General features: G+C 65.5%; 68 protein-coding genes, 1 tRNA gene and 1 pseudogene. 43 read left to right on the top strand and 27 right to left on the bottom strand.

Going from position 1 to position 44439, the window contains the following annotated elements; translation table 11 throughout:
- Window positions 1–382: chemotaxis protein CheD (locus tag Q7J26_RS02000; RefSeq protein WP_304934841.1), on the bottom strand; the 382-nt coding region annotated here is incomplete at its 3' end.
- Window positions 383–605: 223 nt separating this feature from the next.
- On the opposite strand from Q7J26_RS02000, the gene Q7J26_RS01995 reads away from it, so the two are divergent.
- Both Q7J26_RS01995 and Q7J26_RS01990 read left to right on the top strand, forming a co-directional pair.
- Window positions 606–1121 carry a Dps family protein gene (locus Q7J26_RS01995; RefSeq protein ID WP_304934840.1) on the top strand — a complete coding sequence of 172 codons (516 nt, stop codon included), beginning with the start codon at window positions 606–608 and terminating at the stop codon, window positions 1119–1121.
- 82 nt (window positions 1122–1203) lie between these two features.
- Window positions 1204–1569: a hypothetical protein gene (locus Q7J26_RS01990; protein ID WP_304934839.1), complete on the top strand. Its 366-nt coding sequence runs from the start codon at window positions 1204–1206 to the stop codon at window positions 1567–1569.
- A 92-nt stretch (window positions 1570–1661) separates the two neighbouring features.
- Here Q7J26_RS01990 and Q7J26_RS01985 read toward each other — a convergent pair whose 3' ends face one another.
- The 17 genes and pseudogenes from Q7J26_RS01985 to Q7J26_RS01910 all read right to left on the bottom strand — a co-directional run bounded on the left by Q7J26_RS01985 (window position 1662) and on the right by Q7J26_RS01910 (window position 7891).
- Entirely contained in the window at window positions 1662–2765 is a 1104-nt protein-coding gene (locus tag Q7J26_RS01985) for a tyrosine-type recombinase/integrase (protein ID WP_304934838.1), read from the bottom strand.
- A 65-nt stretch (window positions 2766–2830) separates the two neighbouring features.
- Window positions 2831–2959: pseudogene (locus tag Q7J26_RS17090) on the bottom strand (helix-turn-helix domain-containing protein); the annotation flags it as partial.
- An 11-nt stretch (window positions 2960–2970) separates the two neighbouring features.
- Window positions 2971–3351: a hypothetical protein gene (locus tag Q7J26_RS01980; protein ID WP_304934837.1), complete on the bottom strand. Its 381-nt coding sequence runs from the start codon at window positions 3349–3351 to the stop codon at window positions 2971–2973.
- Complete coding sequence (locus Q7J26_RS01975; protein WP_304934836.1) at window positions 3351–3563, bottom strand: hypothetical protein; 213 nt, start codon at window positions 3561–3563, stop codon at window positions 3351–3353. The genes Q7J26_RS01980 and Q7J26_RS01975 overlap by 1 nt, the downstream gene beginning before the upstream one ends.
- Window positions 3560–3766, bottom strand: coding sequence for a hypothetical protein (locus Q7J26_RS01970; RefSeq protein WP_304934835.1), 207 nt, complete (start codon window positions 3764–3766; stop codon window positions 3560–3562). Before Q7J26_RS01970 ends, Q7J26_RS01975 begins: the two co-directional genes overlap by 4 nt.
- A complete protein-coding gene (locus Q7J26_RS01965; protein WP_304934834.1) occupies window positions 3766–3909 on the bottom strand; it encodes a hypothetical protein in 144 nt (47 codons plus the stop codon). Before Q7J26_RS01965 ends, Q7J26_RS01970 begins: the two co-directional genes overlap by 1 nt.
- Window positions 3909–4280, bottom strand: a complete 372-nt coding sequence (locus Q7J26_RS01960) for a hypothetical protein (protein WP_304934833.1) — start codon at window positions 4278–4280, stop codon at window positions 3909–3911. The genes Q7J26_RS01965 and Q7J26_RS01960 overlap by 1 nt, the downstream gene beginning before the upstream one ends.
- The gene (locus Q7J26_RS01955) at window positions 4280–4678 is read right to left on the bottom strand and encodes a helix-turn-helix domain-containing protein (protein WP_304934832.1); all 399 of its coding nucleotides are present in this window, start codon (window positions 4676–4678) and stop codon (window positions 4280–4282) included. The genes Q7J26_RS01960 and Q7J26_RS01955 overlap by 1 nt, the downstream gene beginning before the upstream one ends.
- A gap of 89 nt (window positions 4679–4767) precedes the next feature.
- Window positions 4768–5004, bottom strand: a complete 237-nt coding sequence (locus Q7J26_RS01950) for a hypothetical protein (protein WP_304934831.1) — start codon at window positions 5002–5004, stop codon at window positions 4768–4770.
- Complete coding sequence (locus Q7J26_RS01945; RefSeq protein ID WP_304934830.1) at window positions 5001–5633, bottom strand: hypothetical protein; 633 nt, start codon at window positions 5631–5633, stop codon at window positions 5001–5003. The genes Q7J26_RS01950 and Q7J26_RS01945 overlap by 4 nt, the downstream gene beginning before the upstream one ends.
- The gene (locus tag Q7J26_RS01940; protein ID WP_304934829.1) at window positions 5630–6016 is read right to left on the bottom strand and encodes a hypothetical protein; all 387 of its coding nucleotides are present in this window, start codon (window positions 6014–6016) and stop codon (window positions 5630–5632) included. The genes Q7J26_RS01945 and Q7J26_RS01940 overlap by 4 nt, the downstream gene beginning before the upstream one ends.
- Window positions 6016–6291, bottom strand: a complete 276-nt coding sequence (locus Q7J26_RS01935) for a DUF2312 domain-containing protein (RefSeq protein ID WP_304934828.1) — start codon at window positions 6289–6291, stop codon at window positions 6016–6018. Before Q7J26_RS01935 ends, Q7J26_RS01940 begins: the two co-directional genes overlap by 1 nt.
- The gene (locus tag Q7J26_RS01930) at window positions 6284–6466 is read right to left on the bottom strand and encodes a hypothetical protein (protein ID WP_304934827.1); all 183 of its coding nucleotides are present in this window, start codon (window positions 6464–6466) and stop codon (window positions 6284–6286) included. The genes Q7J26_RS01935 and Q7J26_RS01930 overlap by 8 nt, the downstream gene beginning before the upstream one ends.
- Window positions 6467–6480: 14 nt before the next feature.
- Window positions 6481–6672 carry a hypothetical protein gene (locus tag Q7J26_RS01925; RefSeq protein WP_304934826.1) on the bottom strand — a complete coding sequence of 64 codons (192 nt, stop codon included), beginning with the start codon at window positions 6670–6672 and terminating at the stop codon, window positions 6481–6483.
- Window positions 6672–6971: a hypothetical protein gene (locus Q7J26_RS01920; RefSeq protein WP_304934825.1), complete on the bottom strand. Its 300-nt coding sequence runs from the start codon at window positions 6969–6971 to the stop codon at window positions 6672–6674. The genes Q7J26_RS01925 and Q7J26_RS01920 overlap by 1 nt, the downstream gene beginning before the upstream one ends.
- A gap of 26 nt (window positions 6972–6997) precedes the next feature.
- Window positions 6998–7378 carry a hypothetical protein gene (locus Q7J26_RS01915; RefSeq protein WP_304934824.1) on the bottom strand — a complete coding sequence of 127 codons (381 nt, stop codon included), beginning with the start codon at window positions 7376–7378 and terminating at the stop codon, window positions 6998–7000.
- Between the two features lie 135 nt (window positions 7379–7513).
- Window positions 7514–7891: a helix-turn-helix transcriptional regulator gene (locus tag Q7J26_RS01910; RefSeq protein ID WP_304934823.1), complete on the bottom strand. Its 378-nt coding sequence runs from the start codon at window positions 7889–7891 to the stop codon at window positions 7514–7516.
- 93 nt (window positions 7892–7984) lie between these two features.
- On the opposite strand from Q7J26_RS01910, the gene Q7J26_RS17085 reads away from it, so the two are divergent.
- Together Q7J26_RS17085 and Q7J26_RS01905 are read left to right on the top strand one after the other, a co-directional pair.
- Window positions 7985–8200 carry a helix-turn-helix domain-containing protein gene (locus tag Q7J26_RS17085; RefSeq protein ID WP_370651893.1) on the top strand — a complete coding sequence of 72 codons (216 nt, stop codon included), beginning with the start codon at window positions 7985–7987 and terminating at the stop codon, window positions 8198–8200.
- Window positions 8197–8421, top strand: coding sequence for a hypothetical protein (locus Q7J26_RS01905; protein WP_304934822.1), 225 nt, complete (start codon window positions 8197–8199; stop codon window positions 8419–8421). The genes Q7J26_RS17085 and Q7J26_RS01905 overlap by 4 nt, the downstream gene beginning before the upstream one ends.
- On the opposite strand, the gene Q7J26_RS01900 is transcribed toward Q7J26_RS01905, so the two are convergent.
- A complete protein-coding gene (locus tag Q7J26_RS01900) occupies window positions 8387–8734 on the bottom strand; it encodes a hypothetical protein (protein WP_304934821.1) in 348 nt (115 codons plus the stop codon). The genes Q7J26_RS01905 and Q7J26_RS01900 overlap by 35 nt on opposite strands.
- A gap of 119 nt (window positions 8735–8853) precedes the next feature.
- Here Q7J26_RS01900 and Q7J26_RS01895 point away from each other — a divergent pair, with 119 nt between their 5' ends.
- The 5 genes from Q7J26_RS01895 to Q7J26_RS01875 all read left to right on the top strand — a co-directional run bounded on the left by Q7J26_RS01895 (window position 8854) and on the right by Q7J26_RS01875 (window position 12245).
- On the top strand, window positions 8854–9084 hold the full coding sequence (locus tag Q7J26_RS01895; protein ID WP_304934820.1) for a helix-turn-helix domain-containing protein: 231 nt from the start codon (window positions 8854–8856) through the stop codon (window positions 9082–9084).
- Window position 9085: 1 nt separating this feature from the next.
- Entirely contained in the window at window positions 9086–9544 is a 459-nt protein-coding gene (locus tag Q7J26_RS01890; protein ID WP_304934819.1) for a hypothetical protein, read from the top strand.
- A 485-nt stretch (window positions 9545–10029) separates the two neighbouring features.
- Entirely contained in the window at window positions 10030–10476 is a 447-nt protein-coding gene (locus tag Q7J26_RS01885; RefSeq protein WP_304934818.1) for a hypothetical protein, read from the top strand.
- Window positions 10473–11141, top strand: coding sequence for a hypothetical protein (locus tag Q7J26_RS01880; RefSeq protein ID WP_304934817.1), 669 nt, complete (start codon window positions 10473–10475; stop codon window positions 11139–11141). The genes Q7J26_RS01885 and Q7J26_RS01880 overlap by 4 nt, the downstream gene beginning before the upstream one ends.
- A 351-nt stretch (window positions 11142–11492) precedes the next feature.
- Entirely contained in the window at window positions 11493–12245 is a 753-nt protein-coding gene (locus tag Q7J26_RS01875; RefSeq protein ID WP_304934816.1) for a hypothetical protein, read from the top strand.
- Between the two features lie 5 nt (window positions 12246–12250).
- Here the strand turns inward: Q7J26_RS01875 and Q7J26_RS01870 are convergent, their stop codons facing one another.
- A complete protein-coding gene (locus tag Q7J26_RS01870) occupies window positions 12251–12688 on the bottom strand; it encodes a type II toxin-antitoxin system HicB family antitoxin (RefSeq protein ID WP_304934815.1) in 438 nt (145 codons plus the stop codon).
- 60 nt (window positions 12689–12748) lie between these two features.
- Window positions 12749–12955, bottom strand: a complete 207-nt coding sequence (locus Q7J26_RS01865) for a hypothetical protein (protein WP_304934814.1) — start codon at window positions 12953–12955, stop codon at window positions 12749–12751.
- A 156-nt stretch (window positions 12956–13111) separates the two neighbouring features.
- Between Q7J26_RS01865 and Q7J26_RS01860 the strand changes: the two genes are divergently transcribed.
- The 3 genes from Q7J26_RS01860 to Q7J26_RS01850 are packed head-to-tail and all read left to right on the top strand — an operon-like array spanning window position 13112 to window position 14758.
- Window positions 13112–13792 carry a ParA family protein gene (locus tag Q7J26_RS01860; RefSeq protein ID WP_304934813.1) on the top strand — a complete coding sequence of 227 codons (681 nt, stop codon included), beginning with the start codon at window positions 13112–13114 and terminating at the stop codon, window positions 13790–13792.
- Window positions 13776–14105, top strand: coding sequence for a stability/partitioning determinant (locus Q7J26_RS01855; protein ID WP_304934812.1), 330 nt, complete (start codon window positions 13776–13778; stop codon window positions 14103–14105). The genes Q7J26_RS01860 and Q7J26_RS01855 overlap by 17 nt, the downstream gene beginning before the upstream one ends.
- A gap of 47 nt (window positions 14106–14152) precedes the next feature.
- Window positions 14153–14758, top strand: a complete 606-nt coding sequence (locus Q7J26_RS01850) for a hypothetical protein (RefSeq protein ID WP_304934811.1) — start codon at window positions 14153–14155, stop codon at window positions 14756–14758.
- Window positions 14759–14937: 179 nt separating this feature from the next.
- On the opposite strand, the gene Q7J26_RS01845 is transcribed toward Q7J26_RS01850, so the two are convergent.
- The 4 genes from Q7J26_RS01845 to Q7J26_RS01830 all read right to left on the bottom strand — a co-directional run bounded on the left by Q7J26_RS01845 (window position 14938) and on the right by Q7J26_RS01830 (window position 19331).
- Complete coding sequence (locus Q7J26_RS01845) at window positions 14938–15240, bottom strand: hypothetical protein (RefSeq protein WP_304934810.1); 303 nt, start codon at window positions 15238–15240, stop codon at window positions 14938–14940.
- 105 nt (window positions 15241–15345) lie between these two features.
- Window positions 15346–16155, bottom strand: coding sequence for a DNA adenine methylase (locus Q7J26_RS01840; protein ID WP_304934809.1), 810 nt, complete (start codon window positions 16153–16155; stop codon window positions 15346–15348).
- A gap of 207 nt (window positions 16156–16362) precedes the next feature.
- Entirely contained in the window at window positions 16363–17427 is a 1065-nt protein-coding gene (locus Q7J26_RS01835) for a phage portal protein (protein WP_304934808.1), read from the bottom strand.
- 2 nt (window positions 17428–17429) lie between these two features.
- Entirely contained in the window at window positions 17430–19331 is a 1902-nt protein-coding gene (locus Q7J26_RS01830) for a terminase large subunit domain-containing protein (protein ID WP_304934807.1), read from the bottom strand.
- Window positions 19332–19496: 165 nt separating this feature from the next.
- Here Q7J26_RS01830 and Q7J26_RS01825 point away from each other — a divergent pair, with 165 nt between their 5' ends.
- From Q7J26_RS01825 to Q7J26_RS01770, 12 genes are all read left to right on the top strand, one after another.
- Window positions 19497–20366 (top strand): GPO family capsid scaffolding protein, encoded by an 870-nt coding sequence (locus tag Q7J26_RS01825; protein ID WP_304934806.1) that lies wholly within the window; start codon window positions 19497–19499, stop codon window positions 20364–20366.
- A gap of 53 nt (window positions 20367–20419) precedes the next feature.
- Window positions 20420–21475, top strand: a complete 1056-nt coding sequence (locus tag Q7J26_RS01820; protein ID WP_304934805.1) for a phage major capsid protein, P2 family — start codon at window positions 20420–20422, stop codon at window positions 21473–21475.
- 49 nt (window positions 21476–21524) lie between these two features.
- Window positions 21525–22430: a phage terminase small subunit gene (gene gpM / locus Q7J26_RS01815; protein ID WP_304934804.1), complete on the top strand. Its 906-nt coding sequence runs from the start codon at window positions 21525–21527 to the stop codon at window positions 22428–22430.
- On the top strand, window positions 22423–22875 hold the full coding sequence (locus tag Q7J26_RS01810) for a hypothetical protein (RefSeq protein WP_304934803.1): 453 nt from the start codon (window positions 22423–22425) through the stop codon (window positions 22873–22875). The genes gpM and Q7J26_RS01810 overlap by 8 nt, the downstream gene beginning before the upstream one ends.
- A gap of 160 nt (window positions 22876–23035) precedes the next feature.
- Complete coding sequence (locus Q7J26_RS01805) at window positions 23036–23539, top strand: head completion/stabilization protein (protein ID WP_304934802.1); 504 nt, start codon at window positions 23036–23038, stop codon at window positions 23537–23539.
- Window positions 23539–23766, top strand: a complete 228-nt coding sequence (locus tag Q7J26_RS01800) for a tail protein X (protein ID WP_304934801.1) — start codon at window positions 23539–23541, stop codon at window positions 23764–23766. The genes Q7J26_RS01805 and Q7J26_RS01800 overlap by 1 nt, the downstream gene beginning before the upstream one ends.
- A gap of 2 nt (window positions 23767–23768) precedes the next feature.
- Window positions 23769–24023, top strand: a complete 255-nt coding sequence (locus tag Q7J26_RS01795; protein WP_304934800.1) for a hypothetical protein — start codon at window positions 23769–23771, stop codon at window positions 24021–24023.
- The gene (locus Q7J26_RS01790; protein ID WP_304934799.1) at window positions 24020–24298 is read left to right on the top strand and encodes a hypothetical protein; all 279 of its coding nucleotides are present in this window, start codon (window positions 24020–24022) and stop codon (window positions 24296–24298) included. The genes Q7J26_RS01795 and Q7J26_RS01790 overlap by 4 nt, the downstream gene beginning before the upstream one ends.
- Window positions 24295–24756, top strand: coding sequence for an N-acetylmuramoyl-L-alanine amidase (locus Q7J26_RS01785; protein ID WP_304934798.1), 462 nt, complete (start codon window positions 24295–24297; stop codon window positions 24754–24756). The genes Q7J26_RS01790 and Q7J26_RS01785 overlap by 4 nt, the downstream gene beginning before the upstream one ends.
- Window positions 24756–25205 carry a hypothetical protein gene (locus tag Q7J26_RS01780; RefSeq protein ID WP_304934797.1) on the top strand — a complete coding sequence of 150 codons (450 nt, stop codon included), beginning with the start codon at window positions 24756–24758 and terminating at the stop codon, window positions 25203–25205. The genes Q7J26_RS01785 and Q7J26_RS01780 overlap by 1 nt, the downstream gene beginning before the upstream one ends.
- The gene (locus Q7J26_RS01775; RefSeq protein ID WP_304934796.1) at window positions 25189–25422 is read left to right on the top strand and encodes a hypothetical protein; all 234 of its coding nucleotides are present in this window, start codon (window positions 25189–25191) and stop codon (window positions 25420–25422) included. The genes Q7J26_RS01780 and Q7J26_RS01775 overlap by 17 nt, the downstream gene beginning before the upstream one ends.
- Window positions 25419–27779, top strand: a complete 2361-nt coding sequence (locus Q7J26_RS01770; RefSeq protein ID WP_304934795.1) for an SGNH/GDSL hydrolase family protein — start codon at window positions 25419–25421, stop codon at window positions 27777–27779. Before Q7J26_RS01775 ends, Q7J26_RS01770 begins: the two co-directional genes overlap by 4 nt.
- 78 nt (window positions 27780–27857) lie before the next feature.
- On the opposite strand, the gene Q7J26_RS01765 is transcribed toward Q7J26_RS01770, so the two are convergent.
- Complete coding sequence (locus Q7J26_RS01765; RefSeq protein WP_304934794.1) at window positions 27858–28541, bottom strand: GDSL-type esterase/lipase family protein; 684 nt, start codon at window positions 28539–28541, stop codon at window positions 27858–27860.
- Between the two features lie 222 nt (window positions 28542–28763).
- On the opposite strand from Q7J26_RS01765, the gene Q7J26_RS01760 reads away from it, so the two are divergent.
- The 19 genes from Q7J26_RS01760 (at window position 28764) to Q7J26_RS01675 (ending at window position 43491) form a co-directional block, all read left to right on the top strand.
- Window positions 28764–29132 carry an acyltransferase gene (locus Q7J26_RS01760; RefSeq protein WP_304934843.1) on the top strand — a complete coding sequence of 123 codons (369 nt, stop codon included), beginning with the start codon at window positions 28764–28766 and terminating at the stop codon, window positions 29130–29132.
- Window positions 29020–29862, top strand: coding sequence for an acyltransferase (locus Q7J26_RS01755; protein WP_304934842.1), 843 nt, complete (start codon window positions 29020–29022; stop codon window positions 29860–29862). Before Q7J26_RS01760 ends, Q7J26_RS01755 begins: the two co-directional genes overlap by 113 nt.
- A 109-nt stretch (window positions 29863–29971) precedes the next feature.
- Window positions 29972–30484, top strand: a complete 513-nt coding sequence (locus tag Q7J26_RS01750) for a phage tail protein (RefSeq protein ID WP_304934793.1) — start codon at window positions 29972–29974, stop codon at window positions 30482–30484.
- A complete protein-coding gene (locus tag Q7J26_RS01745; protein WP_304934792.1) occupies window positions 30477–31172 on the top strand; it encodes a phage virion morphogenesis protein in 696 nt (231 codons plus the stop codon). Before Q7J26_RS01750 ends, Q7J26_RS01745 begins: the two co-directional genes overlap by 8 nt.
- A 79-nt stretch (window positions 31173–31251) precedes the next feature.
- A complete protein-coding gene (locus tag Q7J26_RS01740) occupies window positions 31252–32145 on the top strand; it encodes a baseplate J/gp47 family protein (protein WP_304934791.1) in 894 nt (297 codons plus the stop codon).
- Complete coding sequence (locus Q7J26_RS01735; RefSeq protein WP_304934790.1) at window positions 32142–32702, top strand: phage tail protein I; 561 nt, start codon at window positions 32142–32144, stop codon at window positions 32700–32702. The genes Q7J26_RS01740 and Q7J26_RS01735 overlap by 4 nt, the downstream gene beginning before the upstream one ends.
- A gap of 1 nt (window position 32703) precedes the next feature.
- On the top strand, window positions 32704–34668 hold the full coding sequence (locus tag Q7J26_RS01730) for a tail fiber protein (protein WP_304934789.1): 1965 nt from the start codon (window positions 32704–32706) through the stop codon (window positions 34666–34668).
- A gap of 7 nt (window positions 34669–34675) precedes the next feature.
- Window positions 34676–35305 (top strand): phage tail assembly chaperone, encoded by a 630-nt coding sequence (locus tag Q7J26_RS01725; protein WP_304934788.1) that lies wholly within the window; start codon window positions 34676–34678, stop codon window positions 35303–35305.
- Window positions 35306–35383: 78 nt separating this feature from the next.
- Entirely contained in the window at window positions 35384–35944 is a 561-nt protein-coding gene (locus Q7J26_RS01720; RefSeq protein ID WP_304934787.1) for a phage baseplate assembly protein V, read from the top strand.
- Window positions 35941–36291, top strand: coding sequence for a GPW/gp25 family protein (locus Q7J26_RS01715; RefSeq protein ID WP_304934786.1), 351 nt, complete (start codon window positions 35941–35943; stop codon window positions 36289–36291). The genes Q7J26_RS01720 and Q7J26_RS01715 overlap by 4 nt, the downstream gene beginning before the upstream one ends.
- 16 nt (window positions 36292–36307) lie before the next feature.
- A complete protein-coding gene (locus Q7J26_RS01710; RefSeq protein WP_304934785.1) occupies window positions 36308–37462 on the top strand; it encodes a phage tail sheath subtilisin-like domain-containing protein in 1155 nt (384 codons plus the stop codon).
- A 64-nt stretch (window positions 37463–37526) separates the two neighbouring features.
- Window positions 37527–38039 (top strand): phage major tail tube protein, encoded by a 513-nt coding sequence (locus Q7J26_RS01705; RefSeq protein WP_304934784.1) that lies wholly within the window; start codon window positions 37527–37529, stop codon window positions 38037–38039.
- 157 nt (window positions 38040–38196) lie between these two features.
- On the top strand, window positions 38197–38571 hold the full coding sequence (locus Q7J26_RS01700) for a phage tail assembly protein (RefSeq protein ID WP_304934783.1): 375 nt from the start codon (window positions 38197–38199) through the stop codon (window positions 38569–38571).
- A gap of 17 nt (window positions 38572–38588) precedes the next feature.
- Window positions 38589–38711, top strand: a complete 123-nt coding sequence (locus Q7J26_RS17080; protein ID WP_370651892.1) for a GpE family phage tail protein — start codon at window positions 38589–38591, stop codon at window positions 38709–38711.
- Window positions 38712–38713: 2 nt separating this feature from the next.
- On the top strand, window positions 38714–41359 hold the full coding sequence (locus Q7J26_RS01695) for a phage tail tape measure protein (protein ID WP_304934782.1): 2646 nt from the start codon (window positions 38714–38716) through the stop codon (window positions 41357–41359).
- Window positions 41359–41778: a phage tail protein gene (locus Q7J26_RS01690; protein WP_304934781.1), complete on the top strand. Its 420-nt coding sequence runs from the start codon at window positions 41359–41361 to the stop codon at window positions 41776–41778. The genes Q7J26_RS01695 and Q7J26_RS01690 overlap by 1 nt, the downstream gene beginning before the upstream one ends.
- Window positions 41775–42824 (top strand): contractile injection system protein, VgrG/Pvc8 family, encoded by a 1050-nt coding sequence (locus Q7J26_RS01685; protein WP_304934780.1) that lies wholly within the window; start codon window positions 41775–41777, stop codon window positions 42822–42824. Before Q7J26_RS01690 ends, Q7J26_RS01685 begins: the two co-directional genes overlap by 4 nt.
- 97 nt (window positions 42825–42921) lie before the next feature.
- On the top strand, window positions 42922–43269 hold the full coding sequence (locus Q7J26_RS01680; protein WP_304934779.1) for an ogr/Delta-like zinc finger family protein: 348 nt from the start codon (window positions 42922–42924) through the stop codon (window positions 43267–43269).
- Between the two features lie 137 nt (window positions 43270–43406).
- Window positions 43407–43491: transfer RNA gene (locus Q7J26_RS01675), tRNA-Leu, on the top strand.
- A 146-nt stretch (window positions 43492–43637) separates the two neighbouring features.
- Here the strand turns inward: Q7J26_RS01675 and Q7J26_RS01670 are convergent.
- The coding region (locus tag Q7J26_RS01670) for an APC family permease (protein ID WP_304934778.1) at window positions 43638–44439 on the bottom strand (802 nt) is incomplete at its 5' end.

Below are 44439 nucleotides of genomic sequence, written 5' to 3'. Positions count from 1 at the left end.
GGGCGAAGGCCACATTACGCGCCCCTACATTGTAGAACGAATCGCCCGGACTCGCGCCGCCGAACACCATGGCTTCAAGACGATAGGGATTCGCCCCGGCTTCCAGCAGGCCGTCGATCAGGCGCTGCATCAGGTAGGAACCGTAACGCGACGGGTCGTCCTGCGCCGAAAGCGGCGTGGGAGGTTCGGGTAGAACGAAATGGTTCATGCCGCCGACGCCGCGTTTGGGATCGCGAATACAGGCGGCGACGCATGAACCCAGGACCGTCGTGATCACAGCGTCCGGATCGTCGCTGATGCTGTATTGGCCCTGCGATATGGAGGTGAGGGAGACGGGGCGTCCGCCGTGGTCCCAGGCGCGACTGCGAATGTCATATCTCATCACGAGTGAGCCGGGTTTGGACCCAGTCTGGGGCCGTGTCTGAAGTCGCAATCGCTGACTATGACGAACATTGGTGTACGGATGATGTACTCGGCGGTTGAATTGTCGAATCACGTCGCTGGGGCGCATCCGGTCTGCGCGACAGCGAAAATGAAAGGCGCCGGGACTTTCGCCGAGGCCTCATGCACCTTAGCTAGGCAGTGCTGTACCGAGGAGAATGACCATGGCCACCGCCCGCGAGAAACGTCTGGCGCCGTTGAGAACCCCCACCAGCCTGTCGGAGGCCGCGACGCGGGATATTTCCGCCGCCCTGACCACCCTGCTGGCGGATGTGTTCGCCCTGTATATCAAGACCAAGAATTTCCATTGGCACGTGTCCGGACCGCATTTCCGCGACTATCACCTGCTGCTGGACGATCAATCGGCCGAGATCCTGGCCATGACCGATCTGATCGCCGAACGGGCGCGCAAGATCGGCGGGACCACTCTGCGTTCCATCGGTCAGATCGCTCGCGAATCGCGCGTTCTCGATAATGACGCCGACTTCGTCGATCCGCTCGACATGCTGGCCGAACTGCGGGACGACAACAACGATCTCGTCGGGCGTATGCGCGAGGTCCACGATCTTTGCGACGAGCACAACGACGTCGCGACCGCCAGCCTGCTGGAGAACTGGATCGACGAGAGCGAGAAACGCGTCTGGTTCCTGTTCGAATCGGGCCGCCGGGGCAACGTCTGATCCGACGAGCGGACCGTCCGGAACCCTCCGGCTTGCAAAGTCTTAACGATCGGTAATATTCGGTCGGAAAGACGTGGAGGGGATGATGCGGACGGTCCTGATCTGTTGCGGCCTGGCGCTGGGCGTCGTCGCCTCGACGGCCCCGGCGCGCGCCGACATGGCGGACGCCTTTGGCAACACCATCGTGTCCCACTATCCCAACGGCCAGTGGGTGAAGCATTTCTTCGAGCCGGACGGCCGTTATGTGTCCCAGTTCTCGGACGGTCGTCAGCTGAGCGCGCGCTGGAGCCGCGAGGGCGACAAGATCTGTCTGACGGGGTTTCGTCCGCGCCAAATCCTGCCGCGGTTCTGCAGCCGGATGGTCGAGGCCGACATAGGCGAAACCTGGCAGGCCCGCGATCCTCTGGGACGGACGATCCGCAACGAACTGGTCGCTGGACGCCGCTGACGGCCGCTGGAGGTCTTGTCAGGCGGCGCGCGGCCCTCTAGAGCCCACGACCTGCCCAGGCGGATGTGGCGGAACTGGTAGACGCACTGGATTTAGGTGCCGGTCCCTTTGTCCGCTTCATCGTTGTTTTCGCTGACATTCCTGGCCGAATGTTTCGTCTCTGTGCCGTAGGTGTGCCGTAGAGCATTCCTGACGTCGTCGCGGCTGGTGTGGGCGTAGCGCATGGTCGAGGCGATGGCCTCGTGACCCAGCAGCTCCTTGACCACGGTCAGGTTTCCGCCGGTCGCGCGGTGCAGCGTCGTGCCGGCATGGTGGCGGCCGTCATGGGCCGGGCGGGCGTTGATGTTTGCGCGCCGAAGGGCGGCGGCCGACGCGCTCTGGAAGCCGCGCCAATGAATGGGGACCAGCTTGCCGCTCTTCAATTCGCGAAGCCAGCAGGTGTCATAGATCTTGGCCGCGCGCGCCCGGCCGATCCGTGCGCGGATCTCGGCCGCGTCCTCGGGCAACAGCGTCACCATGTGGGGGCCGTTCTTGCGCTCGCGCACATAGACGTCGTCACCATGCAGGGCGTCGATCGGGAAGAAGGCCTCGGTCAGGCGGACGCCGTATCGCAGAATGAAGGCGAGTACTGGCCGGTGCCAGATCGGCAGCTCGGCCATCCATCTATCGATCTCGTCCTGGGTGAACAGGCGGACCCGCTCGCGCGGCTCCTGCATTCTCAGTTTCGCCCACTCGATCCGCTTGACCGGCAGCTCCAAGTTTGTCGCCGCATACGAAAGAATTGGGCGCAGCGTGGTGTCGATCAGATCCCGGTTGACGGTGGCGTTGCTGGGCAGCTTGCCCTGCCGGGTCGGCTCGAGCCGGCGCAGCGTGATCGCGTCCGTGATCTGTCGGGCGCCGATCTGCGTGACGAGCGTCTCTGGCCCGAAGCAGCGCAGCATGATTTTGATCCGGATCGCCGTCGTCGCGGCGGACTTCAGACCCTTCTGTCGGGCGTCGAACCAGAGGTCGGCCGCGTCTTCGAGGGAGATGTGTTTGTGAACACCTCCCAGCTGCGCACCTTCGCGGAGGTCACGCCGGACTTGATCCTCGACGCTTTGGGCGTCCGACTTGAGGCGACAGAGCGTGGTGTTGCGGTATCGGACACCCTGGTAGGTGAAGTCGTAATGCCAGATGTCGCCGCGCTTCTTAAGCATTCCCGCTGTCTTTCTCTCTCCGCCACGGCGACGGCTTGCGCCCTGATCACGTCGTCGACGTAGTCGTCCAGATCATCGCTGCGAATCCTCCAGACCTTGCCGACTTTGCCACCCTTCAGGCGGCCGGTGTTCAGCAAATCTCGGACGGTGTGTTCGTTGGCCTGCAGTTGGGAGCAGACCTGTTCAAAGGTCATGAGCCGGGCCGTCACAGAACGAGTCCTTCTCCCTGGACGCGGCGGGTCCGGTATCTGCCTAGCGGCGACAGCCTCCAACCATCATCCACGGTCTCGATGGCGTCCGCGCCGACCTTCGCCCGGATCTCCGCCATGCACAGGTCGGGCGTCCTGGCGCGAAGATTTACGATCCGTCCACGCTGGCCGATCGCCTTGCGCGCCTGGGCCGGCGACACCGGGGCGCTGCCGACCGATTGCGCCAGCTGGTCCAGAAGACAGGCGGCGTCGCGCTGAAGGCCATAGGCGTTGAAATAGCGGGCGACGCGGCGGTCAGCCTCCATACGCTCGTCCATCGAGGGCCCCCCGGTGATCAAGGTCACCAACTCGGACAGGCGAGGGATGTCGATGTGCATCACGCGGTCTCCTGGAAAAGATCGGGGTGGCTGCTGGTCTCGAGGCCGTACCGGATACTGAGACTCTGATCGGCCCAGGTCTGGTGGCCGGTGGCGTCGTGGTGGCGTGCAGCGACGGCCATGGCGTTCTTGCCGGTCCATATGGCGTCGGAGCCTTTGCAGACGAAGCATCCGGCCATGACGATGCTCGATGTCGAGGTCGAGCGGCTCATGAACCGAGCCGTTTCACGCGCTCTCCCGTCGCGATCTCCAGCTTCTGGCCGATCTCAGCCAGGCGGATCAGCTCGCTGACGAAAGCGGCAGGGTCATCATTGATGGCGAGTTGGCCGGCCGGCGTCTCATTGGTCACAAGGCGAAGACCTGTGAACAGGTGCTGCTTCCTCAGCCACACAAAATCGATGCGGGGGCGCGACATCAGGGTTCAATCCCCGCTTCGATCAGCGTGCCCAGGTCGGTGTTGAACAGGGCGGCGATGTCGCGCGCACGATAGCCGGCGCGGCGGAACCAGGTCGCCCAGATGATAAGGCGTGGATGGTGCCCAGGAATCGGATCGAACATCAGGCGGCCAGCCTCCGTTCGTTCAGCAGCTCGGCCGCCTGGGCATAGGCGAACCCGGTCAGCATCTCTTCATCGCCGACGAACAGACGCGGCCCGACATAGCGCCCGGCCTTGTCGTGCCGTGTGACCAGGACGACCGAAGGGAACTCGACGGCGACGTGCAGCCGGTCCTCTCCGTTGTCGTCGGTAATGACGGAGCGCAGCTCCATCGTGGCGCATTCCAGATGCGCCGCGCGGATGGGAAGCCTGAGCGCCGCATCGGGGCAGGCGCTGCAGCGGTCGGCCGACAACCAGGCGCAACCGCTTTCGCAGGCATGGAGCTCCCAGCACCCGCAGGCGCGGCAAATCCGGACGTCGGCCGGCGCGCGCATCAGGCGGCCGCCATCCGGGCCAGGTCGCCGGCCGACGGGCCGGCCATGGCGCGAACGATGTTGATCAGCGACCGGCGGTGATCCTCGGACATCCTGACGAAGCTGTCGGCCAGCTCGAGGCCGTCATGGGTGCGGCGGAGCTGGTTCAGCGGGTCGCCGGCGTCCGCCGCCTGGTCGGCCTGGCCGTAGAAGTCGGCCGGGTGCGCTTGCAGGAAGGCCGCGATCTGCGCGAGCCGTGCTGCGCTGACGCGGTTCACGCCGCGCTCGTATTTCTGAATCTGCTGGAACGTCACCTCTGCGGCGGCCGCGAGCTGGGCCTGAGTGACCTTCAGCGCCTCGCGCCGTTTACGGATACGCGCACCGAGCGCGACGTCGAAGGGGTCGTGTGAGTCGGACATGGTCTACCTCTGGAGTTGAAGGATGAGCGCCACGACGATCGCGGCGCAGTAGGCGAGAACGAAGGTCATCAGGACAGGACGGCGGCGCATCAGCGGCTCGGCCAGAAGCACCAGACCAGGAAAGCGGTCCCGACCAGGACGAGACACAGCGGCTGCCCGATGGCGATGTCGATCAGGCCGGCCGCGATACCGACGCCGGCGACAGCCATGTGCGCCTTGATGACCAAGCTGATGGGAGCGCGGCGCCGGCGACCGCTGCCCGTGCGGATCTCGATATGCGCCAGCGGCCGGCCGGCTTCGCTGCGAACGATGTTGTGGTGGGTCATTGCGCGTCTAGCTCCGCAAAGGCCGCATCCCTGGCGGCGTTGAGGTCGGCGGCGGCTGCGTCTGAGCCGCCCCTGTCGGGATGGGCTGCCTGCAGGCGGGTCTTGTGGCGGACGTTGATCGTGGCCTTGGCCTCGGCCGCCGAGAGTTCGCCAGGGAAAATCGGGTCGAAACCCAGCACGTCTCGCCAGCTCCGGCCGCCGCTCGATGGCGGGGGCAGGGCGCTGAAGGCCTGAAGCGTCTCGGCCGCGCTGGCGACGCCGTAGCGAGTGATCGCCCGGGTGGACTCCAGATGCGCCGCCAGGGCGCCGATGTTCTGCGCGGCCTCGGTGTAGGTGTCGCAGGCCAGGGCGAACGGCTGGTTCTTCAGCGTGAAATAGAGGCAGACGCCGGGATCGGCCGGAGCGGCGCGATCGGCACGCGGACGTCCGTCCAGTCGCAGCTCGAGGTTTGAGGACAGCACAGGCTGCCAGCCGCCTATGCGCTCGAGCTCGTTCTCGACGCGCACCATGGCCTCGGCCGGTGACAGAAGCTTGCCGGATTTCTTGAACTGTCCCTGCCGGCGCTGGGTTGCCGGCGTCCTGGGGCGGTGCGCTGGCCAAGCCAGCGGGAAGCGATCAGGCGTTCTCATTTGCCACCCCGCGTTAAGTCCGTCTCGCGGCCTCGCAGCACGGCGCGTTCGATAGCGGTGCGCTTCACGGAGGGAAGCGCCACAGCCAGAGTTGTGAGACATGCGAGGGTCGGAAGACTTCCGATCGACATGCCGAGGCCATCTGACATCCCTTTGATGCGCAGCACGGCCTCTTCACTGTCGATGTTGGCTTTGCGGTCTTCTCCACCGTTCCAATGGTCGGACATCAACAGCGACTGCACGGCGATGCTGACGACGTCGTCGATGTTGTTCTTGCTGGGCTTGTAAGCAGGCGACTTCTTCGCGGCCTCGCGACAGGCGTCCAGCAAAAGCAGGGCCGCGTCCTGGACTCGACGGCTGGTATCGAGATCGACGAAGTGCATCAGACCTCTCCCAGGGCGGAGAGGTAGAGATCGAGGATCGCTTCCTCTTCCTGTCGCTTGGCCTTGTCCTGCTTCCGGATCCGGATGACCTTGCGCAGGATCTTGACGTCGTAGCCCTCGCCCTTGGCCTCGGCGAAGACCTCCTTCATGTCGGCCATGACGGCCTGCTTGTCCTCCTCGAGGCGCTCGAGACGCTCGATGATGGTGCGTAGCCGACCTTGTGCGGTAGCGGTCAGGACGTCGGGATCGGCGTGAAAAGTAGTTCCGTCAGCCATGGGTGAGCACCGCTTTGACGTCCTGCCCGGCGCTCTGGCCGTGGGCGAACGGCGCGGCGCCGTTCCGGGATTGATAGACCTGCTTAACGCGGGTGACCTTGTGAACCACGCCCTCGGCATCGGTTCCGCGAATGGTGATGGTCCCGCCCGAGGGGCGCATCGCCCATTCCAGCAATCGAACTTCCTGCACTAGAAGACCTCGGTTTCTAATCGTTTCTGAAGACGCTGGACGGCCCCGGCGCCCTGACTGGCCAGGCTGGCGCCGTGACGGTCGCCGCGCCGCATGGCCTCGGAAGCGGCGATCTGGAGGCCAGAAACTCGATTCCGAAGCGCCGCTTCGATGATCAGAAGTTCCGGAGTGGAGAGGGATATTGCCGCCATCAGGAGGCCGCCTGAGCCGCTTCCTCGGCTCGGCCGAGGACGAAAGCCAGCGCCAAGCCCGCTTCGCGATAGGGCGTCGCGCCTTCCACATTGAGTCTGCCGACGCGGGTCCAGCCGTCCAGGATTGATTCGACGTTCGAGCGGATGGTGGTCAGATCGTCACCGAACCCGAGATCAGGGAATGGCGGATTATCAGGATAGGCAAGGTTCAGCAGGTCGGCGAGCGCGTCGCCGGTCTTCGTCTCTCGCATCAGGCGTACATGGGATGTCAGCGTCGCCAGCACCTGGGCGCGGGTCATGCTGAACGCCGTGTCGGTCGAGCGCCTCACGAGGCCGCCCTCAACAACTTCACTGCGTCCAGCACTGCAGGAGACGACAGCGCCCGTAGCGTGGCTTGCTGTTCAGCCTGGTATTTCTCGCGGGACGCCTTGGCTTCAAGAGCGGCCAGCGCCTGGGTGGGCGTCTTGCCCAGCATGGTGTCCAGGGCGACGTTGGCGCGGTGTAGCGTCTCGCCGACTTCCGCGGCCGCGGTGGACAGGGATCCATGTTCCCGCATCGCCAGCTTCAGCCGGCTCAGCTTGCCGACGGTCCAGCCGCTCAGCGTGCGGGGCAGATCGCAGCGGCAGATGCGCTCCAGGTCGCAGCTGCAGTACCGGCGAATGATCCCCGGCTTTCTTTCGAAGCGTATGGCGGCGGTTGCGTGCAACGACCCTCTCCCTCAATCGTGAGGCGAAGGTGTCAAATAGACACGTCGAAAGCAACAACAAAATGTGCCCGTGTGGCACTATTGCCCGTGACCAGTTTTAACCGAGTAGGTTATCGCCGTTCAGTGGTTGGGGAATTATGCAGTCGGTCGACGCTTCGACCGGATAGATCTCGCTGGCGGCGGAGGGGCGTCCATCGTGGGCTGCTTAGGCAAGGAGACGACGCGGAGAGCTTTAGCGAGCTCCGTCAACCGGATTAGGTCGGCGGGCGCGAGCTGATCAACGATGTCCCACAAATCGGGCGCGCTGGCTGGGTTTCTCGAGATGAGATGGCAGGGTGCGGTGCCGTAATGGCTGGCTAGTTTCTCGAGGATTTCCTGATCGTAGCCGCGCTTCCCAGTTTCAATCCTGGAGTAGTACGAGCGCTCGTAGCCGATGGCGTCAGCAACCTCCTGCTGGGTCTGATCGGCGGCGGTTCGCCATTCCTTCAAGAAGTGTCTGACGGCCTTGGTCATGCCTGGATGGTCCAACCAACCGTTCGGCCTTCATAGGTGTGCTCAGACACAAATCCCTTGACTCTGAATGTGCCAAATGGACACATCGTCCGTATGGGTGATTTGGAGCGATTCATGAAGATGACGGGAGTGACCGACGAAACGGCCGCTGCCGCTATCGGCGTGTCCCGGCCATACGTCACGCGTCTTCGCCAAGGGAAACGGACGCCTTCACTCGCCCTTGCCCTGAAAATCGAAGCCTGGTCCGGGGGAAAGGTCGCTGTAGCTGGTCTTTCCAAGCCTTCGGCCGAGGGCAGGAACTCCGCATGATCAGCTGGATCGCTTTGTTTCTCGGCGCTTCCGCCCTGGCCTGGAATATCGGCGCCGCAATCGCTTGTTTGCGGGTGCGGCCGGTCGCCGCTCGACGTGAACAGGCCGTGCCGTCGGACCCGGCCGAAGACAACGCGAGTAAGCGCGCTGCCATCGACCAGGTCGTTCGACGCTTTGACGGCTCCGCTATTGGGGCTTGGTCGGAGCGATCTGATGCCTAGAGTCGTCGAAGATCCGTCTGACCATTTTGACACCCTCTTTGCCGGCTTCAGTCGGTGCAGCGACGTGAGCGTCCAGGATCTCCAACTGCACTTCGCCGGCGAGTTCCTCCCATTGCTTGAGGACGGCCAACTGGTCCGGCCCGATGGCCGAGCCTGCGTCGTTGAGGAATTGCGTTGCCAGTCGCCCGGCCACCAGAGCCGTGAGGGCGATGATGGCTCCATGCTGCTGCTCGACCTTTCGTTCGAGCGCGGCGAGTTTGTCAGCCGTGTCTCCGAGGCTGACCGGCCTTTGGGTTCCGGGGATACCAGACAATCGAATCTCTCCTTGGGTTGTGTAGGAACGTCCAAGGTAGAGGGGCTCGCCACTGTGGCCAACCCACTCGCGCGAGCGTGGGTTGTCGGCGGCGAGCCCGCCCCCCTTGCGGTGACGCCATGACGCCGCTCGAGCCCGCCATCGCCGCCATAGCCCTCGCCGCCGCCTTCGGCCTGGGCGCCCTGGTAGGCCCGTCCCTCACGCGCTGGATCACCGAGGTCGATCGCCGTCAGGCGATCCGCCTCCACGCCCAGGGCTGGACCCACGGCCAGATCGCTGAACAGCAGGACCGCGACCCTAGGCAGATCGCCGAGTGGCTCGCCGAAGCCGACAGGTCTCGGACGTCCTAGGATGGAGATCAGGGGAGGGGATTTTTGCGACGACTGCGCCTGGCCCGAATGCGCGGGCGCCGGCCTATGCATCAAGCCGTTCGTGTCGCCCGTCGCCCTCTTGGGCCTTGCGCTCACGCCGCTCGAGACCATCCAGATCCTGGATGAGATCGCTGCGGCCCCGCCCAAGTTCGTCTTCCTCGGCGTGGATCTCGGCTCGACCGATTTCTGCATCGAGCACCCCCTCGCCACCGTCAGCCTGACCGGCGCTGGCGAGAGCCCCGTCATCGCAACCGCCATGCCAGCGGCCCCCCTCCGGAGCGATGACGGGGACCTTCTTTCCGAGATCTCGACGCGTGAGCCGCCTCTCTCCGTGATCGAGCGTCCCGTCGCTGAAGTCGGAACAGCCATTGCGCCTTTCGGCGACGGGACACCCTCGTCCAGTACCGCGTCCCCCGCCCACGCAGGGACACAGTGCTGAGCCGCCGCGAGATCCTTTCGCACCACGGCGCCGGTCTGATTCACGACAGTTCCCGATTCGTCCCGAAGGTTAACGAGACGTGCCTGCGCGGCCGTTCGCGGCTGCTCGGCCGACGCCGCTGCGCGCGTCTCACCGCCCTCCGTCACCAGCTCCTGGCGAGGCTGTGCCTGGACCGAGAACGACGCCCGGCCCGCCAGCGTGATCAGCGCCAGACCCACATCGGCAAAGCACCCGCTTCGCCCGCCTGACGGCCATGCCGGACAGCCCTGTGAACCCGCCGGGGGCGGATTTCTGCAGCGCTGATCGTGATCGCCAGAGGCGGCGCGTGCGGACGGCTTGCCCCCATCACAGCCAACCATGGCCGCCATACGGACGGTCATCGGGATTGCTCATGTCTAACGCCGGGCGGGAAGCGCTTCGGCGAACGCATGTCTGCGCCCCGAAAGGACCGGCCGTCAGGCGGATTCGCAAGGACCGAATCCACCATGAACGCACGACAGCACACCCTGCTGGCGCGCCTGCTTATCGACGCCTGTGGCGGCGTTGATGCATGCTGCAAGCCGATAACGCGGGTCGAACGATCCGCCCTCTATGCGTACCGCGACTATGAGAAGCCGGCCTTCATGCCGGCCGACGTGATCGAGGCGCTGGAAAAGAAATGCGGGAATCCGGTCTACTCCGGCTTCCTTTTCGAGATGGCGAAGGAGTCAAGCCGGGCCGACGCACTCGCCTGCGTGGGCGCCTCGGCCGACCGAGTTCATATCTCGGCCTTCCGCCTGTGGGAGGCGGCCAAGGACGCCCTTGCGGACGGCGATCTCAGCGAGATCGAGAAGCGCGAACTGGCCGCCGGCCTTCAGAAGCTCGAGGACGCGGCGCGTTCCATGCGGTCGTCCCTGGACGCCGAGCCCCTGGTCGAAGGCGAGCCGACATGACGGCCGTCCCGATCGACCACAGCCACCGGCGTCGACGGCTTGAGCCGGAAGGCCGCCGCACCCTGTCCCCCGTTCGCCGCAACAGCCAGGCCGCCGGCGGCGAGAACTGGCGCCCGATCAGCTGGGCCGAGGGCCGGAAGATCCTTTTGGCCCTGCGGATCCACGCCGAAAAGCAGCGGCGCAAAGGCGAGCGCACGGGCTGCGCGCCCAGGAACAAGGCCGACGCCGGCGGGATCAGCTTCGGCGCCATCCGCTTAGCCGAGGTTCTGGTCGGCATCGCCACCAAACGGAACGGCCGGCTGGAGCCCTCGGTGAGGTGGTTGGCCAAGGCCTTGAACGTCCCCCTGAAGACCATCCACGCCTGGAAGGCTCAGCTCAAACGCCACGGCTTCCTGGACTGGCGCCGCCGCTGGGTCTTCACCGGCCGGGAGGGCGCGCGCGGCGACCAGGTCCAGCAGACGTCGAACGCCTATTGGGTGAAGGCTCCCCTGGAGGCCCTGGAGGCGGCGGCAAAGGTGCTTGCGCCCCGCAAGGTCGAAGAGGACGACGAGGCCCGCTGGGCGGCCATGCCAGAGGAAATGCAGGCCAGCCTCCGCGCCATGAAGGCCTCGGCCGCGCGGCGAAGCGAGCGCGGCGCCCAGGGCGGTCGAATAAGTCGGACATGAATCACCTGGGGGGTCTGAATCCGGCCTCTCTCAGATTTAGAAGGCGTCGAGCTGGTCGCTCGACCACATGATCAAGAGATGAAGGCGTCGCGCTAGGACGCGCGACATCATTTCCCGGGATCACAACGACCGCCAAGGGCGGTTTTCCTCCCCCTCACAACAGGGGGCCGAGCAGTGCTCGGCCTCATCGACCCACGCTGTCGCGTGCCAACCGGCCGCCGACGGCGTCTGCTCGCTCGTATGTGGGCTAGGCGAGGACGGAGGGGTTTCGAATTTCGGGGCACTCGGCAGGCGCCCGATTGCCCGAACACTGAGAGGTGTGCGAAGAGGGCGCAACCTGTGGGGGATGGAATGGAAGCTGTCGCGATTATCATCATTTTGGCGTCGATCGGCGCTGGACTGTTCGGCCTGATCAACCTGGTGAAGCCGCTGGGTCTGCTGCGGATCCGCCGCCGGCGTTATGCGGCGGCTGTCGTTGGTGGATCCGTCTTCGCCTTCTTCTGCGGCGCTTTGCTTGGCGCCGCGAGCCAACCAGGCGGGCTCAACACCGGCATCGAGCGAGCGGAGAAGGAGAACGGCGCGCGCGGGGGGGCGGCCGCCGCGCCGGCCGAAAAGACAGCGCCGAAGGAGGCTCCGCCGCAGGGCGTGACCCAGGTCGAATTCAACGCCGTATGGGGCGCGGCCAAGGTCGTGATGTCCAGGTGCGACACGCCCCTGCGCCGCGCTGGTGAGATCGTCGGCACCGGCGACGTCTATGCGACCTACCCGGCGGTCCAACGGGCCGAGGAGGACTGCAACCAGGCGATGATGCTGATGAGCGACATTGAGCCGCCGAAGTCCGCGAAGGGTGATGTCAGGCGGGCGATCATTGAAGCGCGCGATGCCTGTTCGACGACCGCTTTCATCAAGGCCGACGCTATGAAGAAGCTCGGCCTGGTCGTGAATGGCGATACACGGCCTTCTGCCTTCGCCGATGCAAAGGCCGAACTTGAGCGCGGCCAGCTGTCCAACCTGCACTGCCTGGCCAAATTCGCCGCCGCCGCCGAGGCCGCCGGCGTCACCCTGCCGGAGTTTGACCAGAAGGAATCTGAGCCGGCCGCCTGATCTGATCAGGCGGCTGCGCGGTCGCCATCAATCGAAAGGGCGGGCCTGATCCCCAGCGCGCGCAGAGCCTCGAGCGCCGCGTCGACCGTGGCCTTGCCCTGCAGGATCCGGCGGACGTTCTTCTCATCCTTGCCCAGGCGTTCCGCCAAGGCGCGGCCGGACACATGCTGGCGGTCCATTGCCATGACCAGCATCAGTCGCGCGGCGACGGCAGGTGAAAGTGGGACCAGGACTTCGCCATCCTCGGCCGAGCTGGGCGCCGGCACGTCGCGGGTCTCGAGCAACAGCCCTTCGACAGCGACGTCCAGGGCGTCGGCCGCCAGCTGATAGGATTCCTCGAACGTCGCGCCGCCGGTGATGGCCTCGGGGATATCGCGGAAGCTGACGAGGAACTCGCCGGGGGCTTCCTCGACGATGCGGGCGGGATAGGTGAAGGCGGTCATGTCTCGATCTCTCTTGAGGATTGGCCGTTGGCGCGGCCGCAGCGTTGGGTGTGGACGCCTTCAGAAGGCGTCCTTTGGTAGTCCGAGCTGTTTGAGCAGCCCCTGTTTGACGACGTTGCTGATCTCGCCGTGCTTGACCGTGGTGAAGGCGTCTCCGACGTAGACCCGGCCGTGGCCGCCTTTGCCGTGCGCCGCGTCGAAACGGTAGGGAAGCCCTGCTTTCTTGCAGTAGGCTCGGAGGTCACGAAGGAAGGTGTCGCGGGTCATGCATTTGTTATGCGGACATTTTGGTCCGCAGTCAAGCGGCGCGGTCAAAATAGTCCGCACTTGGCTACCAATCAGCTATCGACTAGCCATTAGCTATCGACTAGCTGTCGGCTATGCACTAGCTGTTAGCTATCCACTAGCTGAAAGGTATTTGCCGTGCCGGTCATCACCATGTCGTCGCCAAAGGGCGGCGCCGGAAAAACAACGTCGCTCGCAGTGCTGGCGACCCAACTGGCGCGCAACGCTCCGGTCGCCATCATCGATGCTGATAAGAATCAACCCATCGTGACCTGGTCGAAGGCGCCGGGCTTTCCCGCGAACATCGAGGTGATCTCCGACGTTACGGACGCCAACTTCTATGACCGCCTGGACGACGTCGCGAGGCGGACCCCGTTCGTCCTCATCGACCCCGAGGGCACCGCGAACGTCATCTCGTCGCTCGCGATCAGCGCGGCCGACCTGGTCATCATCCCCCTGCAGGCGTCGCAGCTTGATGCGGACCAGGCCCAACGCGCGCTCGTCCAGGTCACGAATCAGGAGCGTGCCGCGCGCCGGCGGATCGCAACGCGGATCCTTTTCACGCGCACATCAACCGCCATCCAAACCCGCACCCTGCGCCACCTGAAGGCCGAGCTCGTGGACGCCGGCGTCGCTACCTTCGACACCCAGCTGGTCGAGCGCGAGGCGTTCAAGGCCATGTTCAGTTTCGGCGGCACTCTTGAGCTACTGGATAGCCGTCAGGTATCCAGTCCAGACAAGGCCGTCGTCAACGCCCGCGCCTTTGCGGCAGAGTTCGTCCAGGTGCTGAAGGACATCGAGCATGAACGAGCGGCGTAAGACCTTCGGCGCGGATCCCGTCCCGGCCGATGACCTGGGCGCCGCCGACTTCCAACCGCGCCCAATCGCTCGCCCGGATCTCGAGGCCGCGCGCCGCGTCGCGGAGGAGGGGGGATATACTGCTGGCGCCGCCGCCCGCGCGCCGGCCGACACCCAGCGCCGTTACCGCACAGGCCGCACGGCCCAGCTGAACCTGAAGGTCACGCCCGAAAACCGCGCCCGCTTCGCCGCGATGGCCGACGCCGCCGGCGTCAGCATGAACGAGTTGTTCGAACGTGCAGTCAGCGCGCTTGAAAAGAAGCCTAGCGGTTGACGTGTTGACCAGTTATGCGGGTGTGGTGTGCGAGGAGGAGCTGACCGATGGCTGCAGGTTTCCAACTGAACAATGATCGAGGGGAGCTTGTCCTGGAGCTGGGCGGGCATGTCCTTGCTACCCAACCTCTAATGCTCGCCAAGGTCGGTGAGATCGCGTCGGAATGGGCTCACGCTGAAGCGGAGCTGGAACGCTGCCTTGCGGCGCTGATGGACACATCCCCTGAGCGGACGTTCGCGCTTCTCCAGCCTTACAGATCTGCTGCCGCTACTGCGACCGGTGCCCGAGCACTCGCCGGGGCGACCTTGAAAGGTGCTGACTTGGACGGGTTTAACGTCCTGATCGATCGCTTCAAGAATATCGCCGAGGAACGAAACAAGGTGCAGCACGGCATCTGGGTGAAGATCACGAGCCAACCGGGGAAGCTCGGCCGAGTGAAGGCGGTCGACTACAGCCGCTTCCAGGTGGACATTCTTCATTCAAAAAACCAAGTCGCCACTGCGGAGGCCTTCGCTGCTGGCGTGACCGATCTTTACGACGTGAACAGGCTGGCTGCGATCGTGACGAAGATCCAGACGCTAACGGTCGATATCATCCAGGCGAGCATGGGCTATCTGCTGAAGTCAGAGACCTTGGCCAAGCTCATAAAGTAGCCGTGGCTGCAAGAATTCGCACGGCGAGATGAGGTTGATCGCGCTCTGCTTGAGCCCGCACCGGCTTGTGTCGGCGGGGCGTCCCAACATGCAAGAATTGCGACCCATAAAGCGCGCGGGCGAGGTGGGGGAATGAGCGCGGCTCTTGGGAGCCAGCACCCCCGCCACCCCTCCGGCCCTCACGCGCCCTCGTCGCGGCGCCGGGCGCCGACCTGTCGGGCGCCGGCGGGCCAGCACCACTGCACATGCAGTGCCGAGCTGACGCCATCGAAGCCATAGATGACCAGGTTGGGAGCTCGTTGTCCGCATCGCCGGCAGACCATCTTTCGCCGGAGATCCTTCAGCGGCGTGAACTGCTGCGCCTTGGGGATCCGGCGCCAGGCCGGCATGCTGTTGTGCCCGCATGGACACTCCAGCCAGAGCTGATCCCCGCTCTGGATGTCGTCCACCGTGGTGTCGTCGCGATAGTCTCGGCCAGCCATGTGCGATCGATAGGCCGACGCCGATCATAGGAAAAGGAAAAATGTTCGCGGAATGTTCTCCTTGAAGTTTCGGCCGGGCGCGCGTGGGACGGCCCGGCCGAATGCTTAGGCGCCGCCTCCGGTGATGATCACCTCAGACGCGGCCTGGGCGCCACGACCGGCGAGGCCATAGTGCGTGCCGACCGTCTCGACCTGGAACCGCGAGAAGATCTCGCGCACCTGCGGCCGGTCGTTCAGCGAGAGGATGAACCGGCCCTTCAGCTCGGCCAGCTGCTCGGCCATGGCGCCGAACTCCTGACGGCCGAACATGCCGTCGCCGTAGTCGTTCTCGCAGCCGTAGTAGGGCGGATCGAGATAAAACAGCACGTCCGGCCGGTCATAGCGGGCGATGAATTCTGACCAGCCGAGCTGTTCGATCGTCACGCCCTCGAGACGTTTGGCGGCAGCGAGGAGATCATCGCCCACGGCGCTGGCCTGGAAACGGGCCGGACGGCCCAGGCTGACTCCGAAGTGGCGACCGTTCACCTTGCCGCCGAAGGCGGTCTTCTGCAGGTAGACGAACCGCGCGGCACGCTGGAGGTCGGTCAGCGTCGTAGGGTCCTCGCGCACGGTCCGGTCGAACTCTGCTCGGGAGTGAAGCTGCAGCGCGACCAGGTCGACAAGGGCGCCAGGGTGGGCGCGCATGCAGCGGAACAGGTTGGCAACGTCACCCGACCAATCGTTGATCAGTTCGCACTTCGGTCGAGACTGCCGGCGGAAGAAGACGCCGCCCATGCCGACGAAGGCTTCGGCGTATGTGGTGTGAGGTGTGGCCTCGATCAGTGCGCACAGACGGCGCGCCAGGTTGCGCTTGCCGCTGATATAGGGCGCGATCGGTCGGACCGGCGTGACGGGGGAAAGGGTGATTGCGTTCATGGTCGACTCAACAGCATTTGCGCCGCGCCGGTCAGGCCGGTGGCGGGGCGAAAGGGGCGTGCACCCCTGGACGTGCTGAGGTCATTCTCGGCGGCTCGGGCGCGGCTAACGCCCGGCCCCCGCCTCTTAAAAACGAGGGCGGCGCCCACATCGAGCACCGCCCTTCGATAGCCCAGCGCCGGCCGTTGTGCCGTGCGGTGGCGACAACTAGGCTGCCGCCTTGACCTCCCTGGGCTTGAATCGGATCACCTCCTCGCCCAGCCAGTCGTTCAGCGCCGTGAACTCCTGCTGAAGCGGCACGGTCTCGTTGCGATAGTAGACCGCGTCGGCCTTTTCGGGATCGCCCAGGCCGCCGGCGTTCTGAGGAACCACCCCGATCAGAACGGGATACATGCGGTGCGCCGCCAGGATGTCGTCGCGCGTCGTTCCTTTCACACCCACAAATTCGTCTTTGGCGACGGCCTCGCCGGGGTGGATCAGTTGGACACCCTTTTCCTTTCCGCCGGGGATGTGCAGGAAGAAGTTTCTGAAGTTGCCAGGGCCCTTGGAGCGTTCAAGGGCCTTCTCGATCTGGTCGGCATCGGCCTCGCTGAGCTTCTCTTCGTTGATGTACATGATGAAGCCGGCATGAGAGCCGTTCAGGTAATATCGACGTCTGAACAGCACCGCCGCCTCGTTCAGGAAGGCCGACTGCAGGCAGCTCAGATAGTCCGGCACACCGTAAATCTCTTGGTCCAGGCCGAGGCGCGCCAGATGGAAGACGGAGCCGGGTTCAAAGGCGTGGATGTCGCGCCCGTTGGGCACGTAGAAGAACTCCCCATCGACCAGGCCGCGACGGGTGTATTTGGCCAGGCTGTTCTTCAGCCGTGCGATTCCGCCGACCCGGTTCGGCACGACCTCGAGATAACCATTGCCGGTGACGGCGTAGTTGTGAGCCCAGGCGGCGAACGTCGGGCGGTCCAGCAGCCGGTGCGGGATGAAGTCCTTGGCCAGTTGCTTGACCTTGTAGGCGATGGCGCTGGCGTGATGAGGGCTGACGTTCTCGGCGCGGGTGAGGGCGGCCATTGGGATGGGCGGCTCGTAGTATCGGCCGTTGTTCCAGCACTCCAGGTAGTCGATCAGCTCGCGCCTGGACATGATCGGTTCCGGATCCCCGAACGAGAACGACCGGCCCGAGATGGTCGATGTCGTGGACGTCGATGCCGGCATGCTGCTGGCGCTGAAGTCGTATCGACCGCGCGCCATTGTGCGCGCACGTCGGGATGCGGTCATGCTCATTGGTCGTAGATCCTCACGCGGGATTTGCGCTCAATGCCGATGCCGGCCTCAAGCGGTTCGTTGTCGAGCGCCTGGAACAGCGCCCAGGCCAGGTCGCCGTGTCCGCTCTGGCGGGTGCGCGGCGCTTCGTAGGTCAGGTGGCGCCCGGATCCGGTCAGCGTCCGGCGGATCGACATCAGGGCGCTGGTCAGGTCGATCCACTCGACCAGGTACTCGAGACGCTTCTTGCTGATGACGTCCAGGGCCTTGTGGACCATGCGGGTCTTGGTCAGCGGGTCGTAGCGATGACCCCGCGCCCAGGGCTTCTTCTGGACGACGAGCTGAAGCACGGCCTTTCCGAGGCCCGTCTCATCGATGTCGATCTTGGTGACGTTGTATCGCTCGCACAGCGCCAGGATCCGCAGGGCCTGCTCGGTGAAGTCGGATCCACGGAACTGTTCTTTCCAGATCACCCGGAACTTGCCGACGCCTGGCGTCTCCGGCGGCGCCACCAGCACCAAGCCCGCGTTGTCCGCATTCTCGCCGTCACCGTTCGGGTCGTAAGACAGCCAGACCTCGCCGGCGTATGGCCGGCCGAAGCCCAGCAGCTGGCGGCCGAAATCGACGTCGGTCCAGGCGTCGTGGTCTACCTGGCACGGCCGCAGCGCCGCCATTGGGAAGACAGACATGCTGTCGTCCACAAACTGGCACATGTAGAGGTTGGCCCAGGCGGCGGCCGACTTGCGCAGCCGCAGGCCTGCGACGTCGAAGAACGGATAGCCCATAGCCACCGCGTCCTCGATCGTAACGATGTGGCGCCAGATCCCGTCTTCGCACAGGCGCCCTTCGCGCAGGGCGGCATGGGTGACGTCGAAATCGAACCGCTCGGACTTCGGCCGGTCGGCATTCCAGGCCTTGCCCGTCCAGAACGGATAGGCCTCGTCATTGATCGAGCTGGGCGTCGAGAAGTAGGTCAGCCGGTATTGCTTGTGCGACGCCATGCCCGAGGCGACGTCTTCAAGCTTCTTGAAACCGTGGACCCAGAAGAACTCATCGAAATACAGGTCGCCGTGATAGCTTTGCGCGGTGCGACTGTTGGTCCCGAGGAAGTAGAGCGTCGGCTGGGTCTTCAGTTGGCCGGTCTCGCCGTCCTCGCCACGGTCGATGGTGATATGCTCGCCGGTCAGATCGACGCCGATCGTCAGCTTCACGAACTCGACGATATAGGTGCGGAACACCTGGGCCTGGCTCTTGGAGGCCGACAGGTTGATCTGGTTGTTCCCCGTGTCCAGGGCGTGGATCAACTGCTCGCGGGCGAAGTAGAAGGTCGCGCCGATCTGGCGTGACTTCAGGATCATCCGGTGCCGCTGAAGGCGATGCTCGTGCCACACCTTCTGGTGACCGATCATCTCGTCCAGGTGCCGCTGGCGCAGGATCTCCAGCTGCTCTTCGGTGATGACGTTGCGGCGCGGCTTCTTCTTCTCGCCGGCGTTCCGGTTGGCGACCTTGTCGTTCAGATGGCCGCTATGACCGCCGGGCTGCTCGTAGCGCCGGATCTTGGCGAAGGTGATCGCCTCCCGGCCAAGCAGATCGATTTCCTTGAAGTCGCGGCCGTCTTTGACGTTCTTCAGAACGAGCGCGATGAAGCGCGCCTCTACGACGCCCTCCATACGCTCGAGCGGGGAGGCGACGTCCCAAGCATCGCGCCGTTTCCAGCTGGCGATGGTGTTTTCGGATTCGCCCAGCAGCTCGGCGATGTCGCAGGGCCGCCAGAAGCTCCAGTACAGAAACTTCGCCGCCCTGCGTCCGTCCAGGCTGGCGGTCACGGGGAAGCCGAAGCCGCCGTTGCGGCTGATCAGGGCGCCGATGTCATCGTCGCCGCCGTGCGGTTCTTCCTTCTTTTCGGGGCGCTTCCTCATCGCGGCGGACGCTAACCGCGCGATCGCGCGCGACCCGCCTCGGGCCTGTTGTCAGGACCGCACCGCACAACAGGCCCGCCTTGAGAAAGCGCGTCCCAAAGCGGTGATCTGCAGCCTCATTCGCTGGGTCGTCCAGCCGTCCTGCAGATCGCCACCGAGGCCTGAATGTCCAAGACCAAGTTCTTCCGCATCGCCGTCGAAGGCCAGACTGCCACCGATGGTCGGACGATCACCCCTGAAATGATCAACGAGTGCGTCGAGACCTTCAATCCCGACACCTACGGCGTGCGCATCAACATGGAGCACCTGCGGGGCTTCAGCGCCGAGCCGCCGTTCAACGCCTATGGCGACGTGGTCGCGCTGAAGGCCCAGGAAGACATCCTGAAGATCGCCGGCAAGGATGAACGCCGCCTCGCGCTCTACGCCCAGCTCGACCCCACCGACGCCCTGGTCGCCATCAACAAGAAGCGCCAGAAGATCTACACCTCGATCGAGCCGCAGCCCGATTTCGGCGGCACCGGCAAGTTCGGCTTGGTCGGCCTGGCCGTGACCGACAGCCCAGCGTCGCTGGGAACCCAACGCCTCGAGTTCAGCATCAAGAAGGACGATCCCGTCGCGGCCGAGATCAAGGCCGACCTGGACCGTCGCAAGTCTTCCGCCACCAGCTTCTTCTCGTCGGCCTACGAAACCGCCTTCGAGCTTGAAGTTGAGCAGGCGAACGAACCGAGCGCGCTGGACAAGCTTGTCGAGCTCTTCTCTGGCCTGGCTCCAAAGAAGGAAGAGCCGAAGAAGGTCGAGACCCCAGCCACGCCGCCGGCTGCCGCCGACAACGGATTCGCCGCCGCCATGCAGGCCTTCACCGTCGCCCTCGCCACCGATCGCAAGGCCGACAAGGCGGCGTCGGACCAAAAATTCGCTGCGCTCGAGAAGAAGCTGGGCGACCTGCAGACCTCGCTCGAGGCCGAGCCGAGCCGCAAATACACCGCCCGCAAGGCCGCCACGGGTGGCGACGGCCGCGTCCGTGCCGACTGCTGATCCCCGACCAGACCCCGTCCCCTCGTAGCGCCACAGCCCCCCGGACCTGATCCATGCAAGAATCCACCCGCATCCTTTTCAACCAGTACCTGGAAGACCAGGCAGAGCTGAATGGCGTCGACGCCGCCGCTGCGCTTTCGGGCAAGGCCTTCTCCATCTCCAACCACTTCGTCGCCGGCACGCCGTCGGTGCAACAGCGTCTGATCGATAAGCAGCAGGAAGACTCTGGCTTCCTGGGCAAGATCAACATGGTCCTGGTCGATGAAATGAAGGGCGAGAAGCTTGGTCTTGGCGTGTCTGGTCCTATCGCCAGCCGCACCCAAACAAACGTCAACGGTTCGGTCGGGCGCCAGACGACCGACGTCTCCGGCATCGACGTCGAGGGCTACGAGTGCCGCAAAACCAACTCTGACACTCACATCTCCTACACCAAGTTGGACATGTGGGCGAAGTTCGCCGACTTCCAGACGAAGATCAGCAATCACATCCGCCAGCGCCAGGCGCTGGACCGGATCATGATCGGCTTCAACGGCACCTCGGCCGCCGCCAACACCGACAAGATCGCCAACCCGCTCCTGCAGGACGTCAATATCGGCTGGCTGCAGAAGTATCGCACCAACCGTCCCAGCGCCGTCCTGACCGCAGGCGCTACGGCCGGCAAGGTGCTGGTCAAGGCCAGCGGCGGCGGCGACTACCGCAACATCCACTCGCTGGTTATGGACGCCGTCCATAACCTGATGCCGAGCTGGGCGCGGACCGATCCCGGCCTGGTCGCTATCCTGGGCGACGACCTGCAGCACGACATCTTCTTCCCGCTGATCGACGGCGAGAACAAGCCCACCGAAATGATCGCTGCGGATCTGATCCTGGGCGCCAAGCGCGTCGGCGGCAAGCAGCCGGCCACGGCCCCGTACATGCTGCCCAAGTCGCTGTTCATCACCCGGCTGTCGAACCTCTCGATCTACGAGCAGGACGGCAAGCGTCGGCGCACCGTCCGCGAAGATCCCGACTTCGACTGCATCCGGACCTTCGAGTCGACGAACGACGATTACGTGGTCGAGGACTACGACTTCGGCTGCCTGGTCGAAAACATCGAGTTCGAGGCCTGATCGGGGCGGCCTCGGCCGCCCCAACTTACCCCACCATTTTGAGATCCCGATGTCCTTGATCGCCAAAATCCGCGCCCTTGAAGCCGCCGGCCTGCCCGTGACGCCCGAAGCGCTAGGCCAAGCCGTGGTGGTCGAGGACGTCGCGGCCCAGTCCGGCGACGTCCCGCCCGTCATCGCCGAGGCCGCGATCTCGCCGGCGCGCCGCCATCGCCAGTTGGTCCTTGGTCGGATCATGGCCGCTTCCGGCAGCGGCTTCGGCACTGAGCTGAAGCCCATCGGCGCAAACGACGATCTGTCGCCGGCCGACATGGAAATCATGCAACTGAAGCTGCAGCTGATCGATCACCAGCAGACGCTGAAGGCGACAAAGTCCCAGGAGACCAAGATCGCGATCAAGCGCGAGTTCGCACCTCTGTATGCGAACTGGATCAAGGGCGTGCTCGAGGCTGATGCGGCGCCACAGCGCGAGCAGGCGGCCGAGCTGATCGCCACCATGATGATCTGGGCGATCGACTGCGGCGAGTATCGCGACGCCCTGCCGCTGGTGGAGTTCGTGCTGAAGCATAAAGTCCCCATGCCGGCGCGCTTCGATCGCGACGTCGCGACCTTCGTGACCGACCAGGTCTCCGAGGCTGCGATCGCTGCCTATGAAAAGGCCGAGCCCGGCGTGGAGGCCTTCCCGCTGGAAATCCTCGGCCGAGTCGAGGACCTGGTCGCGGACGCGGACATGCACGACCAGGTGAAGGCGAAGCTGCAGAAGGCGATCGGCCGCGCCTTGGCGTCAGACGCCGGCGAGGAAAGCCGAATCCGCCAGGAAGAAACCCTGAAGCGCTACCAGCGCGCCATCGAGCTCAACCCATCCGTGGGCGTGAAGAAGGACATCGAGCGTCTGCAGTCGGCGCTGAAGAAGTCCGCACCGCCTGCTGAAACTCCTCCGGAAGAGACCAATGTCTGACCTATCGACCTCCGCCCTCATCCGGCGCGCCATCCTCTTGCTCATCCTGAGCATCGGCGCTTACGCTGCTGGCATCGTCTTCCTCATTCAGAGTGACTCGATCGGCGCGGCCCTCGGTCTATCCACCCCCGAGCTGCTGCTCGTTGCATCGGCCGGTTTATCGCTCCTGCCGCGCGTCGCCGGCGACATCAAAACGACCCCGCCGCCCGGCTGGAGATCACGATTGATCGTTTGGGTGGTGATGGTCGCGGCATACGTGTTTTTTCTGAATGCCCATGGCTTGATCGGCGTCGCGGAGTTCGCCGCCGCGCTCGTGTTCTGCACAAATCTGAGCAAGGCGACCGAGCGCATTCTCCCAAACGCCGCCACCGCAGCTGAGCTTAACCGTCGCAAGCTGCAGCTCGATGTCAGCACCCATGTCACCAGCGGAGTCACCTCCGCGTAACCCCATCGCCCCCCGGCGCTCGGCGGCGGAGGTCGGTCCGACACCAATGGGTTCGCCCGTCTGATGTCCGATCGGCCTCCCCACCGCCGTAACCGGTCGGGTGGACCCCACGAAAGTGAAGCCAGCAGGCGGCACCCACAGGACATCCCTCGCTAGCGCCATGTCAGGCTTCACTTTCAACCCTCCCAACACCGACGCAGCCCCTCCGGCTGATCCGCCGGCGGCCGACGTGGTCGCCGCCGGCGGCTGGTGGCCGGACGTCAACATCACCGGCGTGCGCCAGGCCGTCGATCTCAACACCAACGTCACCCCCGAGCGCGTGCGAGACGCCGTCCGTCAGGCGATCGTGGATCTGGCTTCCGAACCAGCCATGTCGGCGTGGCGCCGGGACCAGGTCGCAGCGGGCTTCACCAAGCTTTCCGTCGTCCCGTCTCGCGACATCGAGGTCGATGGCCAGAGCGACTACTGCCTGCGCTGGACGCGCGCCGTCTATTCCCTGGTCGCCGCTGATCTGGGCGAGCGTCTTCTCGGCCAAGGCCTGACCAAGGCGGGCGCTGATCGAGCCGAAGCCCTCGGGGCCGAAGTCGGCCTCCACCAGCGCAACGTCACCCACGCCGTCCGCGACTTCCTCGGCCGGCCCCGCATCCGCGCGAGGATGATCTGATGGCGGGCATGTCTGCACCTCTGATCCGGCCTGCGCTCGAGGGCGAAACCGTCGATGCCCTGATCACGCGCGTGCTGGGGCTCGGATCGTCCGCGCTTACCGCCGTCTACGAGGCCAATCCCAACCTGGCCGACGGCGGCCTCTTCCTCAAACGCGGCCAGCTCGTGGTCTTGCCGGTCTCCGCGACCAAGGCGACCGAGCCGGCGCTCGTCCAGCTCTGGGATTGATCATGACCGCTCAGCCTCTCGCGCATTCGACCCTGCCGACAAGCACCGTCAACTGGGCGATGATCGCCGTCATCGTGACCTTGCTGGTCCAGTTCGCCGCTGCCGTAGCCTATGGATCGCGTGTCCAGGCCCAGGTCAGCAATCTCCAGGAGATCACCCAGCCCCTCAAGGATGGACAGCTGGTCGAGATCCGCACCAATGTCGCCTGGATCCGCGCCGAGCTCGAGCGCGAGCGTGAGCGGGGGAGGGCGCAATGACGCTGAACCCGCAGGATCCTCTCCCCGAAGGCCAATGGCTGTTTCGGCGCATCTTCACCTGGACCCTTTCCGTCGCGCTTCTGGCCCTGCTGGCCTGGATCTCCTGGCGCATGCCGCCGGAGGCCCTGCAGTTGGTCGCCCTCTGGATCATCGGCCTGCTTGCCCTGGTCGTCACCTACTACCTGCTGGCGCCCAGCGCGGCCGAGCTGGCGCGGATCTTCGCCGAGATCCGCGGTCGCCTGCCGTTCACCCGTTCCCCTGGAGACCCGTCATGAAACCCGTGAAGCTGCTTGTCGTCCATTGCTCCGCGACGCCTGCGAACCGCGACATCGGCGTCGCGGAGATCCGCGCCATGCACAAGGCCAAGGGCTGGCGCGACATCGGCTATCACTACGTCATCCGCCGCGATGGCACGGTCGAGAAGGGCCGGGCCGAGAACGTGATGGGCGCGCACGTGACCGGCCATAACGATGGCTCCCTCGGGATCTGCATGGTCGGCGGCGTAAAGCCGGACCTGAAAGCGGAGATCAACTTCACGCCGGCGCAGTTCGCAGCACTGCGAGAGCTGCTGACAAAGCTCCAGGGCAAGTTCCCTGGCTCTCGGATCTGCGGCCACCGTGACCTTTCCCCCGATCGCAACGGCGACGGCGTCATAACGCCCGGCGAGTGGGTCAAGGAATGCCCCACCTTCAACGTCGATCTGTGGTGGTCGCAAGGCAAGGTCCAGCGCTGATGAAGACCCTGACCCGCACCTTAAATTTTGCCTCGCCATGGGGTTGGGCCCTGGCCGTCCTGGCGCTGCTCGCGTTCGGTTGGCTGGTCGTAGTCGCCCTGGGCGGCGTCGGCTTCCGCTTCGATCCCTTCAACTCCGTCCAGCGGCGGGCCGACGCGGCCGAGACACGCGCGGCGACGGCGACGATCGACGCCGGCGCCAGGAGCCAAGAGGCCGCCGGCGCGCGCGACACGACCGTGAAGGTCGAACGCACCCTCGACCAGGTGCGCCGTGCAGAAACCATCGCCGCCGATCTAACAACCCAAGCCAGGGCTGCCCACGATGCGAACCAAGACCTTGACCCTGACCGCCGCGCTCGTCTGCGCAGCGAGTATGACCGCCTGTGCGCAGCACGTCCTGCCGTCTGCCCTCCCGACCCCGCCGCGCCGGACGATGCCGGAGACGGCTAAGGCGCCCTGCGTTCTCCCGCGCCTGCCGGATCTGCCGAGCCAGGCGGAGCTCGAGGCGGCCTATTACGCCCGTGGCACCGTGATCGTCGCCTGCGACGCCGCGCGCCAACTCGCCGTCGACGTCCACGATGGCGAACACGCCGACGAAGACGCCTGGCTGTCGCGCCTGGCGCCCACCGGCGGCCTGCTGAAGACTGTGACTGGATCTGATCGATGACGCTGAAGCCGCTCCCCCATGGCCTGTCGTTCACTGAGGCCGGCTATGGCGTGCCCGGCGGCGGTGAAACGCCGGCGCTGGCCCCGGTCAACACCGTGGCGCCGACGATCGGAGGCGACGCGCCGATCGTCGGCGGCGTCCTGACCGGCGGCCTCGGCACCTGGGAGAATGCCCAGGCGCTTAGTCGACAATGGCTGCGGGGAACGACAGCGATCCCCGGCGCGACCGCGTCTGCCTACATGCTCGTCCAGGACGACGTCGGCTTTTCGATCCGTCAGCGGGTGATCGCCACGAACGGCGACCAGGTTGTCACCGCCGATACGGCCCCGATCGGCCCGGTCCAGGCACTGGACACCACACCCGACGTTTTCGGATTCGAGGACGTCACTGACGCGGCGCTCGACCAGGTCATCACCTCCAACGCCATCACCGTCGCCGGCATAAACGGGCCGGCCAACATCTCGATCGAGGGCGGGACTTTCTCGAAGAACGGCGGGCCTTACTCCGCGACAGCGCGGACTGTCGTTGCCGACGACCAGGTGCGGATCCGCGTCATCTCTGCCGCCACCAACTCGGCCGCTGTGAACGCGACGCTCACGATCGGCGGTGTCGCAGACACCTTCACCGTGACCACGGCCGCGCTGCCGGCGGACGCTACGCCTGAAGCCTTTACCTTCGTCGACGTGACGGGCGCGACCACCTCGACCGCCTACGAATCGAACGCCGTCACCGTCGCCGGCATCAACACGGCGGCGAACCTCTCGATCAACGGCGGCGAGTACCAGGTCAACGGTGGCGCCTGGGCGTCGGCCGCCCGCACCGTTGTCGCCGGCGACGTGGTCAAAGTCCGCGCAACGTCCTCGGCGGAGGGCGCGACGGCCGTCAACGTCGTCCTGACGATCGGCGGTGTGGCCGACACCTACACCATCACCACCCAAGCAATGGGTGGTGGGGAGCAGGTCACGAATATTCCAGCCCATGCCAACCTTCGGGAAGCGTTCGGCATCTACAATCTGAAGCCGGGCTCCGGCGTGTTCTCTGGTCGGGTCGCCACCGTTTGCGCTCCCGGCGCGCCCGAACCTCCGACAAGCGTCGTGGACGTGTTCCTGGACGGCACTGGCGCACCTGACCTCGCACCGGCGGCCTCCGCGTTCGGGTCAGAGCTTAGCTTCTACCAATTCCACTCACAGTCGGGCAGCGGGGCTGTCGCGCAGGCAGTCAATGCCGGCGGTCGCTTGCGGCTGTTCGTTGGCGAGGAGTTCAAGCAAAATGGCAAGTACGTCCTTTATGCCGTGACTGGGGCGAACTACCGCGTCGCGACCGGCGAGTATCAGCGCCAGAGCCTGTCCTTCGTCGAAATGGTGGGCGGCAATATGCAGGGCGGGAACGCCAACTCGACGTCGTCGCTAGGCGCCAATCCACAGACGCTGGCGTCCAGCGTGTCGTTCCTCAGTGAGGCAACCGGCCGGGGCGCTCTGGGATCGTCGTTTGTTCGATCCGCCGGCGTCTACCACGGCTATCACCCCGAGGTGGCGACGTTCGTGTCGTCCGCATCGAGCACCAAGATCAGGTCTGGCCATCGTCGCGACACCCTCGGAACCAACACCGCCGCGACCATGGCCGGCATCACTCTCGGGGCGGGCTACTACGCCGCCGACAGCAAGTTCTATCAGGGCTGGTTGGTGTACGACGCCGCTCTGAGCGACGCCGATGAACTGGCCGTCGCAACGGCCATGTCGACCATTCACGGCACCAATCTCAACGTGCCGAGCGAGATCTTGTTCGAACGCGGCGACAGCATCACCTACGACCAAGGGCCGCCGCTTCCGCTGCATGACGGGGCAAGCGCGCGGCTTGCGAGAGACCGGCCGCAGACGAAAGTCGTCAACGCTGGCGTGCCTGGGGCCGTCATGGCGGACTTCCCGCCTGCGTGGTTCGCTGCGCGGCGGGTAGTTGGCGCGAAGAATGTGCTGAAGCTCGGCTTTGGGTCCAACAACTGGGCCTCCGCTTCAGCCCCCGCGAACGACCCGCAGGCCGTCTTTGGCACCGACGACGTTACGCCTGGAACATTCAGGTATGCCATAGCAAATGCGAAGGCGGCTGGCGTTGTCCCTGTAGTCCGCACAACCATCATGCGGCCGGCCTACACGACGACTCAGGCAGAACGACGTGCCGCGTTTAACCAGCTACTGCGGGACAACGCCGCTGCTCTCGAATTCCTGCTGGTGGATTTCGGGGACACGGTCTTCCCAACGGTCGACAATGTCCACCCGACGGCCGCTGGCTACGCGGCGATGTACGCCGTCGAAGGTCCGGTCATCGCGCAGGCCTTCTCCATCGCGCAGATCGCCGCCTAGCGTCCAGTTCGTCAGGCCTCTTCTCCCCTGACGTCGCGGCCCGGTTTGGAACAGCAGCCGCCGGGCCGCACCCCATTGCTAACCGACGAATGGCCTGACAAGGGGCGCGAGGGCACGGTAGCCCTCGCCACTTAAATGCACGCCATCCGGTAGAGTCAGCCCGTCTCTGATGACGCCGTTGGCAGTCATGCCCGGCCAGGCGTCGATATAGGTGCACGAACCTTTCGCACACTCGGCTCGCAGAAGCGCATTCAGTGCGGCGACCTGCCCGTTCAAGGTCTCTGATGACGTCGGCAAGGTGGAGACCACAAGGAGTTGCCGACCGGGCGCGGATAGGCCGGCCAGTAGGGTCAGGTAATCTTTGGCGACGTCGTTCGGCTGATCTTCCTCTAGGCGAAGGTCGTTGATCCCCGCCATTACTATGACGGTCCGTGCAGATCGGGGGACCGATCGGAGCTCACGGGGCAGAAGATTGACGGTGATCCCTTCTACGCCTCGATTGGCAACCCGCACGTCCGGCCAGAGCTCGGCCCACGGACCACGCTCTACAATGGAGTCGCCGAGAAAGGCGACTGAAGCGCCATCGCCTATTGCAGCGATGATGGTCTCGCGACCGAGGAACGTCTGGCTCTTTTCGGGCTGATAGCCGAACAGCTGCAGCTCAATCCTCCAGCGTTCACTGCCCACCCAGCAACCGACAGAGAAGGTGACCACGCACAGAGCAAGAGCGCCGGCGATGGCGAGTTTGGTGGCGACGGCCATTTTGTTCCCCCGGTGGCGCTTATCAACACCCGCCAGGATCGCCGGTATCGCAAGATGCAGCGCTCCGCAACTATACGGCACGCTTTACGGTCAGGCGGACTCGCAAGACCGCAGGGGGAGGGGGCAGGTTGGGTCAGCCGACGACTATCTCGAGGCGCGGCCGGCTTCATCTGGCTGGACGTCGGTAGGTTCGGGCGGCATACCGAGCTGGGGGAGAAGATTATGGTTGCAGCCAATCCGTTGACCGCCGCACCGTCGGACGAACGCATCGCGCCGCTTGAAGGTGTTCGAGGGCTGATGGCGTGGTGGGTTGTCCTGGGCCACTACGCTCACACCGTTGGGCTGACCAATCCCATCCTCGAGAACAACGCGCTCGCAGTCGATGTGTTCGTGATCCTGTCCGGCTTCGTCATCACCTTCGCTGATCTTGAGGAAGCGGGAGCCTTACATTCCCTACCTCACACGGCGAGCTTTTCGAATCTTCCCTGCCTATCTTGTCATCCTGCTGATCTCGGCCGCCCTATTGCCGATCTTCTCAGATTCGATGCGAAACATACCATTCCAATCGGGACGGAATATCGCGCGCCTTGAGCAGATCGAAGCGGCGCAGTCGTGGTTCTCCATGCATCTGGCGGTTCACCTTCCTTTGCTTCAGGGGTTGGTGCCTAACGCGATCGACCCGACCGCCCCGTTCACGATCGTAGGCCAGGCGTGGAGCATCTCTCTGGAATGGCAGTTCTACCTCGTCGCACCCCTCGTGGTCGCTTTAGCGGGAAAGAAGTGGGGCTTGCCTATCCTAGCCGTCATCGTCGCCGTGCTTTGGTGGTCGGCCAATTTCATGTCGATCGCCTACCTGGGCGCAAAGCAGTTCCAGTTCATTGTCGGCATCGCGTCCTGCATCGGCTTCGTGTCGCATGGAGGGGGCCGCTATCGCGCGTTCGGCGTGGCCATACTTGCCGCCTTTGGGTGTCTGGTCTCTCAGGGCTGGCTTCAGCTGTTGCCGCTGACGATCTGGCTTGGGTGCATGGTCACCGTCCTGAGTTGGCGAGACTGGTGGCCCGCTTCCATGGCGGCGAAGGTGCTGTCCCACCCAGTCCTCAAGTGGATCGGCGATCGGTCGTACTCCACCTATTTGGTACATATGCTGCCGATCTATCTCGGCGCGTTCGCCCTCAACGCCACCGGCATCGCCGATGGAAGCTACGCGGCAGCGCTTTTAGTGATCGTCGTCGTCGGCACAGTGCTTCTTTCAATGGCGAGCTTCAGGCTGGAAAAGTGGGGGATCACTGCAGGCCGCAGCATTGCCCGGAAACTATCCTAGTTTCACACCCCCACGCCCCTGCATCATATGCGGCGGTCGATGTTGTGCCGTGCGGAGCTGACAACTTGCCCCACCTGACCTCAACGGTTAGCCGTCGCACCGTTGCATCATGAGAAAGCCCGCCAGTCTCCGAGCCGCCTTGGTCGCCGCCCTCGATGCCCGGCACCGCTACAGCGAGCGGCCGGCGGATCTGCACATGGTCATGCAGAACGCGACGCCGATCGCGGACGGCCGGCCGGGCATGGCCTACATGTGGGAATACACGCTCGCGATCGGATTCCTGGACTTCACCGGCGCGCCCGATGAAATCGCGCTACCCATCCTGGTCTGGCTCCGCCGCTGGCAGGGAGATGCCTTCGGCACGCCCGAGAGGCTGAAGGCGGCCTTCAACATGGACGTCGAGTTCATGTCCGACGGCGTGGTGGACGTGCTGGTGCGGCTGAAACTGACCGAGAACGTCAACGTGGTGCCCCGGCCGGGTGGCGATGGCGCGGATCTCGTCCGGCCAGAGGAGCCCGTGCCCTTCGCCCTACGCGACGCCGCGCCGCTCCATGCGGCCTACCTGGACGGCGAACAGATCGTGCACTGCACGGCGCATCCAGACGCCGGCAACGATGGCTGACCGTGCCGACGAGCTTGCGCGGCTGAAGGAGATCGCCTCCGCCTTCCTGGAACAGATGGAGCCGGCCGCCAAATCCAAGCTGCTGCGCCGTTTCGCCCACGACATCCGGCGATCCCAGCAGCGCCGCATCGGCTCCCAGCTCGCGCCGGACGGCTCGCCCTGGCCGAAACGCAAAGCCCGCGAGGGGAAGAAGCCCGCCACCCGCGCCGTGCGCTTCCTCTATCGCAAGAGCGGCGGCGAAATCCGCTTGGCTGACATGCGCAGCTGGATCGGCCGAGGCGCCATGATCACCGGCTTCGACCGCGAGGCGGAGGGAATCCGGACGTTCCGCAAAGACCGTATCGCACAACACCTCCCGCCCGCCGGCGATGCCGACCCGGGCGCGCTCCCTGACAGCATCCGTGGCGCGCGGGGCGGCGTCCGCCGCAAGGCGCAGAAGATGTTTACCGCGCTGCGATCGAACGCCCACCTGAAGGCCGGCGCGACGCCGGACGAAGCCTGGGTGGCGTTCACCGGCCAGGCCAGCCGCATCGCGCGGGTCCACCACTACGGCCTGCGGGACCGGGTGACGCCGGACGGGCCAGAGACCGACTATCCACAGCGCGAGCTGCTCGGCTTCAGCCAGGCCGATGACGAACATCTCCTTTCGCGGTTCCTCGAGCACGTCGGGTCAGCGCTGAAGGCGTGAGCCTGGCCTGTTGTGCGGTGCGGTCCTGACAACAGGGCCGGATCGCCGCCGGGGCGTAGAGGCGGCGACAACGCTCGGCATGAGCACCACGGCCGTCAATCTCTCGGGCCTGCCTATGCCGGCGGTCGTCGAGATCCTGAGCGTTGAGGAGATCATCGCTGACGCCAAGGCGCAGCTGATCGCACTCGAGCCTGCGCTCGAAACCTTCCTGCAGCTGGAAAGCGACCCGTTGGTCAAGCTGATTCAGGTCTTCGCCCTGCGCGAGTTCGCCCTGCGCCAGCGCGTCAACGACGCCTCGCGCGCCAACATGCTGGCCTATGCCGTCGGCTCGGACCTCGATCATCGTGGCGCCGAGTGGAGCCTGGCGCGCCTCGTTCTGGTTCCGGCCAACGTGCAGACCGGCGCGGCGGCCGTCATGGAATCGGACGACGATTTCCGCGAGCGGATCCTGCTGGCGCCGGAAGCCCTGTCCGTCGCCGGTCCCGAGGGCGCCTATCGATCGCTGGCGCGAAACGCGAGCGGCGACGTCCTCGATGCCAGCTGCACCAGCCCGTCCGCCGGCGTCGTCGTTGTGACGGTTCTCTCCCGCGACGACGACGGCGTGCCTTCAGCTGCACTTCTCGACCTGGTCAGCGCCGCAGTCTCGTCGGACAGCAAACGCCCCCTGACGGACCAGGTCCTGGTCTCGCCGGCGGAAGTCCTGACCTATGACGTCAATGCCGAGCTAACCACATTCCCGGGCCCGGACGCAGAGGTCGTACGCAGCGAAGCGCTCGCTCGGCTGAAGAAGTACACCGAGGACAGCTTCCGCCTCGGCCGCGACGTGACCCTGGCCAAGATCTACGCGGCGCTGGGCGGCGAGGGCGTCCAGGACGTCACGCTGATCGCGCCGCCGGCGACGATCGTCACCTCGGATCTGCAGGCGGCGCGCTGCGCCTCGATCACGCTCACCCATGCCGGGACCGACACATGATGGTGCGGGACGAGCAATGCCTGCTGCCGCCCAACGCGACCAGCGTTGAGCTGGCGCTCGAGGCGCTGACGCGGCGCGTGGACGCGATCCCCGTCCCCTTGAGGGCCATCCGCCTGGCTACGGAATGCCCGGCCGACATCCTGCCCTGGCTGGCGTTCGAGCGCGCCGTTGGATCCTGGAACCCCAACTGGTCGCTGGCGATCAAGCGCAACGTCGTCGCCCAGGCCATCTCCGTGGCCAGGAAGAAGGGCACCGCGGATTCGGTGCGTCAGGTCGTCCAGGCCTTCGGTGGCCAGATCGCGCTCCGCGAATGGTTTCAGCAAGACCCTCCGGGCGACCCGCACACCTTCCAACTGATCCTGACCTTGAACGGGGAGGGCGGTGAACCCGCCAGCGCCGCCTTCGTGGACGAGGTCATCGCGGCGGTGGAACGCACCAAGCCGGCCCGCTCCCGCTTCACCTTCACCCAGGGACTGACTGCCGAGGGCGGCCTCGGCCTCGCCGGCGGCGCGCGTCCCGCCGCTTACCGTCGCCTGCAGCTCGAGGAGGTCGCCTGATATGGCCGGACTGACGATCACCATCACTGACGCCGGCCGCGCCGAGCTGATCAATGCGCCCAACACAGGCACGAACGCCGTGACGATTGCGCAAATCGGCGTGAGCAGCGTCCACACGCCGGGCTCGCTGAAGGCGCTGACGTCGCTGCCGGGCGAGGTGAAGCGCGTGACCACCTTCGGCGGCGATGTCGTTGCGGCCGACGTCTTCCATGTGACCGTCACCGACGAGTCGGCCGACGTCTACACGGTGCGGTCGTTCGGCCTCTACCTCTCGACCGGCACCCTGTTCGCGGTCTGCAGCTCGGCAGACGTGATCGTTGAGAAGTCGGCCGGCGCCCTGGTGCTCCTGTCGGCCGACATCGCCTTGAAGACGCTGGACACCGCCTCGATTGAGTTTGGCGGGACGGGCTTCATCAACCCGCCGGCGACCATCGACCGCCAGGGCGTCGTTGAACTCGCGACCCAACAGGAAACCGCCGCCGGCGCAGACGCTACGCGGGCCGTCACGCCTCTCGGCCTGCTGTTCACGCTGCAGAGCTGGGCGACGAACTTCGCCGCCGCTGTTCACCGCCATGCGATGACCAGTATTGACGGCCTGCCCGAGGCCCTGGCCGGAAAGTCTGGGACCAACCACACCCACGACGCCGGCGCGACGATTTCGGGCGTCTTCAACGTCGGCCGGATCCCGGCGCTGGCGATGGACAAGATCACGGGGCTTGCCGCAGCCCTGGCCCTTAAGGCGTCGCTGAATTCGGACGTCGTCTTCAAGGACATCTCGGCTGATCGCGGTGACGGGTCGGGCGCCATCTTCTTTGGTCGCGTTGATCGCTACATCCAAAGCACCGGCTCGGCCTATTTCCTCCCCAACGCCCCACTGGATGTGAACGGGGGACGGGTCTGGACCGCACTGACGTTCAACCCTGCCGACAAGGCAGCAGCGATCCACTCCCACGACTGGGCCCAGGTCACCGGTAAACCCGCCTGGGTCGATCCGGGTGCAGACACTGTCGTCACCGGCTACAAGCAATTCACGGCTTCCCCGTCATCCATCGCCAATGGCACCGGCGGCGGCGGCCGGGGTGCGCTGGAAGTCACGGGCTCTGGCGGCGGGGCCGCGTATCAGGCTTTCCACCGGCCAGGCTCGCATGCGGCCTACTTCGGTCTCGATACCGACAATCAGTGGAAGGTCGGCGGCTGGTCTATGGGCCCGGTCGCCTACCGGATCTGGCATGAAGGAAATTTCGATCCGAACACCAAGGCCAACAAGTCCGGAGACGTCTTCTCAGGTCCAGTCGAAATTCGCTGGCCGGGTGGATCACAGATCCGCCTCACGAGGGAGGGCGGGACCGGCTATGGCCTAATCCAGCACGTGGACTGGAACGACTTCTACCTCCTGGTCACTAACCTCAACGACGCCCAGGGCGGGTTTAACAACCTTCGGCCCCTCCGGATCTCGCTGGCCACGGGCGATGTCCATGTGGAGCACGGCCTGTATGTCTCGGGCGGAAGAGTCCTGACGGAAGCCAATCTCGATGTCTGGTGGCCGGCTGGCGAGCTGAAACTCTTCGACGCCCCCAACCCTCCGGGGGGAGGCAGCCGTCTCTTGGTGGCTAACGGCGCGACAGTTTCGCGGTCCACCTATGACCGTCTGTTCGCTCAGATCGGCACCCGATATGGCGTCGGCGACGGCGCCTCGACCTTCCAGCTTCCCGACTGGCGCGGCGTCTTCTTCCGTGGTCTCGACAACGGCCGTGGCCTGGACCCCAGCCGCTCGCTCGGCGTCTTCCAGGGAAGCCAAAACCTCGCCCACAGCCATGGCCTGCCCGTTCGCGACAACGCTGACTCCGGTTTCAACATCGAGGACGCCGGCACCGGCGGCGCGCAGCGCGCCGTGAACACCTCGACGGAGGGCGGCGCTGAAGCCCGCCCGGTCAACCAGGCGCTCCTCGCCTGCATCACCTACTGAGGCCGCCATGCTGATCTTCCACGCCCATCATCAAACCGGCGTCTATCTCGGCTCGTCTACTGCGGTCGCAGATCCGCTTGAGCTCGAGCGCGCCAGGCAGGACGTGTTCGCGCCTGCGGCCGCCGCTGCGAACGCCGCATTTGAAAGCGCGGCGGCCGGCCTAGGCGACAGCGAAGACGACGCGGTTCAGCTGCAGCAGCTGCGCCAGATCCTCGCCGCCTCACTCGCCAGCGCCAGCGCTGCGGCGGCCGCCGTCGAGCCGACGGTGTTTCTGATCCCGGCCCATGCCTATACCGACGCGCCGCCGGCCTTTGATTTCGATGAAGTCGCCGTCCGTCGCGATGGCGCCTGGGTGGTGGAGCCCATTCCTGAGCCGGCCGATGAGACGCCGTCTCAGGAGGAACTGGCCTCAGCCGCGCGGTCGCGCCGCACCTGGCTGATCAGCCAAGTGCGATGGCTGGTCGATCGTCACCGCGATGAGGAGGTCCTGCAGCGCCCGACCACGCTGACGGCCAACGACTATTTGGCGTTGCTGACCTACGTGCAGGATCTCCGCGACGTTCCCGAGCAGGCCGGCTTCCCGCTCGATGTCAACTGGCCCTCCCTGCCGGCGGGAATCGCACCCGACGACGCCTGATCCGCGCTGTTGTGCGGTGCGGTCCTGACAACAGGCGCGCCGCGCGTGCTCTGAGGCCCTGCGCCATCGTCCGGCCCGATGAACCGCCGCCCCAAATCCGCTGGAGCCGATACCGATCGTGCGATCGGCCGCCTTGTGCGTGAGGGCGCCATTGCGTCCGTGGATCGGGAGGCAGGCAAGGCCGTGGTTGATTTCGGCGACGGCAGTCTGTCGCCTCCGATCGACTGGAATATGCAGGTCGGGGACACGACGATCTGGATGCCGCCGACCGTGGGGCAGCAGGTGTCCGTGGTCTCGCCCGAGGGCGACGACGAACGTGCCTATATCGACGCCAGCTTCCCGTCTTCGCAGTTCGCGCCGCTGTTCATGGGCGCAACCGTCGCCATCCGGTTCAAGGACGGCGCGCTGATCTCCTACGATCCCGAGAGCCATGCGCTCGATTTCCAGCTGCCGGGAACCGCGACCATCACCGCAGCGGGCGGTCTCACCATCGGCGCCGACGTCGCCGTCCAGGGCGACCTCACCAGCACGGGCACGATCTCGGCCGACGTCGATGTCGTCGGCGCGGGCAAGAGCCTGAAGACCCATCGCCACACGAACGTGCAAGCCGGATCCGCCGTGTCGGGGCCGCCGCAATGAGCAGCATCTCACGCCTGACCGGCGCAGCCCTGGACCCGAACTCCGACGCGCACCTGGCGCAGTCGATCGGCGACATCCTCACCACGCCTATCGGCTCGCGCCCGCTGCGGCGGACCTACGGCTCCGAGCTGCCGGATCTGATCGACCAGCCGATCGACCCGCGCCGTCTGCCGATCAAGATTTTCGCCGCAACCGCCATGGCCCTCCTGGCCTGGGAACCCCGCGTCCGCCTTTCGCGCGTCCAGCTTGAGGCCGGCGCGTCCGGCGTCGGCACGCTGCGCCTGACCGGCAAGCGCGTGGATCTGCCCCGCAACCCGACCGTCGATTTTTCCATCTCCGTCCGCTGATCAAGGAAGTCCGCCTATGGCTCTCGCCCCCCGCTCGCACGGCGTCCGCATAACCGAAGTCGCCGCCGGCGAACTGTCGCTGACCGTCGTCGCCACCTCCGTTTGGGGGATCGTCGTCCAAGCGCCCGACGCCGACGAGGAAGCATTCCCGCTGGATGCGCCCGTCCTGGTCTCCGACTTCACGGCCGCAATCGAGGCTGCCGGCGTTGCGGGCACGATGGAACGCTCTCTGCGGGCTATCAGCAGCAACGGCCGATCGATCGGCGTCGTGGTGCGGGTGGGCGAGGGCGTGGGCGACACGCCGGCCGAGATCGCAGCCGATCGCGACGCCAAGGTGATCGCCGGCCTGCAGCAGTTGCTGGTGGCCGAACAGATCGTCGGTGTTCGCCCCCGCGTCATTGCCTGTCCCGGGCTCGACACCTTGGCTGTCGCCACCGCCTTGGGCGTGGTCGCGCCGCAGCTGAACGGCTTCGCCTACGCCGCCGCGATCGGAGAAACCCCTGCCGAGCTGAAGACCTATCGCGACGGTTTCGCCGTGCGCGAGCTGATGCTGATCGACCGCGACTTCAAGGCGATCGACGGGGCCGGCGCGGAAGTGACCAGCTTCGCCTCCGCCCACGCGGTCGGCCTGCGCACCTGGATCGACAGCGAGGTCGGTTATCACAAGAGCCTGTCGAACGTCGCCGTTCCCGGCGTGACGGGGCTGATCTCGCCACGCGCTTGGGATCTGCAGAACGAACAGACCGAGATGGGCCTGGTCAACGGCGCAGACGTCACCGGTCTGATCCGCCGCACCGGCTACCGGTTCTGGGGCAACCGCACCTGCGCCGCTGATCCCCGCTTCGCCTTCGAGGTCGCCGTGCGGACCAATCAGATCCTGCGCGACACAATCGCCGACGGCGTCTTCCCCTACATCGACCAGCCGCTGACAAACCAGCTCGCGACCGACATCATCGAGAGCATCAACTCGATGTTCCGCCGCGAGAAGCTGGCCGGTCGGATCATCGGGGCCGAGGCCTTCCTGGCGCCGGGCAACACCGCAGACCAGCTCGCCGCCGGCAAACTGCTGATTGGCTACCGCTACACCCCCTGCGCGCCCCTCGAGAGCCTCGGCATCAAGTCGGAGATTACCGACGATTACTACGCCGACACCTTTGCCCTGGCCGCCTGATTGTCCGCTTCCCCGCAACCCTGACCGGCTGGCCGCGCGTCGCCCTATCTGAGGATCTCATCAAATGAACCTGCCCCGCCAACTCCAGGACATGAACGTCCATGGCGACGGAAACTCCTTTCTCGGCGAATGCGTGAAGTTCACACGTCCCAAGCTGGCCGAGAAGCTGGAGGAATATAACGCCGGCGGTCTGCTGAGCTCCGTCCAGATCAGCACCGGCCGCATCGAGGCCCTGGAATGTACCCACGCCTACGGCGGCGACATGCCGACGCTGAACCGTGGGTTCGGGGCCGTAGAGCTGGACGCCAACCAGCTGCGCTTCTCGGGTGCCTACCAGAATGACGCGACGGGTCAGCTTGACGATCTGCAGATCGTCATTCGCGGCAAGCACGTCGAGATCGACAGCGGCGACGACGAGGTCGGGTCCAAGAGCGGCACGACCTACAAGACCAACGCGGTCTACTACAAACAGACCCGCAACGGCGTGGTCGAGTTCGAGATCGACATCTTGAACAACGTCTTCCTGGTCTACGGCGTCGATCGCCGCGCCGAGATCCGTGGGATCATCGGCGGCTGATCATGGCTGACCGGCGCTCCACTCCTTCCAACCTGGCGACGGCCGCGCTCGAGCGCCGGCCGACCGAGGACGCATCGCGTCCGGCGGCCGTCGTCCAGGACGTCTTTCTGGGTCGGGTGCTTTCGCCTCCCGCCCACATGTTCCGGGGAACGATGCAATGAACGACCAATCCGCCACCACCTCCGCCGCCACTGACCTGGAAGAGGCCGGCTATGAACGCGGCGTCCATGACAACGGCAAGGCCTGGGTGCGCGTGCCGCTGAAGAAGCCGCTGCAGCGCGCGGACAACAAGTACAGCTCCGTCGTCCTCACAGAGCCGCACGGCAGCGACTATCAGGGCACCAGCCTGAGCTTCGTCGCCCAGGGCGACTACAATGCCCTCATCACCGTGATCCCGCGCATCAGCGACCCCGTGATCCACAAGCAAGATCTGCAGGCCATGAAGGCCAGCGACCTGGCGGCCATCAGCGGGGAGGTGATCGCTTTTTTCTACACCGACGCGCAGAGGGCCGCGCTTGGCCTGACCGCGTAGAGGACGCCTACGCGGACATCGCCTTCGTATTCGGCTGGCAGCTTTCCGAGCTGCAGCGCCTCGACCTCGACGAACTCGCCGACATGCGCCAACGCGCGATCGCGCTCTACAACCGCGTGAACGGCCAGAAAGAAACCTGACCGTGGATAAGAACCTCCGTCTCAGCATCATCCTTCAGGCGGCCGGCAACGTCGTCGGCTTCCTGAAGGGCGTGAAGGGCGAAAGTGCGCGCACGTCCCTGGAGCTCAACGCCACCCGCGAAAAACTCCAAGCCCTTCAGCGGACGACGAAGGACGTCGGGGCGTTCCGCCAGATGGAGGCTCGCCTGCAGGGGACGCGCGGTGCCCTGGCAGACGCTCAGATCGAGGCGAAGCGCCTGGCGCTGGCCAACGCGGCGGCCGAGCGGCCGACGAAGCAGCTCGCCCGAGCCTTCGAGGTGGCCCGAACCAAGGTCCGCGAGCTCCAGACCCAAGAACAGAAGCAGGTCACGACGCTGCAGGATCTACGCGGCAAACTGGAGATGGCCGGCGTCTCGACGCGGAACCTCGCCGGTCACGAGGTGCGTCTGGCGCGCGAGACCCGCGACGCCAACAACGCGCTGACTGACCAGGTCCGGCGCATGGAGCAGGTCTACGAGCGCCAGCGGAGGATGGCGAACGCGCGGGGCCGCTACGACAGCACACAGCAGTTCGCCAGCTCGGCCCAAGGGGCTGGAGCCTCCGCTGTCGGCGCAGGCGTGACCGCCGGCGCGCCTCTCTTCATGGCTGGGCGGGAAGGTGTGAACTTCGAAGACGCCATGCTCGACGTAAAAAAGGTCGTCGACTTCAAGACGCCTCAGCAGTTCACGGAGATGCGGGCGGACGTACTCGATCTGTCGATCGCCCTGAATCTGCCGGCGGAAGGCATGGCGGCGATATTCGCGGCAGCGGGCCAGGCGAAGATCGTGCGCGGAGAGCTGAAAGGCTTTGCGACCGACGCCGGCATGATGGGCGTGGCGTTCAACTCGACCGCCGAGGACGCAGGCAAGACGATGGCGACCTGGCGAACCGCCTTTGGCCTAACCCAGCCTGAAGTGCGCGGCCTGGCCGACCAGATCAACTATCTGGGCGACCATGGCAACGCGACCGCGCTGCAGATCACCGATGTCGTAACGCGCGTTGGCCCGCTGGCCGGCGTCGCCGGAGCGGCAGCCAGTGAGGTCGCGGCCCTGGGCTCGACCATGGTCGCCATGGGCGTCCAGGAAGAGATCGCCGCAACCGGCATCAAGAATACAATGCTGGCTCTGACCAAGGGCACGGCCGCCACCAAAGCCCAGCGCACCGCCTTCAGCGCCCTGGGCCTCGATGCGGAGAAAGTGTCTAAGGCGATGCAGCTCGATGCCGGCGGCACGATCGTCGATGTCATGGAGCGGGTCTCCAAGCTGCGGCCCGATCAGCAGACCGCCATCCTCACGCAGCTGTTCGGTTCTGAGTCAGTCGCGGCGATTGCGCCAATGCTGAGCCAGCTCGACACGCTGAAAACAAACCTGAAGGCCGTCGGAGACAGCTCGCTCTACGCAGGCTCGATGCAGAAGGAATTCACCAACCGTCAGAGCGGGGCCAAGACCGCCGTGGAGCAGCTTTTCCGGGCGGTAAAAGTCGTCGGCATCGAAGTCGGTACGGCCTTCCTGCCCGAGATCAAGGCTGGCTCGGCAGCGTTGAAGGGACTTGCAGGCGGGATCCGCGAGTTCGCGGTCGCCCATCCTGGCGCCATCAAGGTCGCAGGTATGCTGCTGGCTGTCGTCGCCGGCGGCCTGTTGATCTTCGGCGGCCTGGCCATGGCGGTCGCCGCCGTCCTTGGACCCTTCGCCCTGCTGCAGCTGACGCTGACGCAGACCGGAATCCTCTTCGGCCCGCTGGGAGGGAAGATCGCACAGTTCGCCGGCAAGGCCCTGCCGTTGATCGGTCGGGGACTGCTGCTCGCTGGCCGGGGCTTCCTGACCTTCGGCGCCATAGCGGCGCGGGCCGGACTGATGCTGCTCGCCAACCCTATCACCTGGATTGTTCTCGGCATCGTGGCGGCCGTCGCGCTCCTCGCCGGCGCGGCATACTTGATCTATCGAAATTGGGGAACGATCGGTCCGTGGTTGAGCGGAATCTGGCAAAGCATCGAGACTGGCGTGTCCAACGCTCTCGGGTTCATGGGCCGGCTGTTCATGAACTTCAGCCCGGTCGGCTTGCTGATCGGCGCGGTGATGCGTGCCTGGCCCGCCCTGGAGGCGCTGGGCGGCCGGTTCCTCGAGATGGGCCGTCACCTGTTGACGGGCCTGGTCAACGGCGTCCTGGGCGGCATACCGGCCCTGGTGGCGGCAGTGATGCGCGCCGGCGGCGCTGTGGTCACCGCCTTCAAGAAAAAGCTCGGGATCCATTCGCCTTCGCGGGTCTTCGCCCAACTGGGCGATTACACCATGCAGGGGCTTGGCGTGGGCCTCGGGCGATCCGCGCGAGATCCGCTGCGGCGCATGCGGACGGCCGCGTCGGCCATCACCGCCGCCGGCGCAATGGCGATCGGTACTGCCGCCATGGCCGCTCCCACGTTCGACACGGCGCCCACCCTCGGCGCCCGACCTGCGTCGGCCGCGACGGCCGCGCAGCCCCCGGTCACGATCGGCACGCTGAACCTTCAGATTGTGCAGCGGCCTGGTGAGGACATGGAAGCGCTGGCGCGCCGGGTTGCAGAGCTGCTGAAGAATCCGACCGGTGGAGCGAGCTTCAGCGACGACGACGACAGCTATGGCGAGGCGCCCTGATGCTCCTGGCCATCGGCATGTTTGTGTTCGAGATCCCGAACGTCCTTTTCGAACAGCTGAAGCGCCGGCGCAGCTGGCGCCATCCGACCAGCGAGCGGGTGGGTGCGCGCGCCGCCAGCCAGTTCGCCGGCGTCGGCGACGACAACCTGACCATCACCGGCGTCCTGGCGCCGGGCATCATCGGCCGCAAGGATGCGCTCGAAGACCTGGCGGCTATGGCTGACCAAGGCCGATCATGGCCCGTGGTCGATGGCGATGGCTTCGTCTACGGCGCCTATGTCATCCTCGATCTGGACGAGACCAAGCGGGAGATCCTGGACAATGGCCAGGCGCGCCTGATCGACTTCACCGTCAACCTCCAGCGCGTCGATGACGACGAAGGGGACACCAGCGCCACGGGTTCCGAGGTGCGAGCATGACGGGCCAGGTCTCGGGTCACGTCCAGCGCCAGGCCGCCTACCAGCTCGTCGTCGACGGCAAGTCCATCGATGGGGCGGTGAAGCCTCGGTTGCACAGCCTGAGCCTGACGGAGCGACGCGGCGCGGAGGCTGACGAGCTCGAGCTTGTGCTGAACGACACCGACGGGAAGCTCGCGATCCCGCCCGCCGGCGCGACCGTGACGCTCAAACTCGGCTGGCTGGATCTCCGCGACGGCGCATCGCCGGTCCTGATCGACAAGGGATCCTTCACCGTTGACGAACGCGGCCATGGCGGCACGCCTGACCGGCTGACCATTCGTGCCCGCTCCGCAAACCTCACCCGCGCCTTTCGCACCAGGCAGACCCAGACCTGGTCGAACACGACGCTAGGGACCGTCCTCGAGGACGTCGCCATCAGGAATGGCCTCCAGGCGCGCGTGGCGGCCGACAAGGCGGCGATCGCCGTCTCGCACCTCACACAGGACAGCGAGAGCGACAGCGCCTTCCTGGCGCGCCTGGGACGGCTTCACGACGCCATGGCGACCGTGAAGGCGGGTCGGCTTCTCTTTTCGCCGATCGCCGCCGGCGTCACCGCCACGGGCCAGTCGATCCCCGAGGCCACCATCACCCGTCGCGACGGTGATCGCCACACCTGGTCCTCGGCCGAGCGCGAGAACTATTCCGGCGTCATCGCCAAATGGCGAAGCCGGGCCAAGGGGTCGAGCGGGGAGGTGGTCATCGGATCGAGCTCCAACGCCAAACGCCTCGGCCGCACTTATGGTAGCGAGGAATCAGCCCGCCGCGCCGCCCAGGCGGACAATACCAAGCAGGAACGGAAGGGCGCGCAATTCTCGCTGGATCTCGCCTCCGGCCGGCCTGACCTATACCCCGACCGCAAGCTGACCGTCTCCGGCTGGAAGCCAGAGATCGACAACTCGGGTTGGGTGATCACCGAAACTCGCCACCAGCTCGACGCAGGCGGCGGCCTGAAGACATCGCTGCAGATGGAGCTGAACCCAGCGCCGCCGGCGCGTGCGGCGGCATAAGAACCATGGTTGCGAGGTCCATAACCTCAGTTTTTATTTCATCGCCGCTGGAACCATTTCTGCTATGGAACAAACGGGGGCCGTCACAGGATCGAAAATGCAAACGCAGCAGGGTGAGCTTACGGCTGGGCGCTTCAGCGCCTCGAACCAACCAGGGGCCTTCAGCAAGCCCGGCAGCCGCCACGGCGGCACGATGAAGCTCCTTTGCCCACACTGCCAGTCCACCGCGAAGGTGCGCTCGAGCAAGGCCCTGACGCCGCTCTACAGGGAGCTTCGCCTACAGTGCACGGACATCGACTGCGGCGGCACCTATGTCGCGTCGGTTACGATCGACCGAATGATCGTCCCCAGCCAGAAGCCCAATCCGCGCGTCCGCCTGAAGGTGGGCCAGCCTCGGCCGACCACACCGGCGAACGAAAACGCGCCGGCCGAGGCCGCCGGCTGACGAACACGGCGTGAACAGGTTGTGCCGTGGGTGTGCCGTGGAGGACTAGGAATGCCTCGTCCTGTCTCGGTACCTCTCGGAAAAGTCCGGCTTGCCGACTAGCTAAAACGCCCCTAGAAGGCCCGTCCTACCTGAATGCGGATGTGGCGGAACTGGTAGACGCACTGGATTTAGGTTCCAGCGCCGCAAGGCGTGGAGGTTCGAGTCCTCTCATCCGCACCAAGCAAAAAAAGGCCCCGGATCGCTCCGGGGCCTTTCTTCTTTTGTTGGCCTATCGCGCTTCGCGCTACTTGAGGCCGATTTTGGCTGGTCGCCCTCAGGGCTTAAGGCCGTCTTGGTTGGCCTGCCTGAGGACGTCAGTGCGTGTCTTAGCTGATCGGCGGGACCGGCGGCGGCGGCAGGTCGCTGTCGGTCTCGTGGACCTCGATCCTGCCCTGTCCCAGATGGCTCTTGCGATAGCCATACAGGAAATAGATCACCAGGCCGATGCCGCCCCAGATCGGCAGCACCATTTTGGCGTCGTGAGGCAGGTTCCAGAACAGGAAGGCGCAACCGAAGGCCGACAGCGGCGCGAAGACCCAGATCAGCGGCGTCCGGAACGGGCGCTTGCGATGCGGATCCTTGACCCGAAGTATCAGAACCGCGAGCGACACCATGAAGAAGGCGAACAGAGTGCCGGAGTTCGAGATGTCGGCCAGCTTGCCGACCGGGAACAGGGCGGCGCCAATGGCCACCGCAACGCCGGTGACGGCCGTCACAATATAGGGCGTCTTCCACTTGGGGTGGATCTTGGTCAGGCCTTCCGGCAGCAGGCCGTCGCGCGCCATCACGAAGAAGATACGGGTCTGGCCGTAGATCATCATCAGGATGACGGATGGCAGGGCCAGAAGGGCGGCGGTGCCCAAGGCGTTGCCGATCTGCGGATGGCCGATCACGCGCAGGACGTGGGCCAGGGCTTCATTGGAGCAGACCAGCATCTCGCTGTTGGACGGCAGGGCGCAGGCGGCGACGAAGGCGGGCGAGCCGGGTTGGACGGCTTCGCCGGCAGCGCCGAGCACCGGCTGGGCTCCGATGGCGCCTGCTGCGCCCAGGGCGACCAGCAGATAGAAGACGGTGCAGATGGCGAGCGAGCCGATCAGGCCGATCGGCACGTTGCGTTGCGGGTTCTTG

This window comes from Brevundimonas sp. (genome assembly GCF_030656255.1).
GTDB lineage: Bacteria > Pseudomonadota > Alphaproteobacteria > Caulobacterales > Caulobacteraceae > Brevundimonas.
This window is presented reverse-complemented; position numbering and strand designations above follow the sequence as displayed.

Bases quoted from the DNA above. Each gene is read 5' to 3' on its own strand.
- Q7J26_RS01995 (WP_304934840.1), top strand. From the start codon at position 606: ATGGCCACCGCCCGCGAGAAACGTCTGGCGCCGTTGAGAACCCCCACC.
- Q7J26_RS01990 (WP_304934839.1), top strand. From the start codon at position 1,204: ATGATGCGGACGGTCCTGATCTGTTGCGGCCTGGCGCTGGGCGTCGTC.
- Q7J26_RS01985 (WP_304934838.1), bottom strand. From the start codon at position 2,765: ATGCTTAAGAAGCGCGGCGACATCTGGCATTACGACTTCACCTACCAG.
- Q7J26_RS01980 (WP_304934837.1), bottom strand. From the start codon at position 3,351: ATGCACATCGACATCCCTCGCCTGTCCGAGTTGGTGACCTTGATCACC.
- Q7J26_RS01975 (WP_304934836.1), bottom strand. From the start codon at position 3,563: ATGAGCCGCTCGACCTCGACATCGAGCATCGTCATGGCCGGATGCTTC.
- Q7J26_RS01970 (WP_304934835.1), bottom strand. From the start codon at position 3,766: ATGTCGCGCCCCCGCATCGATTTTGTGTGGCTGAGGAAGCAGCACCTG.
- Q7J26_RS01965 (WP_304934834.1), bottom strand. From the start codon at position 3,909: ATGTTCGATCCGATTCCTGGGCACCATCCACGCCTTATCATCTGGGCG.
- Q7J26_RS01960 (WP_304934833.1), bottom strand. From the start codon at position 4,280: ATGCGCGCGCCGGCCGACGTCCGGATTTGCCGCGCCTGCGGGTGCTGG.
- Q7J26_RS01955 (WP_304934832.1), bottom strand. From the start codon at position 4,678: ATGTCCGACTCACACGACCCCTTCGACGTCGCGCTCGGTGCGCGTATC.
- Q7J26_RS01950 (WP_304934831.1), bottom strand. From the start codon at position 5,004: ATGACCCACCACAACATCGTTCGCAGCGAAGCCGGCCGGCCGCTGGCG.
- Q7J26_RS01945 (WP_304934830.1), bottom strand. From the start codon at position 5,633: ATGAGAACGCCTGATCGCTTCCCGCTGGCTTGGCCAGCGCACCGCCCC.
- Q7J26_RS01940 (WP_304934829.1), bottom strand. From the start codon at position 6,016: ATGCACTTCGTCGATCTCGATACCAGCCGTCGAGTCCAGGACGCGGCC.
- Q7J26_RS01935 (WP_304934828.1), bottom strand. From the start codon at position 6,291: ATGGCTGACGGAACTACTTTTCACGCCGATCCCGACGTCCTGACCGCT.
- Q7J26_RS01925 (WP_304934826.1), bottom strand. From the start codon at position 6,672: ATGGCGGCAATATCCCTCTCCACTCCGGAACTTCTGATCATCGAAGCG.
- Q7J26_RS01920 (WP_304934825.1), bottom strand. From the start codon at position 6,971: ATGACCCGCGCCCAGGTGCTGGCGACGCTGACATCCCATGTACGCCTG.
- Q7J26_RS01910 (WP_304934823.1), bottom strand. From the start codon at position 7,891: ATGACCAAGGCCGTCAGACACTTCTTGAAGGAATGGCGAACCGCCGCC.
- Q7J26_RS17085 (WP_370651893.1), top strand. From the start codon at position 7,985: ATGGGTGATTTGGAGCGATTCATGAAGATGACGGGAGTGACCGACGAA.
- Q7J26_RS01905 (WP_304934822.1), top strand. From the start codon at position 8,197: ATGATCAGCTGGATCGCTTTGTTTCTCGGCGCTTCCGCCCTGGCCTGG.
- Q7J26_RS01895 (WP_304934820.1), top strand. From the start codon at position 8,854: ATGACGCCGCTCGAGCCCGCCATCGCCGCCATAGCCCTCGCCGCCGCC.
- Q7J26_RS01890 (WP_304934819.1), top strand. From the start codon at position 9,086: ATGGAGATCAGGGGAGGGGATTTTTGCGACGACTGCGCCTGGCCCGAA.
- Q7J26_RS01885 (WP_304934818.1), top strand. From the start codon at position 10,030: ATGAACGCACGACAGCACACCCTGCTGGCGCGCCTGCTTATCGACGCC.
- Q7J26_RS01880 (WP_304934817.1), top strand. From the start codon at position 10,473: ATGACGGCCGTCCCGATCGACCACAGCCACCGGCGTCGACGGCTTGAG.
- Q7J26_RS01875 (WP_304934816.1), top strand. From the start codon at position 11,493: ATGGAAGCTGTCGCGATTATCATCATTTTGGCGTCGATCGGCGCTGGA.
- Q7J26_RS01870 (WP_304934815.1), bottom strand. From the start codon at position 12,688: ATGACCGCCTTCACCTATCCCGCCCGCATCGTCGAGGAAGCCCCCGGC.
- Q7J26_RS01865 (WP_304934814.1), bottom strand. From the start codon at position 12,955: ATGACCCGCGACACCTTCCTTCGTGACCTCCGAGCCTACTGCAAGAAA.
- Q7J26_RS01855 (WP_304934812.1), top strand. From the start codon at position 13,776: ATGAACGAGCGGCGTAAGACCTTCGGCGCGGATCCCGTCCCGGCCGAT.
- Q7J26_RS01850 (WP_304934811.1), top strand. From the start codon at position 14,153: ATGGCTGCAGGTTTCCAACTGAACAATGATCGAGGGGAGCTTGTCCTG.
- Q7J26_RS01845 (WP_304934810.1), bottom strand. From the start codon at position 15,240: ATGGCTGGCCGAGACTATCGCGACGACACCACGGTGGACGACATCCAG.
- Q7J26_RS01840 (WP_304934809.1), bottom strand. From the start codon at position 16,155: ATGAACGCAATCACCCTTTCCCCCGTCACGCCGGTCCGACCGATCGCG.
- Q7J26_RS01835 (WP_304934808.1), bottom strand. From the start codon at position 17,427: ATGACCGCATCCCGACGTGCGCGCACAATGGCGCGCGGTCGATACGAC.
- Q7J26_RS01830 (WP_304934807.1), bottom strand. From the start codon at position 19,331: ATGAGGAAGCGCCCCGAAAAGAAGGAAGAACCGCACGGCGGCGACGAT.
- Q7J26_RS01825 (WP_304934806.1), top strand. From the start codon at position 19,497: ATGTCCAAGACCAAGTTCTTCCGCATCGCCGTCGAAGGCCAGACTGCC.
- Q7J26_RS01820 (WP_304934805.1), top strand. From the start codon at position 20,420: ATGCAAGAATCCACCCGCATCCTTTTCAACCAGTACCTGGAAGACCAG.
- gpM (WP_304934804.1), top strand. From the start codon at position 21,525: ATGTCCTTGATCGCCAAAATCCGCGCCCTTGAAGCCGCCGGCCTGCCC.
- Q7J26_RS01810 (WP_304934803.1), top strand. From the start codon at position 22,423: ATGTCTGACCTATCGACCTCCGCCCTCATCCGGCGCGCCATCCTCTTG.
- Q7J26_RS01805 (WP_304934802.1), top strand. From the start codon at position 23,036: ATGTCAGGCTTCACTTTCAACCCTCCCAACACCGACGCAGCCCCTCCG.
- Q7J26_RS01800 (WP_304934801.1), top strand. From the start codon at position 23,539: ATGGCGGGCATGTCTGCACCTCTGATCCGGCCTGCGCTCGAGGGCGAA.
- Q7J26_RS01795 (WP_304934800.1), top strand. From the start codon at position 23,769: ATGACCGCTCAGCCTCTCGCGCATTCGACCCTGCCGACAAGCACCGTC.
- Q7J26_RS01790 (WP_304934799.1), top strand. From the start codon at position 24,020: ATGACGCTGAACCCGCAGGATCCTCTCCCCGAAGGCCAATGGCTGTTT.
- Q7J26_RS01785 (WP_304934798.1), top strand. From the start codon at position 24,295: ATGAAACCCGTGAAGCTGCTTGTCGTCCATTGCTCCGCGACGCCTGCG.
- Q7J26_RS01780 (WP_304934797.1), top strand. From the start codon at position 24,756: ATGAAGACCCTGACCCGCACCTTAAATTTTGCCTCGCCATGGGGTTGG.
- Q7J26_RS01775 (WP_304934796.1), top strand. From the start codon at position 25,189: ATGCCGGAGACGGCTAAGGCGCCCTGCGTTCTCCCGCGCCTGCCGGAT.
- Q7J26_RS01770 (WP_304934795.1), top strand. From the start codon at position 25,419: ATGACGCTGAAGCCGCTCCCCCATGGCCTGTCGTTCACTGAGGCCGGC.
- Q7J26_RS01765 (WP_304934794.1), bottom strand. From the start codon at position 28,541: ATGGCCGTCGCCACCAAACTCGCCATCGCCGGCGCTCTTGCTCTGTGC.
- Q7J26_RS01760 (WP_304934843.1), top strand. From the start codon at position 28,764: ATGGTTGCAGCCAATCCGTTGACCGCCGCACCGTCGGACGAACGCATC.
- Q7J26_RS01750 (WP_304934793.1), top strand. From the start codon at position 29,972: ATGAGAAAGCCCGCCAGTCTCCGAGCCGCCTTGGTCGCCGCCCTCGAT.
- Q7J26_RS01745 (WP_304934792.1), top strand. From the start codon at position 30,477: ATGGCTGACCGTGCCGACGAGCTTGCGCGGCTGAAGGAGATCGCCTCC.
- Q7J26_RS01740 (WP_304934791.1), top strand. From the start codon at position 31,252: ATGAGCACCACGGCCGTCAATCTCTCGGGCCTGCCTATGCCGGCGGTC.
- Q7J26_RS01735 (WP_304934790.1), top strand. From the start codon at position 32,142: ATGATGGTGCGGGACGAGCAATGCCTGCTGCCGCCCAACGCGACCAGC.
- Q7J26_RS01730 (WP_304934789.1), top strand. From the start codon at position 32,704: ATGGCCGGACTGACGATCACCATCACTGACGCCGGCCGCGCCGAGCTG.
- Q7J26_RS01725 (WP_304934788.1), top strand. From the start codon at position 34,676: ATGCTGATCTTCCACGCCCATCATCAAACCGGCGTCTATCTCGGCTCG.
- Q7J26_RS01720 (WP_304934787.1), top strand. From the start codon at position 35,384: ATGAACCGCCGCCCCAAATCCGCTGGAGCCGATACCGATCGTGCGATC.
- Q7J26_RS01715 (WP_304934786.1), top strand. From the start codon at position 35,941: ATGAGCAGCATCTCACGCCTGACCGGCGCAGCCCTGGACCCGAACTCC.
- Q7J26_RS01710 (WP_304934785.1), top strand. From the start codon at position 36,308: ATGGCTCTCGCCCCCCGCTCGCACGGCGTCCGCATAACCGAAGTCGCC.
- Q7J26_RS01705 (WP_304934784.1), top strand. From the start codon at position 37,527: ATGAACCTGCCCCGCCAACTCCAGGACATGAACGTCCATGGCGACGGA.
- Q7J26_RS01700 (WP_304934783.1), top strand. From the start codon at position 38,197: ATGAACGACCAATCCGCCACCACCTCCGCCGCCACTGACCTGGAAGAG.
- Q7J26_RS01690 (WP_304934781.1), top strand. From the start codon at position 41,359: ATGCTCCTGGCCATCGGCATGTTTGTGTTCGAGATCCCGAACGTCCTT.
- Q7J26_RS01685 (WP_304934780.1), top strand. From the start codon at position 41,775: ATGACGGGCCAGGTCTCGGGTCACGTCCAGCGCCAGGCCGCCTACCAG.
- Q7J26_RS01680 (WP_304934779.1), top strand. From the start codon at position 42,922: ATGCAAACGCAGCAGGGTGAGCTTACGGCTGGGCGCTTCAGCGCCTCG.